A 57,671-nucleotide genomic window follows, 5' to 3' on the forward strand; every position below is an offset into this window, starting at 1 on the left:
GAACAGGGCTTCACGGTGGCCCGTCTGGAGGACTACGTCTGAGGGCCTTTCGTACGGGCCCCGGAAAGTTCTCCGGGCGTGGTGTCGATGCGGGCCGTTCCCGTTCGTCGTAGGAGTGAGAGGCGGGGAGAGGCCCCGCCGCCGTACCCCCGAGGAGACACCATGCCCCGCTTCATGACGTTCGTCCGCGTCGAGGAGAACGCCATCGACATGGCGGACGCCGACCCCGGCTTCGAGGAGCGGATGGGCGCGCTCTTCGAGGAGATCACCAAGGCCGGCGTCATGCTGGACACGGCGGGCCTCCGGCCGACCGCCGAGGCCACCCGGATCACCTGGTCGGACGGGCGGCTCTCCCTCACCGACGGTCCCTTCACCGAGACCAAGGAGGTCGTCGGCGGCTACGCCCTGATGCAGTGCAAGGACAGGGCGGAGGCGCTGGAGTGGTCCAAGCGCTTCCTGGCGGCCCATCCGCCGCACTGGACCGTGGGCCTGGAGGTCCGCGAGGTCGAGGAGCAGCCGGGGGACTGAGCCCCGGCCGCTGTCGGTGCCGTGTGCTGTCATGGGGACGTGACGGCACACGGCACGGACGGGGAGCACGACACGGCCCCGGCGCACGACACGGCTGCGGCGCACGGAGCGGTCCCGGGGCACGGGCCGGCTGCGGCGCGCGGACCGGCCCCGGCGCGCGGAGCGGCCTCGGTGGAGGGCGTCCTCGACACCGTCTTCCGGATGGAGTCCCCGCGGATCGTCGCGACCGCCGCGCGGATCGTCCGCGACCTGGGCATCGCCGAGGAGATCGCCCAGGACGCCCTGGTCGCCGCCCTGGAGGAGTGGCCGCGCACGGGTGTCCCGGAGCGGCCGGGCGCCTGGCTGACGGCCACCGCCAAGCACCGCGCCGTCGACCTCGTGCGACGGCGCGAGACCTACGCCCGGAAGCTCGCCGAGGTGGGCCGGGCGCTCACGGAGGAGTCGTACGACCCCGAGCCCTCCGGCCCCGGCGACATCGACGACGACGTGCTGCGGCTGATCTTCACCGCCTGCCACCCCGTCCTCTCCGCCGGGGCGCGGGTGGCGCTGACGCTGCGGCTCGTCGGCGGGCTGCGGACGGACGAGGTCGCCCGCGCCCTCCTGGTGCCGGAGGCGACCGTCGCGGCGCGGATCACCCGTGCCAAGCGGACGCTCGCGAAGGCGGGCGTGGAGTTCGAGGTGCCGTACGGCGAGGAGCGGGCCGCCCGGCTCGGCTCCGTCCTGGAGGTCGTCTACCTGATCTTCAACGAGGGGTACGCGGCGACCTCGGGCGACGACCTGCTGAGGCCCGGACTGTGCGAGGACGGGCTCCGGCTCGCCCGCGTCCTCGCCGCCCTCGCCCCCGGAGAGGGCGAGGCGCAGGGCCTGGTCGCCCTGCTCGAACTCCAGGCCTCCCGGACGGCCGCCAGGACCGGGCCCGACGGCCGGCCGGTCCTGCTCGCCGACCAGGACCGGCGGCGCTGGGACCGGCTGCTGGTCCGGCGCGGCTTCGCGGCCCTGGAGCGGGCCGGGGACCCGCGGGGCTACGGGCCGTACGCCCTCCAGGCCGCGATCGCCGCCTGCCACGCGCGGGCCGCGTCGTACGAGGAGACGGACTGGTCGCTCATCGCCGCGCTCTACGGGCGGCTCGGCGCCGTCGCGCCCTCCCCGGTGGTCGAGCTGAACCGCGCGGTCGCCGTGTCGAGGGCCGAGGGCCCGGCGGCGGCCCTCCCGTTGGTCGACGCCCTCGCCGCCGATCCGTCCCTGGCCCGCTACCACCTGCTGCCCAGCGTCCGGGGGGACCTGCTCGCCCGCCTCGGCCGGCCGGCGGAGGCCCGCGCCGAGTTCGTCCGCGCGGCGGACCTCACGCGCAACGCGAGCGAACGGGCGCTGCTGCTCGGGCGGGCGGACGCGGCGGAACCGGGCGGGAGGGGGCTCCCGGGGGCTCCTGACACCCCGTAGGGTGCTCGGCATGTCCCCGCGCGCCCCCCTCCCACCCCCGCCTCCGCCCGCCGAGCTCCGGAGCTGGCCCGACCGGGACGCGCGGACCGCCGACCGGGCGCGGGCGCTCGGCGAGCTGGGGCGGCGGCTGCTCGGCCCCGGGCGGCTCGTGGCGTTCCTGCTGGTGTTCGGGCTGCTCCAGCTGGGGTGGGGGCTGATCGGGGTGCTGCTCGTCTCGCTCGCCGACCCCCTCGACGTGTTCGAGGTGCTCTTCGCGGTCTTCTCGGCGGCGCTCGGCACCGGGGCGTTCGTTCCCGGGGTGTGGCTGACCGTGCGCGGGCTGCGGCGCGACCGGGTCGTCCGGGAGCGCCTCGTCCAGTGGGCCCTCCTCGACCGGCACGGCCCGACCGACGCCCGGCTGCGCGCCCCCGCCCTGAGCGCCTGCTGGCTGGTGCTGTCCTTCGTGATGTGCGCGGCCGGGCTCTGGGCGGGGTTCGCCGTCCCGGCGGGCACCACCCGTGACGACGGCGGCTACGGCCTCGTCGCCTACGGCATGGGCGTCGCCCTGATCCTCTGGACCACGGGTCTCACCGGCCTGGTGAAGGCCGTCGGCCACTACCGGTTCGCGGTGCGGCTCACCGCCCCCCGTCCGGCCGGACCGGATGCCCGATCAGCATCGTCGGGGCCCCTGCCACCCGGGTGAGCAGGACCGTCGCCGCGTTCGGGCCCTTCGGCTTCACCTTGCGGCGGATCTCCTCCGGCTCGACCGCCGAGCCGCGCTTCTTCACGGTCAGGGTGCCGACCTCGCGCTCCCGCAGCAGCGCCTTCAACTTCTTCAGGTTGAAGGGGAGTTCGTCGGTGATCTCGTACGCGGCGGCGTACGGGGTGGGGACGAGCGCGTCCGACGTCACGTACGCGATCGTCCCGTCGATCAGGCCGCCGTCCAGCTCCTCGGCCACCTCGGCCACCAGGTGCGCGCGGATCACCGCGCCGTCCGGCTCGTACAGATAGCGCCCGACCGGCCGGACCTCCGGGTCGGGCAGGCCGCGTCCGGCGAGGGTCGCGCCGGAGGGCAGCAGCGTGGCCCGGCGCGCGCCCGGCTCCGTACCGAACCACAGCACCGCCTCCTTCACGTCCCCGCCGTCCGAGATCCACTCGGCCTCGGCCTCCGCCGGGACGGCCTCGTGCGGGATGCCCGGCGCCACCTTCAGGGCCGCGCGCGGGGCCTTCCGGGCCGCCTCGACCGCCCAGGAGAGGGGCGGGGAGTACGCCTCCGGGTCGAAGATCCTGCCCCGGCCGCCGCGCCGGGCGGGGTCGACGAAGACCGCGTCGTACGGGCTCGTGTCGATCTCCGTCACGTCCGCGCACCGCACCTCGATCAGGTCGGAGAGGCCGAGCGCGGCGGCGTTGGCGCGGACCGCCCCGGCGGTCAGCGGGTCGCGGTCGACGGCGAGGACGGAGATCCCGGCGCGGGCCAGGGCGATCGCGTCGCCGCCGATCCCCGAGCACAGGTCCGCCACGCTCCCGACGCCCAGCGCCTTCATCCGGGCCGCGCGGTACGCGCCGACCGAGGCGCGGGTCGACTGCTCGACGCCGTTCGGCGTGAAGTACATCCGGTACGCGTCCTCCGCGCCGAACTTCGCCACCGCCCGCTGCCGCAGGCGCGCCTGGCCGAGCGCCGCCGTGACCAGCTCGGCGGGGTGGTCGCGGCGCAGCCGGGACGCGACCGCCAGCTCCCGGGCGGGGTCGTAGTCGCGCAGGGCGGCGAGGAGCGTCTGCCCCTCGGGGGCGAGCAGGGCGGCGAAGGAGGCGAGGTCGGTCACCCGTCCCATTCTGGCCCCTTCCGGCCCCTGTTCCGGCTTCCGGGGAGCTGTGGGCCGGCCGGGGGACGGTGGGCCGGGTACGGCGGTGTCGCGGCCCGGAGGGGCCGTCGCGCTGACAGGATGCGGCGCCATGCAGCTCGTACGACAAAAGGAAGAAAAGATGGCACAAGGCGCGCACCGCTCCCGTCGGACGCTCGGAGCGGCGCTCGTCGTCGCCGCCCTCGCCTCCGCCGCCACGGCCTGCTCCGGCGCCGCCCCGGACGGCGCCGCACCGCCCTCCCCCGTCTCCGGGCAGCAGGCCCCGAAGCAGGGCGCCGCCGCGCCCGACGCTCAGGCGCGGAAGGCCGAGGAGCTCCGCGTCCAGCGGGCCGCCCGTGCGCTCGCCGCCAAGAAGTGGGGCCTCGCCAAGCCCCCGCTCGAAGCGCCCGCCCCGCCCGCCGTCAAGCCGAAGATCACCACCCGCAAGGGCTTCGAGACCAAGAGCGAGGGCATGCCGCCCGTCTTCACCACCGTGCCGACCAAGGAGAAGGTCGTCTTCCTGACGATCGACGACGGCTCGGAGAAGGACCCCGAGCTGCTGCGCATGATGAGCGAGCTGCGGATCCCCTACAGCGCCTTCCTCAGCGACTACGTCGTCAGCGACGACTACGCCTACTTCGCCCGGATGCAGACGTCGCAGAAGGACGGGGTCGCCCTCCACAACCACACCCTCAACCACCGCTACCTGCCGGGCCTGTCGTACAGCCGGCAGAAGCGCGAGATCTGCGGCATGCAGGACGTCATCGAGAAGAAGTACGGCAAGCGGCCCGAGCTCTTCCGCCCGCCGTACGGCAACTACAACGACGACACCCTGCGCGCGGCCAAGTCCTGCGGCGTCAAGGCCGTCCCGCTGTGGGCCGCCGAGGCCTTCCCCGACCGCATGGAGTGGCGCGAGTGGGACCGGGACCTGCACCCCGGCGACATCGTCCTCACCCACTTCCGGGGCGAGGAGGACTGGAAGGGCAGCATGGCCGACATGATCCGCCGCGTGATGAACGTGATCACGGCCAAGGGGTACGCGGTCGCCAAGCTGGAGGACTACGTGTGAGGACCGGGACCCGCGGAGGGCCCCGTACCGGACGCGTCCGCGCCCCGGGAACCCCGCACAACCGCGCCCCCGATCACGCCACGGAGCGATGAATTGGCACTCCGCTTGACCGAGTGCTAATCGCGGTCATAGTCTCGGCTCTGGCACTCCCCACCGGAGAGTGCCAACACAGCGACGGGCAGGTCCGGCACCCGCGACGACGGATCCACCTGGTTCGCCACCTCAGACAGTCAACCCCGTGATCTCCGAAGGGGGAGGTCGGATCGTGACGACCACCAGCTCCAAGGTTGCCATCAAGCCGCTCGAGGACCGCATCGTGGTCCAGCCGCTCGACGCCGAGCAGACCACCGCCTCTGGCCTGGTCATCCCGGACACCGCCAAGGAGAAGCCCCAGGAGGGCGTCGTCCTGGCCGTGGGCCCGGGCCGCTTCGAGAACGGCGAGCGCCTGCCGCTCGACGTCAAGACCGGCGATGTCGTGCTCTACAGCAAGTACGGCGGCACCGAGGTGAAGTACAACGGCGAGGAGTACCTCGTCCTCTCGGCCCGCGACGTGCTCGCGATCGTCGAGAAGTAAGTCATCCCGAGCCAGAGGCTTTGAGCTGCGCCCCGAGGCCCCTTCCCGGGGGCCCCGGGGCGCCGTTCGTTCCACCAGAATTCCGAGAGGGCTGAACCGCTCCCATGGCGAAGATCCTGAAGTTCGACGAGGACGCCCGTCGCGCCCTTGAGCGCGGCGTCAACAAGCTTGCCGACACGGTGAAGGTGACGATCGGCCCCAAGGGCCGCAACGTCGTCATCGACAAGAAGTTCGGTGCCCCCACCATCACCAACGACGGTGTCACGATCGCCCGCGAGGTCGAGATCGAGGACCCGTACGAGAACCTCGGCGCCCAGCTGGTGAAGGAGGTGGCGACCAAGACCAACGACATCGCGGGCGACGGCACCACCACCGCCACCGTGCTCGCCCAGGCCCTGGTCCGCGAGGGTCTGCGCAACGTCGCCGCCGGCGCCTCCCCGGCCGCCCTGAAGAAGGGCATCGACGCCGCCGTCAAGGCCGTCTCCGAGGAGCTCCTCGCCACCGCGCGCCCGATCGACGACAAGTCGGACATCGCCGCCGTCGCCGCGCTCTCCGCGCAGGACCAGCAGGTCGGCGAGCTCATCGCCGAGGCGATGGACAAGGTCGGCAAGGACGGCGTCATCACCGTCGAGGAGTCCAACACCTTCGGCCTGGAGCTCGACTTCACCGAGGGCATGGCCTTCGACAAGGGCTACCTGTCCCCGTACATGGTGACCGACCAGGAGCGCATGGAGGCCGTCCTCGACGACCCGTACATCCTGATCAACCAGGGCAAGATCTCCTCGATCCAGGACCTGCTCCCGATCCTGGAGAAGGTCATCCAGGCCGGCGCCAGCAAGCCGCTCCTGATCATCGCCGAGGACGTCGAGGGCGAGGCCCTGTCGACCCTGGTCGTGAACAAGATCCGCGGCACCTTCAACGCGGTGGCCGTCAAGGCCCCCGGCTTCGGCGACCGCCGCAAGGCGATGCTCGGCGACATGGCCACCCTCACCGGTGCCACCGTCATCGCCGAGGAGGTCGGCCTCAAGCTCGACCAGGCCGGCCTGGACGTGCTCGGCACCGCCCGCCGCGTGACGATCACCAAGGACGACACCACCATCGTCGACGGCGGCGGCAACTCGGAGGACGTGCAGGGCCGCGTCAACCAGATCAAGGCCGAGATCGAGTCCACCGACTCCGACTGGGACCGCGAGAAGCTCCAGGAGCGCCTCGCGAAGCTGGCCGGCGGCGTGTGCGTGATCAAGGTCGGCGCCGCCACCGAGGTGGAGCTGAAGGAGAAGAAGCACCGTCTGGAGGACGCCATCTCCGCGACCCGCGCCGCGGTCGAGGAGGGCATCGTCTCCGGTGGCGGCTCCGCGCTCGTCCACGCCGTCAAGGTCCTGGAGGACAACCTCGGCAAGACCGGCGACGAGGCCACGGGTGTCGCGGTCGTCCGCCGCGCCGCCGTCGAGCCGCTGCGCTGGATCGCCGAGAACGCGGGCCTGGAGGGCTACGTCATCACCTCGAAGGTGGCGGAGCTCGACAAGGGCCAGGGCTTCAACGCCGCGACCGGCGAGTACGGCGACCTGGTCAAGGCCGGCGTCATCGACCCGGTGAAGGTGACGCGCTCCGCCCTGGAGAACGCCGCCTCGATCGCCTCCCTCCTCCTCACCACCGAGACCCTCGTGGTGGAGAAGAAGGAAGAGGAGCCGGCGGACCACGGCCACGGCCACGGTCACGGCCACTCCCACTGAGCCGCGCCACAGCTGACCACTGAGGCCCGGTGCCCCCGTCGCGGGGGCACCGGGCCTCGGCGTTTCCGCTTCCTACTCCTCCACGGCGCCGAGCCGCTCCATAAGGCCGAGCATGTCGTACTGCCACCAGTCCTCGACGACCTTGCCGTCCTCCCGGAAGCGCTGGATCAGCATGCCGGTGACCCGGACGTCGATGCCGGTGGGCTGGATGCCCATGAAGTCGCCGACGTGTGTGGCGTCGCAGGTCCAGCGGGTGCAGACGCGGTCGCCCTCGGCGATCTGGTCCTCGACGGTGAACGTGAAGTCGAACCCGCGCCGCCACATCTCGAACCCGCGGCGGATCGCGTCCATGCCGAGGGAGTCCTGCACGTCGGAGGGGTCGTGGCTGTGGCACCCCTCGGCGATCACCTCGTCCAGCGGCGGAAGCTCCCCCGGCGTGCCGATCAGCTCCAGGAACCGGCGCGCGGCGTCCTTGTACAGCTGCTCGTCCCGGACGACGTCCAGGTCCGTGAAGGTCGGCATCCCGTCGCAGAGCGCGACCATCTCGTGGAAGAGCCGGTCGGTCTCGGGGAGGTGGGAGTTGCGCATCGCCTCGTCGTACGAGGGGAACTCGACGATCTCCACGAAGTGCGAGCCGTCGGACCGGTCCTTCCCGAGGACGCTGTGCGTGGCCGTCCGCCTCCCCTTGGTCTGCTCGGCCCACTGGTCCATGAGCCGGTTCATCTCGTCGAAGCGGCTCGTCCTGCAGTCGATGATCTGCATGAAGGTCATGACGCCTCCCGGGGCGGCAGGGACGTTTCCATTTTAGGTTCGGGACGCGCGGGGCGCCCTGGCAGCATGGGGGCCATGGAGCGGGGGATCGACGTCGACAACGAGGCGGGCGTCGTCGTCATCGGCGACGGCAACAGCGTCGTGTCCGGCACGGCCCCGGCGGTCCGCTCGGCGTACCGGGAGCAGGTCCGCCGGATCGCCCCGCCGGAGCTCGTCGGCCGCGAGGAGGAGCTGGCGGAACTGGCGGAGTTCTGCCGCACGGGGACCGGCTACCGGTGGTGGCGGGCGGACGCGTGGGCGGGCAAGACGGCGCTGATGGCGTGGTTCGCGCTCGCCCCGCCCGAGGGCGTGCGGATCGTCCCCTTCTTCGTCACCGCCCGGCTCGGCGCGCAGAACGACGTGGCCGCGTACGCGGACGTGGTCCTGGAGCAGCTCGCGGAGCTGGCGGGCGAGGGCCTGCCGGCCCTGCTGACCGCCGCCACCCGCGAGGCCCACCTGCTGCGCCTGTACGCCTCCGCCGCCGAGGCCTGCGCGGCGCGCGGCGAGCGCCTGGTCCTGCTCGTGGACGGCCTGGACGAGGACCGGGGCGTGACGACGGGCCCCGACGCCCACTCGATCGCCGCGCTCCTCCCGTACGGCGCGCCCGACCTCCCGGTCGTCGTCTCCGGCCGCCTCCACCCGCCCCTCCCGGCGGACGTCCCCGGGGACCACCCGCTCCGGGACCCGTCGATCGTCCGGCTCCTGGCCTCCTCCCCGAAGGCCCGCGCGATCCGGGCGGAGGCGGAACGGGAGCTCAAGCACTTCCTGACGGGCGGCGGCCTCCCGTACGAACTCCTCGGCCTGCTCACCGCCGCCGGCGGCGGCCTCACGGCGGACGACCTGGCGGAGCTGACGGACGAGGTCCCGTACCGGGTGCGGGACGTCCTGCGGACGGGCCCGGGGCGGACGTTCGCGCTGCGCGGCGACGCGTACCTGCTGGCGCACGAGGAACTGGTCGTCCAGGCAAGGGAGATGCTGGGCGGGCGCGAACTCGGCCGGTGGCGGGGCGCGTTGCGCGACTGGGCGGAACACTGGCGGGAGCGGGGCTGGCCGCAGGGCTCCCCGGCGTACCTGTTGCACGGCTGGTTCCCGATGCTGCGGGCCGCCGGGGACCCGGACGCGATGGCCGCGTGCGCCCTCGACGCCGTACGGCACGACCGGCTGCTCGCGGCGACGGGCGGCGACGGGGCGGCGCTCGGGGAGATCACGGCGGCGGGCGAGGCGCTCCTCGAACGGGGGGACCGGCCCGGACTGGTCGTCACGCTGCTGGAGCTCGCCCTGCGGCGGGCGGCGCTGCGGGACCGCAACGGGCGGATGCCGGCCGAACTGCCCGTGGCCTGGGCGGAACTGGGGGAGGCGGACCGGGGGCTGGCGTTGGCGCGGGGGCTCGAACCGGTGCGCCGGATTCCGGCGCTGTGCGGCATCGCCCGGTTCCTGCACGCGGAAGGAGACGCGGAGGGGGCCCGTGCCCTGCTCGCCGAGGCCGAGACGTCGGCCCGTGCGGTCCATGACGTTGTCGAGCGGCCCTCCGCCCTGGGGGCCGTGGGGGACGCCTGGCTCGCGGTGGGGGAGGCGGACGGCGCAGAGGGGATCGTGCGCGAGCTTGGGGAGGTCCTGGGCAGCCGCCTCCTGCTGGACCTGGTGGCGTTCCGGTGCCGGGCGGGTGAGTTCCGGTCTGCGCTGGACACGCTGGACGCACAGGGCCCCCTGGGGAAGACGCGGACGGAGGACGAGGGCCGCGCGATCGTCTGCGCCGCCCTCGCCGGGGCCGGACGCGAGGCCGAGGCCCTCGACCTGGCCCGTTCCGCGCACGGCGCCGGACACGCGCTCGCCCTGGTGCGGATCGCCGCCGGGGTGCGCGAGGGCGCGGACGCGCTGGTCGCCGAAGGGCTCGACGCGCTCCCGGCGGAGGGGTGGGCGCACCGGAGCGGTCTCGTCGCCGGACTGATCGAGGCCCTCGTCGTGGCCGGGGCCGGGGAGCGCGCAGAGGCCCTGCTCCCCGGTAGGAAGCTTCCGCTCGTCCGGGGCCTGGTGCGAACGGGCGCGTTCGACCGGGCTGAGGCGCTGATCGACCGGATCGACTCCTTCACCGACCGGGACGACGCGAGGACGACGCTGATCGAGGCCCGGGCCCGGGCCGGCGCCGTCGAGGGGCTCGGGTCCTCCCTGGCCGAGCTGACCGTTCCGTCCAGCCGTTCCCGTGCGGTACGGGCCGTGATCGGAGCCCTGGTTCGGGCGGGGCGCGTCGAAGAGACCGAGGCGCTCGTGGCGCAGGAGGCCCCGGAGTCCGTCCACTCGCGGACCTGCCTCGCGCGGGCCCTGGCCGCTGCCGGGCATCGCGAGCGGTCCGTCGCGCTCCTCGGACGCGTCGAGGAGGCGAGCCGCGCGCCCCGGCGCGAGGAGGTCGTCCGTGTCCTGGCGGTTGTCGCGGAGGCGCTCGCCCTCACCGGGCACCGGGAACGCGCCCGGGCCCTCACGGGCGGCCTGAGGGCGGCCACGGACGAGGAACCGGAGGTGCTCGCGGTCGTGCGCGCCCTGCTGGCCACGGGCCGCTTGGAGGAGGCCCGCCTGCAGGTGCGCGGGGCTCCTGCCCGGCAGCTGGACCACCTGTCCGATCTGCTCGCCCGCGCCCTGGGGGATCCGGAGGCGAGTGGGCCGCCGGGGCGTTCCGCAGCGGAGTGGGGCGAGGACCGGCCGATCGACGAGGGCGTGACGTACCACCGGCTGCCCGCTCCCGAAGGCGGGGTCGGGGTCGTAGAGACGGAGCGGCGCGCGGCGAGCGCCCTCGCCCTGCACGCGGAGGGCCGTTCCGAGGAGGCGGCCCGGGAGCTGACCCGTGCCGTAGCCGCCGTACGAGGAGCCCTGCGGTACACGGCAGCCTCGCTGCCCGCCATCGTAAGGGCGCAGAAGGCCCTGGGGCGGACCGAGGAGACCGCCGAACTGCTCCGGGAGGCCACCCTGCACGTGAAGCACCTGGACGGGAGCAGGGAAAGGTCCTTCCTGGTGGAGGCGCTGGTTGCCGACGGCCAGCACGAGGAGGCCGTGGCCCTCGTGTGGAAGCAGAGGTACGTCGCCGAGGACCTCGTCGTCGGGCAGCTCGACCTCGTCGGAATCCTTGCCCGGGCCGGGCGGCACGAGTTGGCCGAGGACCTCCTTGCCAGACTCTCGCGGCGTGGCGTCGCCCGAGCCAGGGCCTACGCCGACCTGGCCCTCGCCCACCCCGACCCGGCCCGCACCCGCGAACTCACCGCCCTCGCCCTGCACATCGGTCCCTGGTACGAGGCGCTGCCCGCCGTCCTGCGGTACGAGCCCGGGGCCCTGCCGCTCGTCCTGGCCGAGGCCGAGCGGCTGCACCGGGCGCTGGAGGTCTGAGCGGAGGCCGGCGGCCACGCCGAGCACCGGAGGACCGAGCGGAGGCCGACCGCCTACGCCGACCGCGTCAGGTCCGAGACCCGCACCTCCTCCGCGAACGCCTCGCCCCGTGCGTACCGCTCCACCTCCCCCACCGCCTGGTCCGCCATCCGGTGCAGCTCGTTGCCGAGGGAGCCGGCCACGTGCGGGGTGAGGAGGACGTTCGGGAGGGTCCACAGGGGGGAGTCCGGCGGGGGGAGTTCCGGGTCCGTGACGTCGAGGACCGCGTCGAGGCGGCCCGTGAGGAGGTGGGGGAGGAGGGAGGCTTCGTCCACCAGGGAGCCCCGGGAGGTGTTGATCAGGGTCGTCCCGGCCGGCATCGCCGCCAGCTGCGCCGCGCCGATCATGCGGTGCGTGGACGGGAGTTGCGGCGCGTGGACCGAGACGACCGTGCTGCGGGCGCAGAGTTCGTCCAGGTCCACCAGTTCCGTGCCCGGGGGCGGGGTCGTGACGTACGGGTCGTACAGCAGGATCTCGAAGTCGAAGGGGGCCAGGAGGTCGATCACCCTCCGGCCGATGCGGGAGGCGCCGACGATGCCGACCGTGCGGCGGTGGTTGCCCCAGTCGGCGGACTCCTCCAGCCAGGCGTGGCCGGTGCGCAGTTCGGCGTACCGCCGGGCCGAGCGCAGGACCCGTTTCCCGGCGAAGAGGATCGCGGCGAGCGTGTACTCGGCGACCGGCAGCGCGTTGGCGGCGGCGGCCGACGTGACCCGCAGGCCCCGTTCCCAGCAGGCGTCGGTGACGTGGTGCTTGACCGAGCCGGCCGCGTGGACGACGGCCCGCAGCCGGGGCGCCCGGTCCAGGACCTCGGGGGTGAGCGGTGTCGCGCCCCAGCAGGTGAGGAGGACCTCGGCCTCGGCGAGGGCGGCGGCGGTCCGCGCGTCCGGGGCCGTCAGGTCGTGGGCGACCAGGTGCGGATCGGTGCGGGTGAGGGCCGCGAGGCGGGCGCGGTGGGCCCCGGTGAGCAGGCGGTCGGCGACGCCCGGGCCCATCGCGAGGAGCAGGGCGGGGCGGTTGTCAGTGGTGGGGTGCATGGTGGGAGCAGGCCTTCCTCACTTGACGCTGCCGGCCGTCAGACCGGCCTTCCAGTGGCGCTGGAGGGAGACGAAGGCGACGACGAGGGGGACGACGGCGAGCAGGGAGCCGGTGACGACGAGGGGGTAGAAGTCGGGTTCGGCGTGGGCGTTGCTGTTCCACGCGTACAGGCCGAGGCTCAGCGGGTACAGCTTCTGGTCGGACAGCATCACCAGAGGGAGGAAGAAGTTGTTCCAGACGGCGGTGAACTGGAAGAGGAAGACGGTCACGAAGCCGGGCATGACCATGCGCAGGCCGATCGACCAGAAGACGCGCAGCTCGCCCGCCCCGTCGATGCGGGCGGCCTCCAGGGCCTCGTCGGGGACGTAGCCGGCGCAGAAGACCCGGGAGAGGTAGACGCCGAAGGGGTTGACGAGGACGGGGACCAGGACGGCCCAGTAGGTGTTGACGACGCCGACCTCGCTGGCCAGGAGGTACATCGGCAGGGCGAGCGCGGTGGTGGGGACGAGCACGCCGAGGAGGACGAGGCCGAAGAGCTTCTCCTTGCCCCGGAAGTCGTAGACGTGGAAGGCGTATCCGGCGGCGACGCTGACGAGCGAGCAGGCGAGGGCGCCGAGCCCGGCGTAGAGGAGGCTGTTCAGGTACCAGTGGAAGTAGATGCCGTCGTTGTACTCGGCGAGCCGGGTGAGGTTGCCGCCGAGGTCGAAGCCCTCGAAGGAGAAGGCGTTCCCGGCGAGCAGGCCGCCGGCGTCCTTGGTGGCGGCGGTCAGCAGCCAGACCAGCGGGAAGAGCATGTAGACGGTGGCGAGGACGAGGACGCCGTTGACGGCCGTCCGCGACAGCCATCTGCTGGCGGGACGGGTTCTTCCCGTACGGGTGGCGCTCACGCGGTGCGCTCCTTCCGGGCCGCCCGGCGGCCGGTCAGGCGCGTCACCGCGAAGGAGAGCAGCGCGGCCGTCAGGGCGAGGAGTACGGAGGCCGCAGCGGCGAGCCCGTAGTCGTTGCGGTCGAAGGCCGCGGTGTAGGCGTACATGTTCGGCGTCCAGGTGGAGGTGACGGCGGAGCCGGTGCCCTTGCTGAGGATCAGCGGTTCGGTGAAGAGCTGGAGGGAGCCGATGATCGTGAAGAGGCCGACCATCGCGAGGGATGCCTTGACCAGCGGGACCTTGATGGAGAAGGCGATGCGCCAGGCGCCCGCCCCGTCGACGGTGGCCGCTTCGAGGACGGAGCGGTCGATGGCCTGGAGGGCCGCGTAGAAGATCACCATGTTGTAGCCGAGCCACTCCCACAGGGCGATGTTCACGACGGAGGGCAGGGCGCCTTCGGGGGAGAAGAAGTCGAAGCCGATCCCGCCCGCCTCCATGGCCTTCACGACCGGGCTGAGCTGGGGCGTGTAGAGGTAGACCCAGATCAGGGCGGCGATGATGCCGGGGACGGCGTGCGGCAGGAACAGTGCGAGCTGGAAGAAGCGGCGGGCGCGGGCGAGCGCCGAGTCGAGCAGGAGGGCGAGGCCGAGGGCCCCGGCGAGCAGCAGCGGGATGTAGAACAGGCAGTAGCCGAGCAGGACGCCGAAGCCCTCGCGGAAGGCCCGGTCACCCAGCGCCGCCGTGTAGTTGTCGAGGCCGGTGAAGACGGTCTCGGTGCCGCCGAAGCCCAGTCCGGACTGCTTCTCGGTGAAGAGGCTGAGCCAGACCGCGTATCCGATCGGCACCACCATCACCGCGGTGAAGAGCAGGAAGAAGGGGGTCAGCAGGATCGTGGCGGCGCGGGTGCGGGCCTTCACGCGGATCAGCCCTCGACCTTCAGGCCGCGCTTGGTGAGCTCGGCGACGGTGGCGTCGTGGCCGGCCTTCACGGCGTCGGCGAGGGACGGGCCGCCCGGGGCGATCTTCCCGAACTGGTCCTTGATGGTGGTGTTGGTGGTGCCGGTGGTGGGACCCCAGGCCCAGCTGGGGTTGATGGAGGCGCCGGCGGTCTCGAAGAGGGCGTAGATGTCCTGGCCGCCGTAGTACCCGGCGTCGAAGGCCTGCTTGGCGACCGGGCGCAGGGCCGCGGCGGCGGGGAAGGCGGAGGAGGTGCCGGAGGCGATGCGGGCCTTGACGCCCTCCTCGGTGGTGGACATCCACTCGGCGAAGGCGACGGCCGCGGCCTTCTTCTTGCTGTCCTTGGTCACGGCGAAGGAGGTGCCGCCGAGCATGCCGCTGGCGGGCTTGCCGTCCCAACTGGGGACCGGGGCGACGGCCCACTTGCCGCTCTGCTCGGGCAGGGTGCCCTTGAGGACGCCCGCGCCCCAGGAGGCGCCGAGGTAGCCGAGGGTGGTGCCGTTCTTGAGGGAGCCGACCCACTCGGGGGAGAACGAGGCGTTCTTGTGGACGAGCCCGTCGTCGAGGAGCTTCTGCCAGTAGGCGGTGACCTTGGTGGTGGCCGGGTCGGTGGTGTTCACCTTCCAGGTGTCGTCCTCGGCCTTGAACCACTGGGCGCCGGCCTGCCAGGCCATGGCCTCGAAGGTGGTCGGGTCGTCCGGGAAGAAGGTGGCGATGCGGGCCTTGGCGTCGGCCTTCTTGACCTGTGCGGCGGCCTTCTCGAACTGGTCCCAGGTGGTGGGGACTTGGACCTTGTACTTCTCGAAGAGGTCCTTGCGGTAGAAGAAGGCCTGCGGGGAGGCGTCGAAGGGGACGGCCCAGGACTTGCCGCCGAGGGTGGTGAGTTCGACGGTCTGCGGGAGCAGCTTGGCGCGGTCGGCCTCGGTGAACTCGCCGCCGATGTCCTGGAGGGCGCCGGAGCTCACGAACTCGGGGAGCGAGGAGTACTCGATGGAGACGAGGTCGGGGGCGTTGCCCGCCTTCACGGCGTTGGAGATCTTGGCGTAGCCGCCGGCGGTGCCGGAGGGGATCTCCTCGAACTTCACCTTGACGTCGGTGTGGGAGGCGTTGAAGGCGTCCACGACGTCCTTGGTGCCCTTGGCCCAGCCCCAGAAGGTGAGGGTCACGGGGCCGTTCGGCTTGTTCGCGGTGTCGTCACCGCCGCCGCCGCAGGCCGTGAGGACGGCGAGGGCGGTGGCGGTGCCGGCTATGACGCGGGTCGTTCTGCTCCGGAAGGGGGTCACGGCACGGCTCCTGGGGGCGGGGCGGCTGGGAGGTTGTGGCCGCGATCCTGTGACCGTTCATGACCGAAGTCAAGAGCGAAAGATTGATTGATCGAAAAAAGAACAGTTCGATCAGTGCGATTCTCTACGGACGGGGGTTCGGGGCCCCGCACGAGGACCGCACCCGCAGCCACGGCAGCAGGCTCAGATGGCGCCGCGCCGGCGTCTCCCCGGGGACGTCCCTTTCCGTGAGCCGCTCCACAAGGAGTTCCGTCGCGTGCCGCCCCACCTGCCGCTTGGGCGGCGCGACCGCCGTCAGCGGGGTGTCGGCGAGCGCGGCGACCTCGTCGTCGTACGCGATCAGGGCCAGGTCGCGCGGCACCCCGACCCCCAGCTCGGCCAGGCGCCGCGCGATCTCGATGGCGTCCACGTCGTTGTGGACCAGGGCCGCGCTCGCCAGGCCGGAGCCGACGGCCTCGTGCAGCGCCCGCACCGCCCGCTCGAACCCCTCCGGGTCCGCCTCCGCCGGTACGGAGTCGATGACCGGCCGCGGCTCGGCCAGGCCCAGGGTGCCCAGCGCCTCGGCGTACCCGGCGCGCACCGCGAGCGCCGTCGGCGAGTCCCGGCGGGCGACGAGCAGCGGCGTCGCGTGGCCCAGGGAGAGCAGGTGGCGCAGGGCGAGCAGGACGCCGTGGGCGTGGTCGGAGGCGACCCGGTCCAGGCCGTCGAGCGGGCTGCCGGGCTCGGCGCGACGCTCCAGGAGCACGGCGGGCACGGGCAGTTCGGCCAGCCGGTCGCCGTACGCGAGCCGGTCCTCGGGGCCCCGCCAGCCGGGCGCGACCAGGACGCCCTCGGCGCCCGCCGCGAGCAGCCCCTCGGCGCGGGCCCGGTCCTCCTCCGGGCGGTAGTCCGAGACGCGCAGCACGAGCCGGGCCCCGGCGCGCGCCGCCGCCTCGTGCGCACCCCGGATGACCTCGGCGAAGTAGTACGTGGCGGAGGGCACGAGCAGGCCGAGGACCAGGCCCTCGCCGGGGCGTCCGGCCCCCGGCGCGCCCTGCCGCTCCGGCCAGGACACCTGGCCGTGGACCCGGTCGAGCAGGCCCCGGCCTGCCAGGAGCTCGACGTCCCGGCGGGCGGTGACGGGGGAGACCCCGAGCCGTTCGGCCAGGTCGGAGACGCGGGCGGTGCCGCGCTCGCGGACCAGGGCCAGCAGTCGGTCGTGTCGTTCGGCAGCACTCTCGCGCACGGCGCGGCTCCCCCTCGCGGTGGTGGTGGTTCCCCGAGTCTAGTTCAGAATGATCGAACGGAGAGAGTTTCGATCATTCGCTCTTGAGGTCTTGACGTTCGATCGGAGCCTGTCGAGGATTCCCGGCGACACGGACGTCATCGGACGCGGAGCCACCACGGCCCCCGGGGCGCCGCCGGAACCGTCCCAGGGAGTCTCATGCCGACGCCGTCCGAAGGCCGTGGACCCGCCCTGTCCACGTCGTCCGAAAGCCACGGACCCGCCCTGCCTCCGCACCCCGAAGGCCGTGGTCCTGCCCTGCCGACGCCGTTCGAAGGCCGTGGGCCCGCCCTGCCCCCGCCGCCCCCCGAAGACCGCGGACTCAGCCCGTACACCGGCTGGACCCGGGCCCACTGGGAGGTCGCGGCCGACCGGCTCGTGCTCGACGTGCGCCCCTTCGCCTCGCCCCGGCACGGCCTGATCGGCCTCCCCGGCCCCCGCCCCAGCTGGTCGGGCCCCCGCTCCGACGCCCTGGAGGGCTGGGCCCGCACCTTCCTCCTCGCCGCCCTCCGCGTCGCGGGCGCGCGCGGCGAGGACCCCCACGGCCACCTCGACCGGTACGCCGAGGGGCTCGCCGCCGGGACGGAGGCGCCGGGCCGGGAGGACGCCGAGTCCTGGCCCCTCATGGCCGACACCCGGCAGGCGGTGGTCGAGTCCGCCTCGGTCGCCCTCGGCCTGCGCCTCACCCGCCCCTGGCTCTGGGACCGCCTGGACGACCGCGTCCGCGCCCGGGTCGCGGACTGGCTGCTGCCCGCCCTCGGCCCGTCCCCCGTCGACAACAACTGGTGGCTCTTCGGCCTCACCGTCGCCGGCTTCCTCCGGGACGCCGGGATCGAGACCGACCGCGCCGCCGCCACGATCGACCGCTCCCTCGACCGCGTCGAGGACTGGTACCTCGGCGACGGCTGGTACACCGACGGCGACAACCGCGCCTTCGACCACTACAACGGCTGGGCCCTGCACTTCTACCCCGTGCTCCACGCCCACCTGTCCGGCGACCGCGCCCTCCTCGACCGGTACGGGCCCCGGCTCCGCGCCCACCTCGACGACCACGTCCACCTCTTCGACGCGAACGGCGCCCCCGTCCCGTACGGGCGCTCCCTGATCTACCGCTTCGCCGCGGCCGCCGCCCCCTGGCTCGGCGCCCTCACCGGCCACACCCCGCTCGCCCCCGGCGCCACCCGCCGGCTCGCCTCCGGGGCCCTGCGGCACTTCCTCGACCGGGGCGCCGCCGACGGGCGCGGACTCCTCACCCTCGGCTGGCACGGCCCGTACCCGCCGCTCGTCCAGGAGTACTCGGGCCCGGGCTCCCCCTACTGGGCGTCCAAGGGATTCCTCGGCCTGCTGCTGCCCGCCGACCACCCGGCCTGGACCGACCCCGAGGCACCCCTGCCCGCCGAACGCGCCGACACCGTCCGCGCCTTCGCCCCCGCCGGGCTGCTCGTCCAGACCACCGCCGCCGACGGGCTCGTACGCCTCCACAACCACGGCAGCAACCACGTCGAAAGCCGCGCGGGCGGCGAGGACGACCCCGGCTACGCCCGCCAGGCCTACTCCACCCGTACGGGACCCACCACCGGGTCCGCCCCGGCCGACAACCACTTCGCGCTGCTCGACGCCGAGGGCCAGGCCACCACCCGGGGGCCCGCCGCCCCCGCCGGAACCGGCCCCGGCTGGGCCGCCTCCCTGCACGCCCCGCGCCCCGGCGTCCGGGTCCTCTCCGCGACCCTCGCCCACGGCAGCGCCGAACTCCGCGCCCACCTCGTCCTCGGCGCCCCGGAGGGGACACCCGTACGGCAGACCGGCTGGGCCACCACGCCCGACGGGCCGCGCGCCACCCTCCACCCGGTCCACGGCCACCCGCCCGAGGACCCGGCCGTCGTCCTCCCCGTGGGGGAGACCCTTCAGGGGCCGGGCGCCCACGTCCTCGCCCTCCACGGCACCACGCGCGGCCCGGCCGCCCTCTTCGCCGCCCTCGCCTCGCTCACCGCCGCCCCCGACCCGACCCCCGTCACCGACCACGCGCGCGTGCGGATCGACGGGCACACCCTCCACGTGGCCTGGCGGGACGGCACCACGACGTGCCTGGACCTCGACGCCCTGCTGTGAACGGGCCGCCCGCGCGGATCACTTCGGGCCGTACTTGCGCCCCGCCTTGGAGGAGACCCCGCCGAGCAGACCGCGCGGCGCCAGCTTCACCACGCCCATCAGGGCCTTGTAGCGGGGGTCCGGGATCGACAGCGTCTTCCCCCGGCCCAGGTCGGACAGGGCCGCCGACACCAGCTTGTCCGCGTCGAGCCACATCCAGCCCGGGATGTTGTCCGTGCCCATCCCGGCCCGCTCGTGGAACTCGGTCCGCACGAAGCCCGGGCAGAGCGCCATCAGCCGGACCCCGCTGCCCGCCAGGTCCTTCGCCGCGCCCTGCGTGAACTGCACGACCCACGCCTTCGACGCGCCGTACGTGCCCCGGGGCACGAAGGCCGCCACCGAGGCGACGTTCACCACCCCGCCCCGGCGCCGCTCCCTCATCGAGGCGGCGGCGGCCGAGGTCAGCCGCAGCACGGCCTCGCAGTGCACCGTGAGCATCTTCAGCTCGTCGGCCATGGAGACTTCCAGGAACCGGCCCTTGTTGCCGAAACCGGCGTTGTTCACGAGCAGGTCCACCGGCCGCCGCGGATCCGAGAGCCGCGCCTCGACGGCGGCGATCCCCTTCTCCTCGGAGAGGTCCGCCGCGAGCACCTCGGCCTCCACCCCGTGCCGGTCGTGCAGCTCCGTCGCCTGCTCCCGGAGCCGCTTCACGTCCCGGGCCACGAGCACGACGTCGTGGCCGTCGGCCGCGAGCCTCCGGGCGAAGGCGGCCCCGATGCCCGCGGTGGCTCCCGTAATCAGTGCAGTCGTCATACGGGCACGTTAGTGCCCCGGCCCGGCCGGGGGACCGGCCCTATGCCCCGGCGCACTTCTCCGCGTACTTCTCCGCGTGCCGGCGGGCGAGGTCGAGCAGGCCCGACTCCATCCACTCGGCGGCGACCAGCGTGCCCGGCAGGAGGTCCCGGTCCACGGTCGCGGCCCGGTGGAGCAGCGCGACGGTGACCCCGTGGTCGGGCCGGTGCACGACGGCGATCGGATCGCCCGCCCGCACCTCGCCCGGCACGATCACCCGCAGCAGCGCGCCCGGCCCCGCCTCCGACCGCGTGAACCGCTTGACCCAGCCCTTCTCGCCCAGGAACCCGGCGAACGTACGGCACGGGATGCGGCCGCCGGTCACCTCCAGGACCACCTCGTCGCCGATCCGCCACCGCTCCCCGATCAGGGCGTTGTTGACGTCGAGGCCCCGGGTGGTGAGGTTCTCGCCGAAGGAGCCGTTGGCCAGCTCGCGGCCCAGTTCCCGCTCCCACAGGTCCATGTCCTCGCGGGCGAAGGCGTACGCGGCCCGGTCGGCGCCGCCGTGGAAGCGCAGGTCGCAGACGTCGTCCCCGGCGAGCCCGCTCCCTCCGACACCGGGCGGGCCGGGCGCCTCGATCCGTACGGCGCCCTCGACCGGGCGCTTGTCGATGGCCGTACGGCCGACGGGCGCGTCGGTGTAGTCCACGGCTCTGGCCCGGCCCACATTCACACTCAGCAAGGTCATGCGGGCACTTTACGGGCACCGATCTCAAAGCCGCTCGGCGATATTCGCGTCCTCTCCCAAGACTCGCTTATGCTAGATCCATGATCGAGGCACGCCACCTCCGCGTCCTGCGCGCCGTCGCCGCCACCGGCTCCTTCTCGGCCGCCGCGCGCGAACTCGGCTGCACCCAGCCCGCCGTCAGCCAGCAGATGAAGGCGCTCGAAGCCTCCGCCGGCACGCCGCTGCTGATCCGCACGGGCCGCGAGATGCGCCTCACCCAGGCCGGCGAGGTCCTGGTCCGTCACGCCTCCGGCATCCTCGCCGGGCTCACCGCCGCCGAGGAGGAGGTCGCCGCCATCGCCGGACTCCGCGCCGGCCGGGTCCGCCTGGTCTCCTTCCCCAGCGGCAGCTCCACCCTGGTCCCCACCGCCCTGGCCGCCCTGCGGGCCGCGCACCCCGGCACCCGGGTCTCCCTCGTCGAGGCCGAGCCGCCCCGCTCGATCGAGATGCTCCGCGAGGGCGACTGCGACATCGCCCTCGCCTTCCGGTACGGGGCGGGGCGGGCCGAGTGGGACGACCTGGTCGTCCGCCCGCTGCTCGCCGACCGGCTCGTAGGCCTGGTCCCCGAGGGGCACCGGCTCGCCGGGTCGGACGCGGTCGGCATCGCGGAGCTGGCGGACGAGTCCTGGATCGCGGGCTGCCCGCGCTGCCGCCGCCAGCTCGTGGACGTCTGCGAGGAGGCGGGCTTCACGCCCCGCATCGACTTCGCGACCGACGACTACCCGGCCGTGGTGGGCCTGGTGGGGGCGGGCCTGGGCGTGGCCGTCCTGCCGGCCCTCGCCATCGAGTCCGTACGGCCCAAGGGGGCGCGGACCGTGGCCGTGGAGCCCGCCGTGGAGCGGGAGATCGTGGCCCTGACCCTGCCGGACCTGGCGCAGGTCCCGGCGGTCGCCGCCACGCTGGACGAACTGACGCGCGCCGCCACGCGCGCGTAGGTCACGTTCTCAGGGTTCTTCACCGCACGCGCCGCCACGCGCGCGCAGGGGCCGTCTCCGGTGTCCTCACGCGCGTGGGCGCGGTGGGTGTCGCTGTTCCCGGTTCACACCGGGCTCCGGACCGCGAGGGGCCCGGACTGTTCGAAGAAACGTTCCTTCACATGGACGCCGGCGCGGCCGTCGGGGCCGCGGGGGGCGTCGTGATCAGACGGTTGCGGGCGCGTCCCATGAGCTCTTCGCGTTCGTCCTCGGTGAGGCCGCCCCAGACGCCGTAGGGCTCCCGCACGGCGAGTGCGTGTGCCGCGCACTCCGCGCGCACCGGGCACCGCATGCAGACCTCTTTCGCCGAGTTCTCACGCGCACTCCGTGCCGCGCCGCGCTCTCCCTCGGGGTGGAAGAACAGGGAGCTGTCGACCCCGCGGCAGGCCGCGAGCAGCTGCCAGTCCCACAGATCGGCGTTGGGTCCGGGAAGGCGGGAGAAATCTGCCATTGCGCTTGTCCCCTTGAAACCGTGTCGAACGGATAGGTGGGCGGGTGGATGGCTGACGGCCGGGGCTCCTTCCTGTCCCCGACAGCTCGGGTCGTCGTTACACCTACTGTCTAAGTAGATGTAAATATGACTCATTGCGAATCTAGCCACAGACACCGCGAAAAGGGAAGAAATCCCGCTAAATGGGGCATAGCTTTTGATCTCGTAACAGAAGAGCCGCGTCGCTCTTCTCCGCGCACGGCCCCTCACGTAGAGTGCCGAAGCCTGCCGTCCGACCCGTAACTCTTTCGAGTGACCGTCGTTGAGAGTGCGGAGGCGGTTGGAGGAACAAGCGATCGGGCAGGTGTCCGAGAGCGTCAACCGCACAGGTGACGATACGTACAGCCCTGGAGGCTCAAGGTGACGCGCAACAGCTGCGAGAGCCGCGGAGGTCAGGCATGACATCCGTCCTCGTCTGCGACGACTCCCCGCTTGCCCGAGAGGCGCTCCGCCGCGCGGTCGCGACCGTGCCCGGCGTCGAGCGCGTGACCACCGCGGCCAACGGCGAGGAAGTCCTCCGCCGCTGGGGCGCGGACCGCTCGGACCTGATTCTGATGGACGTGCGCATGCCCGGCCTGGGCGGTGTGGAAACCGTCCGCCGGCTGCTCTCGGCGGACCCCGGCGCCCGGATCATCATGCTCACGGTCGCCGAGGACCTCGACGGCGTCGCGCTCGCGGTCGCCGCGGGTGCCCGCGGATACCTGCACAAGGACGCCTCGCGCGCCGAGCTGCGGGCCACGGTCACCCAGGCGCTCGCCGACCCGACCTGGCGGCTCGCCCCGCGCCGCCTCCGCTCGGCCGAGATGGGCGCCGCGCCCACCCTCACCGCGCGCGAGATCCAGGTCCTCGAAGGCATGAGCCACGGCCGGTCCAACGCCGAGATCGGGCGCGAGCTCTTCCTCTCCGAGGACACGGTCAAGACCCACGCCCGGCGCCTCTTCAAGAAGCTCGGCGCCTCGGACCGCGCCCACGCCGTCGCCCTCGGCTTCCGCTGGGGCCTGGTCCGCTGACGTCGCAGGTCACCCGCCGTATCCCCGTCCCCGTCCGCGTCCTTCGCGGGGTGGACGGGGTGGGCTTGTGTCACTTCCCCGCCGGATGACGCATCCTTGAGATGTGGAGTTCCTCGGGGACGAGTCGATCGAGCGGGAGGGGAGGGCGCGGGAGATGAGTTCCGGCGCACCTGCTCATAACGCTTCGGTGCACAACTACGGACGCGGTGCCACGGACGCGGAAGCGCCGGGGCACCATGGAGCGATGCGCGACGACGAGACCGCGGGGTCCCCCATGCCTGCCAAGCAGGGGGAGATCGGCGCGCTCGTCCACCGCGCGGTCGAAGGCGACGCGCAGGCCACCCACGACCTCCTCGCCCGCGTGCACCCGCTCGCCCTGCGGTACTGCCGCACCCGCCTCAACCGGCTCCCCGGCGACGCCCGCCACTTCGTGGAGGACCTCGCCCAAGAGGTCTGCGTCGCCGTCCTGATGGCCCTGCCCCGCTACAAGGACACGGGCAGGCCCTTCGAGGCCTTCGTCTTCGCCATCGCCGGGCACAAGGTCGCCGACCTCCAGCGGGCCGCCATGCGGCACCCCGGGTCCACGGCCGTCCCCTCCGACGAGATGCCCGAGCGGCCCGACGACTCCCTCGGCCCCGAGGAGCGGGCGCTGCTCAGCGACGACGCAGAGTGGGCCAAGAAGCTGCTCGCCAACCTCCCGGAGAACCAGCGCGAACTGCTCGTGCTCCGGGTCGCCGTCGGACTCACCGCCGAGGAGACCGGGCAGATGCTCGGCATGTCCCCCGGCGCCGTCCGGGTCGCCCAGCACCGCGCCCTCAGCCGGCTGCGCGCGCTGGCGGAGCAGTAACACCTTTCCGGCGTCCGCTTCCGGCGCCTCCTTCCGGCACACCCTTCCGGCGCCCCCTTCGGGTGGTCCCGGCCGGGTGGTAAGTCCCGACGGCTCCCGTCGTCCCTTTCGTCCACGTGGGAACGTCCAAAGCTGCCCGCTGATCTTGCTCGTGGAATGAGACACTGCTCGGGCCCGTTAGCATGGACATCCCGCACCGATCAAGGCCATTTGGGAAGGTGTCATGACTGCCAACGTCGACGGAGTGCCCGACAAATTCGCGACACTCGGGCTGACCTACGACGACGTGCTGCTGCTGCCGGGAGCCTCCGAGGTCCTCCCCAACGCGGTCGACACCTCGTCCCGCATCTCGCGCAACGTCCGCGTCAACATCCCGCTGCTCTCGGCGGCGATGGACAAGGTGACCGAGTCCCGCATGGCCATCGCGATGGCCCGCCTGGGCGGCGTCGGCGTGCTCCACCGCAACCTGTCCGTCGAGGACCAGGTCAACCAGGTCGACCTGGTCAAGCGCTCCGAGTCCGGCATGGTCACCGACCCCATCACGGTGCACCCCGAGGCCACGCTCGCCGAGGCGGACGCGCTCTGCGCCAAGTTCCGCATCAGCGGCGTCCCCGTCACCACCCCCGACGGCAAGCTCCTCGGCATCGTCACCAACCGCGACATGGCCTTCGAGACCGACCGCGACCGCCAGGTCCGCGAGGTCATGACGCCGATGCCGCTGGTCACCGGCAAGGTCGGCATCTCCGGCGTCGACGCCATGGAGCTGCTGCGCCGCCACAAGATCGAGAAGCTGCCGCTGGTCGACGACCAGGGCGTCCTCAAGGGCCTCATCACCGTCAAGGACTTCGTCAAGGCGGAGAAGTACCCGAACGCCGCCAAGGACGCCGAGGGCCGCCTGCTCGTCGGCGCCGCCGTGGGCGCCAGCCCCGAGGCCCTGGAGCGCGCCCAGGCGCTCGCCGCCGCCGGCGTCGACTTCCTGGTCGTGGACACCTCGCACGGCCACAACAGCAACGCCCTGAGCTGGATGGCGAAGATCAAGTCCAGCGTGGACGTCGACGTGATCGGCGGCAACGTCGCCACCCGCGACGGCGCGCAGGCCCTGATCGACGCTGGCGTCGACGGCATCAAGGTCGGCGTGGGCCCCGGCTCCATCTGCACCACCCGCGTCGTCGCCGGCATCGGCGTCCCGCAGGTCACCGCCATCTACGAGGCCTCCCTCGCGGCCCGCGCCGCCGGCGTCCCGCTGATCGGCGACGGCGGCCTCCAGTACTCCGGCGACATCGGCAAGGCGCTCGCCGCCGGCGCCGACACCGTGATGCTCGGCAGCCTCCTCGCCGGCTGCGAGGAGTCGCCCGGCGAGCTGCTCTTCATCAACGGCAAGCAGTTCAAGTCGTACCGCGGCATGGGCTCGCTCGGCGCCATGCAGTCCCGCGGCCAGGGCCGGTCCTACTCCAAGGACCGCTACTTCCAGGCCGAGGTCTCCTCCGACGACAAGCTCGTCCCCGAGGGCGTCGAGGGCCAGGTCCCCTACCGGGGCCCGCTCTCCAACGTCCTGCACCAGCTCGTCGGCGGCCTCCGCCAGACCATGGGCTACGTGGGCGCGGCCACCGTCGCGGAGATGGAGTCCAAGGGCCGCTTCGTCCGGATCACCGCGGCCGGCCTCAAGGAGAGCCACCCGCACGACATCCAGATGACGGTCGAGGCGCCGAACTACAGCAGGAAGTAACGGAGCGCGACGCGTGGGGCGGTTCCGGCATGTGGCCGGAGCCGCCCCACGCGCGCGTGTCGGGGATACTGGTAGGCGCAGACGTAGAGGGAAAGGCCACACATCGTGACTGAGATCGAGATCGGGCGCGGCAAGCGCGGCCGCAGGGCGTACGCGTTCGACGACATCGCCGTCGTGCCCAGCCGGCGCACCCGGGACCCGAAGGAGGTCTCGATCGCCTGGCAGATCGACGCCTACCGGTTCGAGCTGCCGTTCCTGGCCGCTCCCATGGACTCGGTCGTCTCGCCGCAGACCGCCATCCGCATCGGCGAGCTGGGCGGCCTGGGCGTCCTGAACCTCGAAGGCCTGTGGACCCGGTACGAGGACCCGCAGCCGCTCCTGGACGAGATCGCCGAGCTGGACGAGGCCACCGCGACCCGCCGTCTGCAGGAGATCTACTCCGCCCCCATCCAGGAGGAGCTGATCGGCAGGCGCATCAAGGAGGTGCGCGACGCCGGCGTCGTCACCGCCGCCGCGCTCTCCCCGCAGCGCACCGCCCAGTTCTCCAAGGCCGTCGTCGACGCGGGGGTGGACCTCTTCGTCATCCGCGGCACCACGGTCTCCGCCGAGCACGTCTCGGGCGCGGCCGAGCCGCTGAACCTGAAGCAGTTCATCTACGAGCTGGACGTCCCGGTCATCGTCGGCGGCTGCGCCACGTACACCGCGGCCCTGCACCTGATGCGCACCGGCGCGGCGGGCGTCCTGGTCGGCTTCGGTGGCGGCGCCGCGCACACCACGCGCAACGTCCTGGGCATCCAGGTCCCGATGGCGACCGCCGTCGCGGACGTGGCCGCGGCGCGCCGCGACTACATGGACGAGTCCGGCGGCCGGTACGTGCACGTGATCGCGGACGGCGGCGTGGGCTGGTCCGGCGACCTGCCGAAGGCGATCGCCTGCGGCGCCGACGCGGTCATGATCGGCTCCCCGCTGGCCCGCGCCACGGACGCGCCCGGCAAGGGCCACCACTGGGGCATGGAGGCCGTCCACGAGGACGTGCCGCGCGGCAAGCTGGTCGACCTGGGCATCGTCGGCACCACCGAGGAGATCCTCGCGGGCCCGTCGCACATCCCGGACGGCTCGATGAACTTCTTCGGCGCCCTGCGCCGCGCGATGGCCACCACGGGCTACAGCGAGCTCAAGGAGTTCCAGCGCGTCGAGGTCACGGTCGCGGACGCGCAGCACAAGCGCTGACCTGCCGTACGTACGCGAGAGGGGCCCCGCACCGGGTGGTGCGGGGCCCTCCTGCGTGTCCGGTCGTTCGGTCAGAGGCGGTGGGCCGCGCCCGCCGGGGTGGCGCCCCGGGTGTCGAGGAGGAGCTGCGCCTTCACCGACAGGCCCTGGAGGTCGTAGGTCCGGTGGTGCTGGAGCAGGACCGTCAGGTCGGCGTGGGCGGCGGCCTCGTAGAGGGAGTCCGCGCGGGGGACGGGGAGTTCGCGGACGCGCCAGTCGGGGACGTACGGGTCGTGGTAGCTGACGGCCGCGCCCAGGTCCATCAGGCGGCGGGCGATCTCGTCGGCGGGCGAGCCCTGCCGGTCGGGCAGGTCGGGCTTGTACGTGATGCCGAGCAGCAGGATCCTGGCCCCGCGCGCCGACTTCCCGTGCTCGTTGAGCAGGGCTGCGGCGCGCCGCACCACGTACGCGGGCATGCGCTCGTTGACCTGGCCCGCGAGTTCGACCAGGCGGAGCGGGCGGTGGGCGCCGACGGTGTCGACGGGGACGCCGTGGCCGCCGACGCCGGGGCCGGGGCGGAAGGCCTGGAAGCCGAAGGGCTTGGTCTCGGCGCAGCGGATGACGTCCCACAGGTCGACGCCGAGTTCGTGGCAGAGGACCGCCATCTCGTTGACGAGGGCGATGTTGACGTGCCGGAAGTTGGTCTCCAGGAGCTTGACCGTCTCCGCCTCGCGGGGCCCACGCGCACGTACCACCTTGTCGGTGAGGCGCCCGTAGAAGGCGGCGGCGGACTCGGTGCAGGCGGGGGTGAGGCCGCCGATGACCTTGGGGGTGCCGGCGTAGCCGTGGGTGCGGCTGCCGGGGTCGAGCCGGCCGGGGGAGTACGCGAGGTGGAAGTCGCGGCCCGCGCGCAGTCCCGAGCCGGTTTCGAGGACGTCGCGGAGCAGGCCCTCGGTGGTGCCCGGCGGGACGGGGGACTCCAGGACGACGGTGGTGTGGGGGCGCAGCCGGACGGCGAGGGCGCGGGCGGCGTCGGTGACGGCGGTGAGGTCGAGGGCCCGGTCGGGGCCGAGGGGGGTCGGGGGGCAGAGGACGGCGGTGCGGACCCGGCCGAGTTCGGCGGGGTCGTGGGTGGGCCGGAAGCCGCCCGCGAGCATCCGGCGGACCTCCGGGACGGTGAGCGGGCCGTCGGCCGGGGAGCGCCCGGCGGCGAGTTCGGCGGCGGGCCGCGGGTCGGTGTCGTAGCCGACGGTGTCGATGCCCGCGGCGGTGGCGGCCTGGGCGAGGGGGAGTCCGTGGTGGCCGAGGCCGATGACGGCGAGATCAGCGGGCATGGGGGGTGGGCCGTCCTTCCCAGTAGCCGGAGGGGGCGCTACGCGCAAGCCCGGTGGGCGGAACGGGTCGCACGCAATGTCAGACTAGGCGTAAATATGACCGTTATGTCGCATTGTGGGGCCGCAGGTCGCCGAGTGTTATCCACAGGTCGGTGGCGAGGCGGTGGCTGAAGTCGCCCCGGCGGGACAGAATCGAGCTGTGAGCCGGACCACACGGTCCCGGCTCGCTCGCGGAAAGGGCGCGTGCGCGTTCCGTGCGGCGGCCGTGTGTGCGTTCCGCCCGGTGGGTGTGCCCCGTTCGCCGGACGGGCGCGTGCCCGCTCGCGCGGCGGGTACGGGTCCGCTCGCGGGAAGGCCTGTACGAGGGCCGGGTCGCGGGAAGGCCTGTACACGGGCCCGGTCGCGGGAAGCCGTGTGCGGGAGAGCCCGTGCGCGGGAAGGACGGGGGACGACGGGAGGCGGCAGACGTGAGGACAGCGACACTGGGACCGGCCGAGCGCGCCGAGGCGCTCGTCGCCATGGCCGGGCGCGAGCTGGACGTGCTGGTCGTCGGCGCCGGGGTGGTCGGCGCCGGGACGGCCCTCGACGCCGTCACGAGAGGACTCTCCACCGGCATCGTCGAGGCCCGCGACTGGGCCTCGGGCACCTCCAGCCGGTCCAGCAAGCTCATCCACGGCGGCCTGCGCTACCTGGAGATGCTGGACTTCGCCCTGGTCCGGGAGGCGCTCAAGGAGCGCGGACTCCTCCTGGAGCGGCTGGCCCCCCACCTGGTGAAGCCGGTCCCCTTCCTCTACCCCCTCCAGCACAAGGGCTGGGAGCGGTTCTACGCCGGCTCGGGCGTCGCGCTGTACGACGCGATGTCGCTCTCCTCCGGACACGGCCGGGGCCTCCCCGCCCACCGGCACCTCTCCCGGCAGGGCGCCCTGCGCGTCGCCCCCTGCCTGCGGAAGGACGCCCTCGTCGGCGCCCTCCAGTACTACGACGCCCAGATGGACGACGCCCGCTTCGTCACCACCCTCGTGCGCACGGCCGCCTCCTACGGCGCGCTCGCCGCGAGCCGGGCCCGGGTCGTCGGCTTCCTGCGCGAGGGCGAGCGGGTCGTCGGCGCGCGCGTCCAGGACGTCGAGGCCGGCGCCGAGTACGAGATCCGGGCCAAGCAGGTCGTCAACGCCACCGGGGTGTGGACCGACGACACCCAGGCCCTCATCGGGGAGCGCGGCCAGTTCCACGTCCGCGCCTCCAAGGGCATCCACCTCGTCGTGCCCAAGGACCGCATCCACTCCACCACCGGTCTGATCCTGCGCACCGAGAAGTCCGTCCTCTTCGTGATCCCCTGGGGACGCCACTGGATCGTCGGCACCACCGACACCGACTGGGACCTCGACAAGGCCCACCCCGCCGCCTCCAGCGCCGACATCGACTACCTCCTGGAGCACGTGAACACGGTGCTCGCCACCCCGCTCACCCGCGACGACGTCGAGGGCGTCTACGCCGGCCTGCGCCCCCTGCTCGCCGGCGAGTCCGACGCCACCAGCAAGCTCTCGCGCGAGCACACCGTCGCCCACCCGGTCCCCGGCCTGGTCGTGGTGGCCGGCGGCAAGTACACGACGTACCGCGTGATGGCGAAGGACGCCGTGGACGAGGCGGTCCACGGCCTCGACCAGCGCGTCGCCCCCTGCGTCACCGAGGACACCCCGCTCCTCGGCGCCGAGGGCTACCGGGCCCTGTGGAACGCGCGGGCCGGGATCGCCGCCCGGCACGGCCTGCACGTCGTGCGGGTCGAGCACCTCCTCAACCGGTACGGCTCCCTGACGCGGCAGCTCCTCGACCTGATCGCCGAGGACCCCCGGCTCGGCGAACCCCTCCCGGCGGCCGACGACTACCTGCGCGCCGAGATCGTCTACGCCGCCTCGCACGAGGGCGCCCGCCACCTCGACGACGTCCTCACCCGGCGGACCCGGATCTCCATCGAGACCTTCGACCGGGGCACGCGCAGCGCCCGCGAGTGCGCGGAGCTGATGGCCCCGGTCCTCGGCTGGGACGCCCGCCAGATCGACAAGGAGGTCGAGCACTACGAGAAGCGGGTGGAGGCCGAGCGCGAGTCGCAGCGCCAGCCCGACGACCTGACGGCGGACGCCGCACGGCTGGGGGCGCCGGACATCGTGCCCATCTGACCGCCCCCGCCCGCGTGTACCCGTCCTCCCGTGGACAACTGACGGAACGTCCGGTCCGGCGGGACGTCCGGGTCGTCCGGGTACCGGTGGGAACCTCGGAGGCGTACGGCGGCGTCGTCATTCCGGAGTACGGACCCGGGGGCGTCACCGGTCCCGAGGTGAGGGACAATGGGCTCTCTTCCAGGGCGGGTTAACGCATCACGCGGGAAGCGGCAGACGCGGCGAAGACCAGGGATCGCAGAGGGGACGCATGTCGGAGGCGGAGCAGTCGCGGGACACGGCGAAGGACCCCGGGCGGGACGCCGCCGCGGGGGCCGCGACCGACAGCGACCGAGGAACGGTCCCGGCCGCGCGCGAGCCGGAGCGGGACGAGAGGGACGCGCAGGTCGAGCGGGGTGCGCGGGCCCCGGAGGGCGCCGCGGAGCCGGAGCCGGACGGCGGGTCCGCCGACGCGGCGGAGGCCGCCGCGGACGCCGCCTCCGGGTCCCGGGGGGCCGCCGGGGGTGCGAAGCCGGCGTCGGAGGCCGGGGCCGCTCCGGAGGCCGGGGCCGCCTCGGGAGCGGGATCGGGTTCGGACGCCGGGGCCGCTTCGGGCGGTTCGGGTGGTTCAAGCGGTTCGGGCGGGAAGTCCGGTTCGGGAGCCGCAGGAGCCGCGGGCGCTTCTGGTGCCTCGGGTGTTTCCGGCGTTTCGGTCGTGAAGGGGGCCGGGGATCCGCGGACTGACGGCGTGACGGGTTCCGGTGCGGGCGACGCGGCGGCCGGGGCCGGTGCGGCCGGGCGGCTGCGGGGGACCGAGCCGTCCACCGGGCGGGCCGGGTTCGGCGCCGGGGACGGCGACGGCGGGAGCGGCCGGGGACCGGCCACGTCCGGCACGGCGCGCGGCGGCGACAAGTTCCGCAAGGCGCCCGCCGGTGAGGGGCGGCTGCTCGCGGGCCGCTACCGGCTCGGCGCGGTCCTCGGACGCGGCGGCATGGGCACCGTGTGGCGCGCCGTCGACGAGACCCTCGGCCGTACCGTCGCCGTCAAGGAGCTCCGCTTCCCCAACAGCATCGACGAGGACGAGAAGCGACGCCTCATCACCCGGACCCTGCGCGAGGCGAAGGCCATCGCCCGGATCCGCAACAACGGCGCCGTCACCGTCTACGACGTCGTGGACGAGGACGACCGCCCGTGGATCGTCATGGAGCTCATCGAGGGCAAGTCCCTCGCGGACGCCGTGCGCGAGGACGGCACGCTCACGCCCCGGCGCGCCGCCGAGGTCGGCCTCGCCATCCTCGACGTGCTGCGCTCGGCCCACCGCGAGGGCATCCTGCACCGCGACGTGAAGCCGTCCAACGTGCTGATCGCCGAGGACGGCCGGGTCGTCCTCACCGACTTCGGCATCGCCCAGGTGGAGGGCGACCCCTCGATCACCTCCACCGGCATGCTCGTCGGCGCCCCCTCGTACATCTCGCCGGAGCGCGCCCGCGGCCACAAGCCCGGCCCGGCCGCCGACATGTGGTCGCTCGGCGGTCTCATCTACGCGGCGGTCGAGGGCAGTCCGCCGTACGACAAGGGTTCCGCCATCGCCACCCTCACGGCGGTGATGACCGAGCCCGTCGACCCGCCGAGGAACGCGGGCCCCGAGCTCGAGAAGGTCATCTACGGCCTCCTCGCCAAGGACCCGGCGCAGCGGCTCGACGACGCCGGCGCCCGGGCCCTGCTGCGGGCCGTGCTCGACGCCCCGGAGGCGGCGCCCGCGACCTCGCCCGAGGTCACCAGGGTCGTACCGCTGCCGCCGGTCCCCGGGCAGGCGCCGGCGGCCCCGGCGACCGACCGGGGCGGGGCCCCCGACGCTGCCGCCGACCGGGTGCGGGGCGCCCTGAAGTCCGTGCGCAACGCGGCGGCCTCCGCGAAGGCCGAGCCCAGGTCGAGGACCGCGCCGACGCCGGGCACCGTGCCGGTCCGGGGCGGCGGCAGGCCGGCCCCGGCCCGCGCGCCGCTGACCGACGTCGTACCGCGCCGCACCCTCGTCATCATCGCCGCCGTCGTGGTCGTCGCCCTGCTCGGCACGATCCTGGCGGTCTCCCTCGGCGGCGGGGGAGACGAGGGCAACCAGGGCAAGGGCAAGGAGGGCACCACGGCCTCGGCCGGTGCCTCGGCGGGCGGCGACGGCGGTTCGGGCGGTTCCGACGGCGGCAAGAACCGGACCCCGGCCGACCCCGGCCAGCAGGGCGGCGTCCAGCCCGGCGGCGAAGGCGCCGACGGCTCGGCGGGCACCGACGGGGCGACGGGATCGACGGGCACGACCGGCGGCGGGAACGGCACCACGCCGTCCGGCAAGCCCGACGGCGGCACCGGCACCCAACTGCCCGCCGGGTACACCCTCGTCACCAGCGACCGGTTCCACTTCTCCATGGCGATGCCCGCGAACTTCAGGATGAGCACCATCCCGGGGTACTCCCTCGGCGGGATCTTCAGCGCGAACGGCGGCTTCCCCCGCGTCCAGGTCGACTACAACAACAGCCCGAAGGACAACGCCGCGAGCGCCTGGGAGCTGGCCAAGGTCGGCGTGATCGCCACCAGCAAGGACTACAAGCACTTCGGCATACGTCCCGTCTCGTACAAGGGCTACCCGACCGTCGCCGACTGGGAGTTCGAGCGCACGCAGAAGGGCGTGCGCGTCCACGTGCTCAACCGCGGGTTCAAGGTGGACTCCAAGTGGGGCTACTCCATCATGGTCAGCTGCAAGGCGGACGAGTGGAACGGCGAGGAGTGCCGGACCCTGCGGGAGACGGCGTTCGCCACGTTCAGCCCCAAGAACTGACCGGTGCCCCGTATCGTGGGGATCCGGGGCTCGTACGGAATCGAACAGAGCCGTTGACCGCACGGCCCCGGAACGGACCGACCGGACCGACCGGAACCGACGGGCCCGCGTGATCCCGCACGATCCGGGGCACCCGGGAATCCGAGGGATTCGGAGGGTCCGTGGGTCCACGGGGGACAGCGCGGGCGTGGGGAGGCGTCGTGGACGACTACGCGGGAAGGGTGCTCGCGGACCGCTACCGCCTGCCGCTGCCGCCGGCGGACGAGGCCGGGGACGCGCACGACCCGACGGAGACGCGCGCCTTCGACACGTACAGCGGGCAGGAGGTCCTGGTCCGCCAGGTCCCCCTGCCGGAGTTCGTGGACGCGGAAGTGCTCGACGGCGCCGGGCCCGGGGGCTCCGCGGGTCTCCACGGCGGCGCGGGGCGGGCCACCCGCCGGCCCGCCGAGCCCGTCGTGCGCCGGGCGATCGAGGCGGCCCAGGCCGCCGCCCAGATCCCCGACCACCCCTTACTGGACCAGGTCTTCGACGTCTTCGCGGAGGCCGGTTCGCTGTGGATAGTCAGCGAACGCGTGGCGGAGGCCCGGCCGCTGGCCGCGCTCCTCGCCGAACGGCCCCTCAATCCGTACCGGGCGGCCGAGATCGGCGCCGACGTCCTCACCGCCCTGCGCGCGCTCCACGCCCACGGCTGGGTGCACCGGAACATCACCTCCCGGACCGTCCTCGTCTGCGACGACGGCCGGGTGGTCCTCTCGGGCCTCGCGGTCGGCGCCGCCGAAGAGGCCCTCTGCGGCTACGCGCCGATACCGGAACGGGACCGGATCGACGAGTTCGCGTACCCGCCCCCGCCGCACGAGACGGAGGAGCCCGCTCCGGAGACGTACGAACCCGGGGTGTACGAGGCCGAGACGTACGAGCCGGAGACGGACGGGGCCGACGGGCCCGAAGCGTACGAGCCCGGAGCGTACGAGTCCGAAACGTACGGTCCCGGAGGATACGAACCGGAGGCGGACGGACCCGGGGCGGACGAGACCGGGGCGGACGGGTCCGGTGCGTACGCCCTTGAGACGTACACCCCGAACGCGTACGAGCCGGAGGTGTACGCGCCCGAGTCGCACCGACCCGAGCCGTACACGCCCGAAAGGCCCGCGCCCGCCGAGGAGTACGGCTCCGACCCGTACGGGTCCGGAGGGTACGGACCGAGGGCGTACGGGTCGGAGGAGTACGAGGGGGGAGGGTACGGCTCCGATATCCGCGGCTCCGACCCCTACGGCTCCGAGGAGCGCCGGACCGAGGAGCGTCGACCCGAGACGCATCGCCCCGAGCCGCACGCGCCGTACGCGCTCGAGGCCCCCGAGGGGGCCGGGCGGGACGGCGACGGGGCGGACGACGGACCGGACGAGACGCCGGGCGCGAGCCCCGGCCCCGGTTCCGGCCCCGACGCCTACGGCACCGACCCCTACGGGAAGTCCACGGCGACCCCCGCCGGGACGCGGCCCGCGGCCACCCCGCCGACCGCCGACGTGCGGGCCGCGCGGGCCGGGGCCATCGCCGCCTACCGGGCCGGTGCGCGGGCCGCCGCCCGGCTCGGCGAGACGGGGGCGCTGCCCGTGCAGCGCCCCGCGCCCCCGGAGCCGGCGGGCCCGCCCCCGCCCCCGCCCCCGCCCCCGCCGACGGCACCGGCGGCCGGTTCGCCCGAGCCGCAGTGGTGGGCGCGGGTGGCGGACGACGAGGACGACGAGGACGACGGCGACGAGCCGTACGGCGGCGGCCCCCGGAACGGCCCGCCGCCGCGCGCGATGCTGACCGGCAGCTGGAGCGACGGCCCGCACGCCGCGCGGGACGGCTCCGGGCCGATACCGGCCGGGGGCGGCTCGGTGCTGCCCGGTTCGGGGCGCCCGGCGCTGCCCGCCGGGTACCGGTCGGCGCGCCCGGATCCCGAGCGCCTCCCGGTCCACGCGGGCGTTCCGGAGCCCCGGCGGGAGGACCCGGCGGAGGCCCCGGCCGAGTCGTACCGGGGCCCGACCACGCGTCTGGCGGCCGAGCGGGCCCGTCAGACCCGGATCGCGGTCGTCGGCGCCGTCACCGAGCGCTGGGCGCCCGAACAGGCCGGTCCCGTCCACGAGAACTGGCGCCTCGCCGCGCCCATCGGGCCCGCCACCGACCTGTGGGCGCTCGGCGCGCTCCTCTACCGGGCCGTCCAGGGCCACGCCCCCTACCCGGAGGACAGCGCGGCCGAACTCGTCCAGCTGGTCTGCGCCGAGCCGCCCGCCTTCGCCGAGGAGAGCGGGCCCCTGCGCCCGGTCGTGGAGTCGCTGCTCCGTCAGGACCCGACCGAGCGGCCCGACTTCGAGGAGCTGCGCGGCTGGCTGCGCTCCCTCGTCCGCTCGGCGCCCGAACCGGACGCCGGGGTCGGCGTCGTACCGCTGCCGTCCTTCGACGAGGCGCGGCTGCCGATCGTGCGCCGGCGCGGCGAGCTGGTGCGCCGGCGGCGCAAGGGGGAGGGCGCGGGCCGCCGCCGGCACAAGCGCGGCAGGGACCCGCACGCCGCCGCCCGGCACGAGTCCGAGCGCACGCACGCGTCCGAGTACGCGCACGTCCGCGAGCACGCGCGCGTACGGGACGATTTCCGCGAGGAGGCCGACGGCGGGTACCACGAGGAGCTGCCGCAGCGCGCACCCCGCGCGCCCCGGGCCCCGCGCACCTCCTCGGGCTCCCCGCGCGCCCTGGGCCTCAAGCTCCTGCTCCTGATCCTCCTCCTGCTCGTGGCGGCCGTCGCGTACGCCGTCCTCTTCCTGCCCGGAGGAGGGGAGACGCCCGCCGGGCGGGGCACGCCCACGGCCGGTCCGGCGCCCGGCACCACCGCGCCCGGCGGCGCCCCGGACCCGACCGCGAACGGTCCTTCCGCGAACAGCCCTTCCGGTAGCCGTCCCCCCGCGACCACCGCACCGGCCACGACCCGGCCCCCGGCCGACCCGTCGGCCCCCGCGCTCGCCGCCGGGTACGCCCTGCGCCAGGACCCGGAGGGGTTCCGGATCGGGGTGCCGGACGGCTGGCGGCGCAGCCCGATCAACGACTCCGGTCAAGTGCGCTACACCGGTGGCGGCTTCACGATGATCGTGGTCCCCGGCCGGGACAGCGTGCGGGACAACGGCTCCGACCCGCTGGTGTACCAGAACGCCAGGGAGCGCGAGCTGGAGCCGTGGCGGGCGTCCAGCTGGTCGGGCGCGGAGCGGACGCTCCGGGTCGACATCGGCAGCACGGCGACGGCCACGGGGAGTTACTGGTGGCTGGACGGCACGGGACGCGAGGTGTTCGTCCGCAACCTGGCCCTGATCGACGGCGGCCGGTACCACGTCGTCCAGGTCATCGGCCCGTACACCGAGCGGGACAAGGTCTCCGAGATCTACGAGGAGGCCACGAAGGCGTTCCGCCCCGGCCGCTGAACCCGAACTGCCGAACCAGGACCACCGAACCCGGGCCGCCGAACCCGATCCGCCGGGCCGCCGCCCCCGTACCGTCCACCGCCCCCCGGTCACAGTGCTGTTCCTATGGGCGCCCCGAGGTTTCGCGGTCCGTGTCCCCCTCCGTAACCTGGCGTCAGAAGGAACGGGCGGGGGCAAGTGGAACATTCACAGGGCACAGGGGCGGGGCTGCTGCTCGCCGGGCGGTACCGGCTGGGCGAGACCATCGGACGCGGCGGCATGGGCAAGGTCTGGCGCGCGCACGACGAGGTGCTGCACCGCGTGGTGGCGGTGAAGGAGCTGACGGCGGGCCGGTTCGTGGCCGAGGCCGACCGACTCGTGCTGCACGCCCGTACGCAGAAGGAGGCGCGGGCGGCCGCGCGGATCACGCACCCGGGCGTGGTGACCGTCCACGACGTCCTGGAGCACGACGCCCGCCCGTGGATCGTCATGCAGTACGTCGACGGGCCCTCGCTCGCCGACGCCGCCAAGGAGTCGGGCACCGTCGAGCCCCGCGAGGCGGCCAGGATCGGGCTGCACGTCCTCGGCGCGCTGCGCGCCGCGCACGCGGCCGGGGTGCTGCACCGGGACGTCAAGCCGGGCAACATCCTGCTCGCGCGCGACGGGCGCGTCCTGATCACCGACTTCGGGATCGCGGCGATCGAGGGCGATTCGACGATCACCCGTACCGGTGAGATCGTCGGTTCCATCGACTACCTGGCGCCCGAGCGGGTGAAGGGCGCCGATCCCGGCCCCGCCTCCGACCTCTGGTCGCTCGGGGCCACGCTCTACACGGCGGTGGAGGGCACCTCGCCGTTCCGCCGCACCTCCCCGATCAGCACCATGCAGGCCGTGGTGACCGAGGAGCCGCCGCACCCGGAGAAGGCGGGGGCGCTGACCCCCGTCATCGTGGCCCTGCTGCGCAAGGACCCGGCGCAACGGCCGCGCGCGGACGAGGTCGGGCGGATGCTCCTGGAGGCGATGGAGGGGCGCGCGCCGACGTCGGCGCAGGCGTACGTACCGACCCAGCGGGTGGCCAAGGAGGACCTGGACCCGGCGGAGGCCACGGACGACCGGGACGCGCCGACGAGTACGGCGAGCACGGCGAGTGCGGCGGACCGGGAGCGGCAGGCGGACCGGGCCCCCCGTTCGGAGGCGGGGGCCGCGGAGACCGCGGGGACCGCCTCGCGGGGCTCCACCGCCCAGTGGCCCCAGCCACCCCAGGCCCTCCAACAACCCCAGCAGGCGCACCCGTCCCGGCCGCCCACCCCGGTGCCGGGCCCCGCCCACCCCCCGTCCGGCCGGGGCCGCCGCCGTACCGTCGTCCTGGCGGCCCTGCTCGCCGGGCTCGTCGCGGGCGGCGCCGTCTTCGCCGCCATGCACTACGCGGGCGGCGACCGCGACGCCGACGGCACCGGGGGAACGCCCATCGCCACGGCCCCGCCCGCGACCCCCTCCGCCAAGGACGAGGGGAAGAACGGGATTCCGGCCGGCTGGCACCGCGTCGAGGACCCGGAGGGCTTCAGCCTCCTCGTCCCGGACGGCTGGAAGCGCCAGACGGAGGGCGACCAGATCGACTACACCCCGGACAACGGCAACCACCGCATCCGGATCAGCATCGACCGCAACCCCGACTTCGAGAACCCGTACATGCACGCGCTCGACCTGGAGCGCGTGCTGGCGAAGCGGATGGACTACACCCGGATCAAGCTCCTCCCGACCACCTACCGGGACCAGACCCTCTCCTGCCTGTGGGAGTTCAGCTGGACGGAGAAGAAGACCTTCCCCGGGCCCCGGCGCGCGATCGACCAGATGTACTACGGCGACGACGGCACCGAGTACGCCATCTACATGTCCTCGCCGGAGTCGAGCTGGGAGACCACCCGGGAGCAGTTCGACATCGTCCTCCGGCACTGGCGGGAAGCGGGGGAGCGGGGAGAGGCGCAGGAGGGAGCACAGGGAGGGGAGTAGGGAGGGCGAGCAGGCGGGCGGGTAAAGCCCGGAAAAAACTCCGCGACCGGCCTCCGGCGGCCGTAAGCCGCTGATCAGGCCTTATGTGCCAGTGATCGCTGGCGCGATGTGCGCCCCCGGTGAAAACGCGTTACCGACGGGTACCCAAAGGGCGGACGGCGGCTTACGCTCGCCCTCATGACGGACTCGCAGGCCCCCGCCGCCCCTTCGGCTCCCGACGCCGCCGCCCGCACCGCGCCCGCCGCCCCCGCCGGGGCGACCAACCCGGTCGCGCCTGTACCCCCCGGCGTCCGGACCGCCGCCGACGTCGTGACGCCCGACCTGGTCGCCCGGCTCGCCCGGGGCGTGGTCGGCTCCGGCCGGACCGCCAACCACACCCCCTTCACCGGGGAGAAGCTGGCGGACCTGCCCGAGTCCACCCCCGAGGACGTCGCCGAGGCCTTCGCCCGCGCCCGCGCCGCCCAGCCGGTCTGGGCCGCGACGCCGGTACGGACCCGCGCCGCCGTGCTCCTCCGCTTCCACGACCTGGTCCTCGAACGGCAGGCCGAGGTCCTCGACCTCATCCAGCTGGAGACGGGCAAGGCGCGCCTGCACGCCCACGAGGAGGTCATGGCGGTCGCCGTCGCCGCCCGCCACTACGGCCGCAAGGCCTCCTCCTACCTGCGCCCCCGCCACCACACCGGCGTCGTGCCGACCCTCACCAAGGTCACCGAACTGCGCCAGCCGCGCGGGGTCGTCGGCCAGATCGCCCCCTGGAACTACCCCCTCGAACTCTCCGTCGGCGACGCCCTGCCCGCCTTCGTCTCGGGCAACGCCGTCGTCATGAAGCCCGACACCGAGACCGCGCTCACCGCCCTGTGGGCCCGTGACCTGCTCATCGAGGCCGGTCTTCCGGCCGAGGTCTTCCAGGTCGTCCTCGGCGAGGGCCCGGTCGTCGGCCCCGAGGTCGTCCGGTACGCCGACTACGTCTCCTTCACCGGCTCCACCCGCACCGGTCGCGAGGTCGCGCAGGGCGCCGCCGCCCGCCTCGTCGGCGTCTCCCTCGAACTCGGCGGCAAGAACGCCATGCTCGTCCTGGCGGACGCCGACGTGGAGAAGGCCGCCGCCGGCGCCGTCCGCGCCTGCTTCTCCTCCGCCGGACAGCTCTGCATCTCCATCGAGCGCCTGTACGTGCACGAGTCCGTCGCCGACGACTTCGTCGCCCGGTTCGCCGCCCGCACGAAGGCGATGCGGCTCGGCACCTCCCTCGCGTACGGGGCCGACATGGGCTCCCTCGTCGGCGAGCGGCAGCTGGAGACCGTCAAGCAGCACGTCGAGGAGGCCGTCGCCAAGGGCGCCAAGCTGGTCGCGGGCGGCGTCGCCCGCCCCGACGTCGGCCCCCTCTTCTACGAGCCGACCATCCTCGACGGCGTCGAGGCCCCGATGGCCGTCTGCAACGAGGAGACCTTCGGCCCGGTCGTCTCCGTCTACCGGTTCACGGACGAGGACGAGGTGATCGAGCTCGCCAACGCCACCCCGTACGGCCTCAACTCCTCCGTCTGGACGAAGGACTCGCGCCGCGGCCACGCCGTCGCGGCCCGGCTGCGCACCGGCACCGTCAACATCAACGAGGGGTACGCGCCCGCGTACGGCAGCGTGCAGTCCCCGATGGGCGGCATGAAGGACTCCGGGCTCGGCCGCCGCCACGGCTCCGAGGGCATCCTCAAGTACACCGAGGCCCAGACCGTCGCCCAGCAGCGGCTGATCCCGCTCGCGCCCTCCTTCGGGATGGACGACGAGAAGTACGCCGCGTTCATGAGCCTGTCCCTGAAGGCGATGAAGGCCCTGCGCCTGCGCTGAGGCCTCCGGGGCCCCCGCCGGTGGCGGGGGCCCGCGCCCTCTCTCTTTCCCACCCCTTTTTCCGTACTCCGTACGAGGAGAGCCATGACCGCGGTACCCCCTACCCAAAATCAGGAGCAGGTGGAGGACGGCGCGTACGACTACGACGTCCTCGTCGTCGGCTCCGGCTTCGGCGGTTCGGTCACGGCCCTCCGCCTCACCGAGAAGGGCTACCGGGTCGGCGTCCTGGAGGCCGGGCGCCGCTTCACCCGCGAGACCCTGCCGAAGAACTCCTGGGACCTGAAGAACTTCCTGTGGGCCCCCGCCCTCGGGCTCTACGGCCTCCAGCGCATCCACCTGCTCGGCAACGTCATGGTGCTCGCGGGCGCCGGCGTGGGCGGCGGCTCCCTCAACTACGCCAACACCCTCTACGTACCGCTCAAGGCGTTCTTCGACGACCCGCAGTGGAAGGACATCACGGACTGGGAGGAGGAACTGCGGCCGTACTACGACCAGGCCAAGCGGATGCTCGGCGTACGCCTCAACCCGACGATGACCCCCTCCGACGTGCACCTGAAGTCCGCCGCCGAGGCGATGGGCATCGGCGACACCTTCCACATGGCGCCGGTCGGCGTCTTCTTCGGCGACGGCGAGGACGCCGACGGCAAGGCGCGGGCCAGGCCCGGCGGCGAGGTCCCCGACCCGTACTTCGGCGGCGCGGGCCCCTCCCGGCGCGCCTGCGCCGAGTGCGGCGAGTGCATGACCGGCTGCCGCCACGGCGCCAAGAACACCCTCAACGAGAACTACCTGTACCTCGCCGAGAAGGCGGGCGCGACCGTCCACCCCATGACGACCGTCGTCACCGTCACCGAGGACTCGCGCGGTGGCTTCGCGGTGAAGACCCTGCCCACCGACAACCGGAAGAAGGGGAAGGGCCGCACGTTCACCGCCCGCCGGGTCGTCGTCGCGGCCGGCACGTACGGCACGCAGACCCTGCTCCACCGGATGAGGGACACCGGCCTGCTGCCCCGGATCTCCGACCGGCTCGGCGAGCTGACCCGCACCAACTCCGAGGGCCTGGTCGGCGCGCAGACCACCGACCGCCGCTACCGGAAGAAGCACGGCAAGGAGAAGGCCGACTTCACCCGGGGCGTCGCCATCACCTCCTCCGTCCACCCCGACGAGAACACCCACATCGAGCCGGTGCGGTACGGCAGGGGCTCCAACTCGATGGGCAGCCTCACCGTCCTCCAGGTGCCCTACGGCGCCCACCGGGTGCGCAACTGGTTCCTCAACCTGCTCCGGCACCCCACGCTCGCCGCCCGCTCGCTCTCCAACCGGAAGTGGTCGGAGCGGACCATCATCGGCCTGGTCATGCAGTCCCTCGACAACTCCCTGACCACCTACCGCAAGCCCGGCGGCATCGGAAAGGGCCTGCTCACGGCCCGCCAGGGGCACGGCGCCCCGAACCCGGTCCAGATCCCGGAGGCCACCCGGGCGGCCTCCCTCCTCGCCGAGGAGATCAACGGCTTCGCCGGCTCCAACGTCGGCGAGCTGATGGGCACCCCGCTCACCGCCCACTTCCTGGGCGGCTGCCCGATCGGCGCCGACGCCGCGTCCGGCGTCATCGACCCCTACCACCGGCTCTACGGCCACCCGGGGATCTCCGTCGTGGACGGGGCGGCCGTCTCCGCCAACCTGGGCGTGAACCCGTCCCTGACGATCACCGCCCAGGCGGAGCGGGCCATGTCCTTCTGGCCCAACAAGGGCGAGGAGGACCGGCGCCCGGCGCAGGGCGAGGGGTACGTGCGGCTCGCGGCGATCGAACCGAAGTCCCCCGCGGTCCCGTCCGAGGCCTTCGGCGCCCTGCGCCTGCCGTTCCTGGGGATGCCGAAGGTCCGGCCGGAGGCCGTGCCGGCGGTTTCCCCGGAGATCCCGTCGGAGGTTCCGCTGGAGGTCCCGTCGGAGACCCCGGCGGAGGTCTCGGCAGAGGTCTCGTCGAAGCGGGAGTGACCCGGGCCGGAACGGCGGAAACAGAAAGGGCGCTGCATCCCCCTCCGAATGCAGCGCCCTTCCGGCTTCTGGTGTTGCTGCATGGTTGACCCGCGAACCCCGCGAGGGGTTGTAGCGGTTGCACGGGATCTTCGTGTGACGCGCGTCACGTGCCGATGGGGATGGGGATGGGGATGGGGGCGGGGGTACGGGCGAGGGCCCCGTGCCGCGATTCCGGTCGCGGCACGGGGCCCTCGGGGGTCGGCACCGGCGTCAGGGCAGCTGCGGTGCCGAGCGGGGCGGCGCCGGGGGGCTGCGCCGCTGGGGGAGGAGGAACGGGATGGGGGGACGAGGGGGACGGGGTGTTCGCAACGGTGCTGGGGCCGCGGGGCGCGGCCGGGGGAGCCGGTTGCGGTCGGCCCCGGGCGTCCCCGGGGCCGACCGCCCTTTCTGGGTGACCGGACCGCTGTCCCCTGCTGCCCGGTCACACGCGCTGGTGCGAGGTCCCACGGCGTACCGGAGAGGTACGCCACACGCCCCAGCGAAGCCACGCGTGGTTTTTCTTCGGGCCCGCCCCTGGCTGGCACGGACAACCGGACCAACGAAGCCGGTACAGAGCCGGTCACGCGCCGTACGGGTGAGAGCGGGCCCGAACTCGGGTACGGGCACCCACTCGGATGCGTCCCGGCACGGCTCTCGGACGCCTCCTCGGCGCGGCGCTCAGATGCGTCCCCGGCACAGCTCCAGCATCGTCATCGCGAGTGCCGTGCCCGGCTTGCCGAGCGCGTCCCTGTAGTGGCCGAGGACCTCCATCTCGCGGTTCAGGTTCACCCGGCGGCCGCCGGAGGAGATCCGGGCCTCCTGGATGACGGCCGAGACGGCCATCCGTTCCTGGATGAGACCGATGATCCGGTCGTCCAGCGCGTCGATGCGCCCACGGGCGTCGCCGATCAGCGCTGCCGCCTCGTCGGTGCGGGCACCGGTCTTCTCGGTGGTGGCGGTGTTCGTCGTCACGGTGTGCGTCGTCACGGTGTTCGCCGTCATGGTGGGGCTCCTGGGGTGTCGGGCCCCGGAACGACCCGGCCCGGGAATGACAGAGCGCCCCGGGCCTTGTCGGCCCGGGGCGCCTGGGAAGTCGCTTGTCAGTTGCTCAAGCAGCACGACCATGGCAGCCGGTGGGCCGGTTGCCATAGGTAAAGACGAAGGTCGGGTGCTTGCGCATGGCGACAGTATGGACCCCGCCCCGGAGCCGGGGCCAACCCGGGTTCGGATGGTGAGACGAATAGTCCGACCGGCGCGCCGGTAGAATCGACAAATAGCACCCCTTTCGAGGGACCCCCTCCTACCGCCGGAAGGCCGCCGTAGTGTCATCAGCGACCCCCGCTGCCGCGCCCGACGTCACCAACCCGGACGTAGTCCTCGTTGTCGACTTCGGCGCCCAGTACGCCCAGCTCATCGCCCGCCGCGTCCGTGAGGCCCGGGTCTACAGCGAGATCGTCCCGTCCACCATGCCGGTGGCCGAGATGCTGGCCAGGAACCCGAAGGCGATCATCCTCTCCGGCGGCCCGTCCTCCGTCTACGCGGAGAACGCCCCCCGCCTCGACCGCGCGCTGTTCGAGGCGGGCGTCCCCGTCTTCGGCATGTGCTACGGCTTCCAGCTCATGGCGACCACCCTCGGCGGCACCGTCGACAACACCGGCGCCCGCGAGTACGGCCGCACCCCGCTGCACGTCTCCAAGGCCGGCTCCACCCTCTTCGAGGGCACCCCCGTCGAGCAGTCGGTGTGGATGTCGCACGGCGACGCCTGCTCCGCCGCCCCCGAGGGCTTCACCGTCACCGCCTCCACGGACGTCGTGCCGGTCGCCGCCTTCGAGAACGACGAGAAGAAGCTGTACGGCGTCCAGTACCACCCCGAGGTGCTGCACTCCACGCACGGCCAGCAGATCCTGGAGCACTTCCTCTACCGGGGCGCCGGCATCGAGCCGAGCTGGACCACCGGCAACGTGATCGAGGAGCAGGTCGCGGCCATCCGCGCCCAGGTCGGCACCAAGCGCGCGATCTGCGGCCTCTCCGGCGGCGTCGACTCCGCCGTGGCCGCCGCCCTCGTGCAGAAGGCCATCGGCTCCCAGCTCACCTGCGTGTACGTCGACCACGGCCTCATGCGCAAGAACGAGACCGAGCAGGTCGAGAAGGACTTCGTGGCCGCCACCGGCGTCCAGCTGAAGGTCGTCGACGCGCAGGAGCGCTTCCTCACCGCCCTCGCCGGAGTCTCCGACCCGGAGACCAAGCGGAAGATCATCGGCCGCGAGTTCATCCGCGTCTTCGAGCAGGCCCAGGCCGAGATCATCGCCGAGGGCGCCGCTGACGGCGAGGAGGTCGCCTTCCTCGTCCAGGGCACGCTCTACCCGGACATCGTCGAGTCCGGCGGCGGCACCGGCACCGCCAACATCAAGTCCCACCACAACGTGGGCGGCCTCCCCGAGGACCTGGAGTTCGAGCTCGTCGAGCCGCTGCGCCAGCTCTTCAAGGACGAGGTCCGCATGGTCGGCCAGGAGCTCGGCCTGCCCGACGAGATCGTCCAGCGCCAGCCCTTCCCCGGCCCCGGCCTCGGCATCCGCATCGTCGGCGAGGTCACCAAGGAGCGCCTGGACCTGCTGCGCGAGGCCGACGCCATCGCCCGCGAGGAGCTGACGGCCGCCGGTCTCGACCGCGACATCTGGCAGTGCCCGGTCGTGCTCCTCGCCGACGTGCGCTCCGTGGGCGTCCAGGGCGACGGCCGCACCTACGGCCACCCGATCGTGCTGCGCCCCGTCTCCTCCGAGGACGCCATGACGGCCGACTGGTCGCGCCTGCCCTACGAGGTGCTCGCCAAGATCTCGACCCGCATCACCAACGAGGTCGCCGACGTCAACCGTGTCGTCCTCGACGTCACCAGCAAGCCGCCGGGCACCATCGAGTGGGAGTGACCCCTCCCACCCGCCCGTGAAGCCGCCGCCCCGAACGACCGGGGCGGCGGCTTTGCCGTTCCCCCACCTTTCCGTACGCCAATCCTTCCGTACGTCAATCAGACGACTCGACAATCACTCCTGAGTGGGGTGCGCACGGCAGCCCCGTGAGCCCCCGGTACGGCACAATTCCGTGGAACCAACGGCACGTTGGCCCTCCACGGCACACCGGAACGCACCGGCCCGAGCTGTCGTGGAGCGAGCTCGGGAAGTGAGCACCGTGGCGGTTCAAGAGGCGAGACAGTACGGCGAGCACGCGACGGCCTGCGCCGGCTGCGCCCACTGCGGGCGGACCGGCCACCGGCGCGCGGTCGCCGCCTTCCTCGCCCGCCGCGACGAACTCGCCGCCGGACACGGCGTCCCCGCCGCCGTCGCCCACTCCCCGGTCGCCGCCCGCCAATGGGTCTCCGACGAGCTCGCCCAGTCCGCCCGCGCGGTCACCGCACACGGCCGCGAGGCCGGTCCCGCCCGGCTCGACCTGATCCGGCGCGGCACCCTCCGCACCGTCTGGGGTGCCGTCCTCGCCCTCCTCCTCGCCCAGGCCCTCACCGCCGTCGAGGCCGGCTGGACCGGCGCCCGCACGGCCGGCCTCTGCACCGCGCTGGCCCTCGCCGCCCTCCTCAGCGCCGCCGCCCACACCCACCGGGCGCGCGGCGGCCTCCTCGCACCCCTGACCGGCGAGGACAACCGGCTCTCCACCACCCGCACCGTCGCCGCCTCCTGGCTCCTGCTCCTCTCCTTCTCCCTCCTCTTCCCGGCCGTCCGGCTCCTGCCCCTCCGGTCACCGGCCGAGACCGGAACCGGCACCGGGGCTGCGGTCACGGCCCCGGCCGCGACCGCCTTCGACCTGGCCCGGGCCGCCGGCCTGCTCACCGCCCTGGCCCTGGTCGCTGCCGTCACCGTCACCGCCCGCCTCGTCGTCACCGCCGGGATCGCGGCGGGCCGCCTCCAGAAGGTGCGCGCCGACCGCCCGCGCGCCGCCGACCTGCTCTGCGACGACAGCGGCCGGGCCTGTCTCGCCGACGTCCAGTACCTCCTCGTCTCCGGTGCCGTCCTCGTCCTCGCGGCCGCCGGGCTCGCCCACGACCCCGACCGGCTCCCCGGGGTCCCCTGGTCCCTCGTGCTCCTCCTCGGCGTCTCGGCCGCCTGGCACCTCGCCGCGAAGTGCGCCGAGGGCGTCCGCCCCACGATCCACTCCGTGGTCCGGTCCCGGGAGGCGGGCGACCTCGACGCCCCGATCCGCACGGGCGACGACATCGAGATCCGCGGCCGCGGTTTCGTCCCGCCGGGCGCGGGCGCCCCCGTCCCGCTGACCCGCCTCGTCGTCCGCATCGGCCCCGTCCACGCCCACGTCCCCCTGGTCCCGGTCCCCGGCGGCTTCGCCAACCCCACCGACACCGCCCTGACCGTCCCCCTCCCGGCGGACGTGGAACCGGGCCGGGTGGAGGTCTCGGTCGTGACGGCGGCGGGCGTGGAGACCAACCGGGTCACGATCGACGTCGTGGACTGACCGTCCGGCCCCTTCCCCGTGCCCTCGGGGCATCACTCGGAGGAGAATCGTTCGCGAGCAGCCGTACGGGGCGTGAGAGGTGACCGACGATGACCGGACAGACGGACCGGACGGGCCAGGGGGACGACGGGACCCCGGGCCGGCACGACGACACCGGCGGTGGTGACGGCGGCCCTGCTGCTCGCGACCGTGGCGACGGTGGTTCCGGCGGCCGTGACAGCGGTTCCGGCAGCCGTGGTTACGGTGGTGGTGACCGCGGTCCCGGCGGCGGTGACCGCAGTTCCGGCGGTGGTGACCGCGGTCCCGGTGAGGGCGACGGGACCGGTGCCTGGAAGGCCCTCGCCTCCCGTTACGCCCTCCTTCCTCTACGGATCTTCCTCGGGGTCACGTTCGTCTACGCCGGGCTCGACAAACTCACCGACTCCTCCTTCTTCGCCGACACCGGCAGCGGGTCCATCGGCGAGACGATGCGCGGCGTCCGGGACGTCTCCGCGATCCCCGCGCTCGTAGACCTCGCCCTCAAGAACCCCGCCGGCTTCGGGTACGCCATCGCCTTCGGAGAACTCGCCGTCGGGCTCGGAACCCTCTTCGGCCTCTTCGCCCGCGTGGCGGCGCTCGGGGGCGCGCTGATCTCGCTGAGCCTCTGGCTGACCGTGAGCTGGCAGGTGTCGCCGTACTACCTCGGCAACGACCTCGTCTATCTGATGGCCTGGCTGCCGCTGCTGCTCGCCGGGGCCTCGGTGCTCTCGCTGGACCGGCTCCTCGCCGAACGGCGCCGTATTCGATAGGCGACCCAGGTCGCGAGGGCGGCCGCGCCCAGGCCGCCGCAGAGCACCGGCACCACCGCGTACCAGGGGGGCGTCCAGGCCCCGGCGAGGTCGCCCGCGTACAGGGCGGTCAGGGCGAGGGCGGTGAGGCCGACGAGGAGCCGGCCGGGACGGAACTCATGAAGCAGCACGGATGACCTCCACCTGTCCGAGTGCGACCTCCAGGGAGAGGTCCAGGGTGCCCGCCGGGGCGGTCCCGGCCGGCGGTGCGAGCGTGTGGGTCTCCTCGCGGTCCGGCGCGATGTCGATGTCGTTCGGCGGTTGCCCCGGCAGGCGCAGGTCGCCCAGCGACACCTTGGCGCGCAGCTTCACGACCGCGTCCTTCGGGACGATCACTTCGAGTCGGCCGGCCCCCACCTCGGCATCGGTGGTGACCGTCGTGCCCGCGGGGAGCGGGAGCCGTGTCAGATCGAGCGTGCCGACCCCCGTGCCCAGCTCGTAGCGCGGCTGCACGGCGGCGGCCGACGCCGGCGCCCACGTCTCGCGGACCCAGTCCGTGGTGATCCGGTCGGGCAGCGTCGTGGCCAGGGCGAGCAGGCCCGCCGTGACCACGGTCAGGAAGACCGTGCCGAACCCGGTCCGCCCGAGGAAGCTGCTGACGACGAGCCCCAGGCCGAACACCCCGAGGGCGGCGACCAGACCGGTCTGCAGGCTGGTGCCGAGCGGCTCGGTCTCCCAGGTCAGGCCCGTGCCGAGGCCGGCCGCGACCATCGCGAGCAGGAAGACGAGGCCGCTGATGGAGAGCGGACTCTTCCGGACGGAGGGCGTCGGACGTCCGGGCGCCGGGGCCGGGGAGCCCCACTGGCCGCCGGGCTTCGGCACCTCGCCGTTCACCCTGCCGTCCTTGTCCACCACGCCGTGCGGACCCCACAGGTAGCCGACGGCCACCCTGCCCGTCGAGCCGTCCTTGACGATCGGGTCCTGCCACCAGGAGGTGTACTCGATCAGCGGCGGCGCCTTCGTCTCGGGCGGGGCCTCGGCGACCGCGAGCGCCGCCGCCGTGTCCGTCCTGCCCTCGGTCTCGACCGCGCCCGTCTGTCTCCGCCGCGACCAGACCGCCGCCCCGCACGCCGCGAACGCCACCAGCAGCGAGGAGCCCAGCATCGATCCGCTGCGCAGCATCGACAGGAAGACCCCGCAGCCGATCAGAGCCATCAGCAGGGCCGCGAGGGAGGAACCGGAGACGCGGCCGGTCAGCAGCCTGCGCCCCTCGTTCTCCTCCTCGCCCGCGAGCGGGATCAGCAGCCACGCGAAGCCGTAGAAGAGCAGTCCGAAGCCGCCCGTCACCGCCAGGACGCCTATCACGACGCGGAAGACCACCGGGTCGAGGTCGAAGTACCGGCCGAGACCGCCGCAGACACCGCCCACGACCTTGCTTCCGCGCGAGCGCCGCAGGGGCGCGGCGGAAGCGGCCTCCGCCGGCGGCGGGGCCTCGTGCTGCGAAGGCATCGAACTCGTCATGCCCCCATGGTGACGGCCCGTGACGCCGTGCGGCACCGGGGACGACCCTGGCCCGACCCTGATATTCGGAGGGCCCTCCTCCCCGAGGCCGTACCAGGGAAGATCTCAGGGCCGACCCTGATGTCCCGGGTGGGCCGGACGTGTGACGATCGGTGCATGTCCGCATCCGCTCGTGTCACCGAGACCGACGAACCGCCCCTGCGCAGGCTCTATCGAAGCGCCGACGGGCGGTGGCTCGGCGGTGTCGCACGCGGTCTCGCGGGACACCTCGGACTGCCGGTCGTCTGGGTGCGCACGGCGTTCGCGGTCCTCGCCATGGCGGACGGCCTCGGCGCCGTGCTCTACGCGGTCTTCTGGATCGTCGTCCCGCTCGGCGTCGGCGGACGGACCGCCCCGCGCCCCGTCTTCGAGACCACCCCGGACGGGCGCCGCAAGCTGCGCAAGCCCGATCGGGGCCAGGTCTTCGCCCTGGCCGCGCTCGCCGTGAGCCTCGCGGTCGTCGCCGGGAACGCCAGCTTCGACGGCGAGACGGGGCGGTACGTCTGGCCCATCCTCCTCACCGGCATCGGTCTCGCCGTCTTCTGGCGCCAGTCGGACAACGCCCGGCGTGCCAGCTGGACCGAGCCCGGACGGCACAGACGCGCGTTCCAGCTCGCCCGCGGTCTCGTCGGCGTCGCCCTGGTCGGCACGGGCCTCGCGGTCTTCGTGGTGGTCCGCGGCTCCGTGGCCCAGCTCGGCACGGCCCTCACCGCCGCCGTCGCCGTCCTCACCGGCATGGTTTTGCTCGCCGGCCCCTGGCTGGTGCGCATGTCGCAGGACCTCACGGAGGAGCGGACCATGCGCATCCGTGCCCAGGAGCGGGCCGAGGTCGCGGCCCACGTCCACGACTCGGTGCTGCACACCCTCACCCTGATCCAGCGCAACGCCGACGACCCGGGCGAGGTGCGCCGGCTCGCCCGCGCCCAGGAGCGGGAGCTGCGGAACTGGCTCTACAAGCCGGAGGGCACCGGCCGGGACGAGGAGCCGGAGACCCTCGCGGAGGCGGTGAAGAGAGCCGCGGCCGAGGTCGAGGACAAGCACGGCGTCCCGCTGGAGGTGGTCGTCGTCGGCGACTGTCCCCTCGACGAGGGACTGGTCGCGCAGATACAGGCCGCGCGCGAGGCGATGGTCAACGCTGCCAAGTACGGTGGCGAGGGAGGGGCGGTGCAGGTGTTCGCGGAGGTGGACGGCCGCACGGTCTTCGTCTCGGTGCGGGACCGTGGGCCGGGCTTCGACCTGGACGACGTGCCCGAGGACCGGATGGGCGTACGAGAATCGATCATCGGTCGGATGCAGCGCAACGGCGGTACGGCCCGGCTGCGGTCGCCGCAGGGCGGCGGCACCGAAGTGGAGCTCGAGATGGAGAGGGCGGACGGATGAGCGACGGGACCGGGGCAGCGACCGGGAGCGGGACGGGTGCGGACGCGGGGACCGACGCGGGAGCGGCGGCGCCGGGTGTGGGCAGGCGGGTGCGGGTGGTGCTCGTCGACGACCACCGGATGTTCCGCACCGGGGTGCAGGCCGAGATCGGCCGGACCGAGGTCACCGGCGTCGAGGTGGTCGGCGAGGCCGCCGACGTCGACCAGGCGGTCACGGTCATCACCGCGACCCGACCCGAGGTCGTCCTGCTCGACGTGCACCTGCCGGGTGGCGGCGGGGTCGAGGTGCTGCGGCGCTGCGCGAGCCTGCTCGGCGCGCCCGAGGACCCGGTCCGTTTCCTGGCGCTCTCGGTGTCGGACGCGGCCGAGGACGTGATCGGGGTGATCCGGGGCGGAGCCCGTGGCTACGTCACCAAGACGATCACCGGCACCGACCTGGTCGACTCGATCTTCCGGGTCCAGGAAGGGGACGCCGTCTTCTCCCCCCGGCTCGCCGGCTTCGTCCTGGACGCCTTCGCCTCGACGGACGCGCCGCCGGTGGACGAGGACCTGGACCGGCTCACCCAGCGGGAGCGGGAGGTGCTGCGGCTGATCGCCCGCGGCTACGCGTACAAGGAGATCGCCAAGCAGCTCTACATCTCGGTGAAGACGGTCGAGTCCCACGTCTCGGCGGTGCTGCGGAAGCTCCAGCTCTCCAACCGCCACGAGCTGACCCGCTGGGCCACGGCCCGCCGCCTGGTCTGAACCCGCGGCGGGCACCCTCGGCCCGGCGCTCGGCATCCCCGGCCCGGTGGCGAGCACCCGTGGCTCGGTACTCAGGGCCGACGCCCGGTCACTCGTGGCTCGATACTCCGGGCCGGGCACTCGGCGCTCGGGCCCCGGTACTCGCGGCCCGGCACCTACGGACCGGTGGCCGCGGCCCGGTGGCCGGGGTCGTCAGCTCACGCGGGTCGCTCCGGCGAAGGGCATCTCGTCGATCGGGGCGACCCGGATCGGGGCGCCGGGCCGGGGGGCGTGGATCATCTGGCCGCCGCCGATGTAGAGCCCGACGTGACTGATCCCGGAGTAGAAGAAGACCAGGTCACCGGGGGCGAGCTGGGAGCGGGAGACTCGCTTGCCGGCGTTGATCTGGGTGTACGTCGTGCGGGGCAGGGAGACGCCGGCCGCGCGCCAGGCCGCCTGGGTGAGGCCCGAGCAGTCGTACCCGGAAGGGCCCGTCGCTCCCCACACGTACGGCTTGCCGAGCTGGGTGCGGGCGAAGGAGATGGCCTGGGCGGCGCGGGAGTTCGGGGCGCTCACCGGTCCGCGCGCGCCACCGGAGGAGCGGTCGGCCCGTGCGGGGGTGGAGGTGCCGGGCGGGTTCGTACCGGCCGTTCGATCCGAGGGGCCGGAGGCGTTCCGGGCGGCGGTGGCGGCCTCGTACCGGGCCCGTTCCTCGGCGGTCAGCCGGGCGAGCAGGGTCCTGGCCGACTCCAGTTTGCCGAGGACGGCCGCCTTCTGCCGCCGCAGCTCGGCCTCGTGTCCGCGCAGTGCGGTCAGCCGTTCCGCCGACTCGCCGCGCAGCTGTCCGATCGCGCCGAGTTCGCGCCGTACGGTCCGGATCGCGGCCGCCTGCCGGTCGCCGGCCTTCTCGGCGAACGCGGCCCGCGCCAGGTACTGGTCCGGGTCGGAGGTGAGGACGAGCCGCAGCGCCGGGTCGAGACCTCCGGAGCGGTACTGGGCGGCGGCAGCGGCACCGAGGGCGTCCCGCGCGTCGTTGAGGCGCTGGGTCCTGCGGGCGGCCTCGTCACGCAGCCGGTCGAAGGCGGCACGCGCCTCGTCCGCCTTCTCCTTCGCCCCGTTGTACCGCTCGGTCGCGGCCCCGGCCTCCTCGTAGAGCCGGTCGACCTGCGCCTTGACCTGGGCGGCGGTGGGCCGGGGGTCCGCGTGTCCGGACCCTTCGAAGAGCGTCGCCGTCGCCGCGGAGGCGAGGGCGAGGGTGGCGGCGGTGCGGACCGCCTGGCCACCGAGGAGGGACTGCGTGGACTTTCGGTGAGCTGCCACGAGGGCGGGTCACATCCTCTTCCCTGGGGGACGGGTGCGCCGGGCCGGCGGCGGTCCGCACAGGGGGACGGGCCGCCGCCGGTTTTCTCGGCGGGGGTGACCGACGACCGCCGACCTGCAGGCGGTGGTGGGGAGCCGGTCACCTGGTGGAGGACGCTAGGCCCGGGGTCACGCCCGGATGACGGATTGACCGCTATTGGCGACAGTTGACGGGTGAGGGGCCGAACTCTTTCGCCGGGTGACGGGACGGGGTCCTTCCGGCGGACGTACGGGCATATGGTCGGGTAGCAGGGCGGGTGGAGGACCGGGGGTCGGCCCGGGTGCCGGAGCGGTGGACCCGCTCGGAAGAAGGGTCCGGAGGCCCGGTTAGGCTCCGCCCCATGGACGTACTCATCAATGTCTTCGTCGCCCTGCACGTCATCGGCATCGCCTCCCTACTCGGCGGCTTCCTCACCCAGATGAAGGCGATGGGCGCCGGTACGGCCCGTTTCAGCCCCGCGATGCTGCACGGCGCGCTGACCATGCTGGTCACGGGCATCGCGCTCGTCGGCCTGAACCAGGCCGACGACCACACCGTGAACAACCTCAAGATCGGCATCAAGCTCGCGATCCTCGTCGTGATCCTCGGCCTGGTCTACGTCAAGCGCGACGACGAGAAGGTCGACAAGGGCCTCTTCGCCGCCGTCGGCGGCCTGACCACGGCGAACATCTTCATCGCGACCCTCTGGACCTGAGCCGCGCCCGCGCTCCGCGACCCCGGTGTGACCCGTTCCGCACCCCGGCCGCACGGGCCGCCCTCCGAAGCGGACCCGGATGTCGGCCCGGCGTCCTAGACTCGTGAGGCGATGAGCAGCCTCTTTGACGACAGCTTCCTGGCCGGTCTCCAGAACTCCTCGGAGGAGCCCCCGCCCCACCCCGAGGACGACGAGCAGGGCCCCCCGGCCCAGGAGGAGGTCCCGCACGACCTCTTCGGGGAGCACTTCGACGCGCCCCCGCCCCGGGACGCGCACTACCGCGACGGCGCCCCGCGCCCCGTCGTGGACCCCGCCGCGCTCCTGGAGGGGCTGAACGAGCAGCAGCGCGCCGCCGTCGTGCACACCGGCACCCCGCTGCTCATCGTCGCCGGCGCCGGCTCCGGCAAGACCCGGGTGCTCACCCACCGCATCGCCCACCTCCTGGGCACGCGGCACGTCCACCCCGGCCAGATACTGGCGATCACCTTCACCAACAAGGCCGCCGGCGAGATGAAGGAGCGCGTCGAGCAGCTCGTCGGCCCGCGCGCCAACGCCATGTGGGTCATGACCTTCCACAGCGCCTGCGTCCGGATCCTGCGCCGCGAGTCGAAGAGGCTCGGCTTCACCTCCTCCTTCTCGATCTACGACGCCGCCGACTCCAAGCGCCTGATGGCCCTGGTCTGCCGCGACCTGGACCTCGACCCGAAGAAGTTCCCGCCGAAGTCGTTCAGCGCCAAGATCTCGAACCTCAAGAACGAGCTGATCGACGAGGAGACCTTCGCCGACCAGGCGCAGGACGGCTTCGAGAAGACGCTCGCCGAGGCGTACCGGATGTACCAGGCGCGGCTGCGCGAGGCCAACGCCCTGGACTTCGACGACATCATCATGACGACGGTCCACCTGCTCCAGGCGTTCCCCGACGTCGCCGAGCACTACCGCCGCCGCTTCCGCCACGTCCTCGTCGACGAGTACCAGGACACCAACCACGCCCAGTACACCCTGGTGCGCGAGCTGGTCGGCACCGGCTACGAGGACCTCGGCCCGGCCGAGCTGTGCGTGGTGGGCGACGCCGACCAGTCGATCTACGCCTTCCGGGGCGCCACCATCCGCAACATCCTCCAGTTCGAGGAGGACTACCCGGACGCGACCACGATCCTCCTGGAGCAGAACTACCGCTCCACGCAGACGATCCTGTCGGCCGCCAACGCCGTCATCGAGCGCAACGAGTCCCGCCGCCCCAAGAACCTGTGGACCAACGCGGGCGAGGGCGCGCGGATCACCGGCTACGTCGCGGACACCGAGCACGACGAGGCCCAGTTCGTCGCCGACGAGATCGACCGCCTCACGGACGCGGGCGAGGCCAAGGCCGGGGACGTCGCCGTCTTCTACCGGACCAACGCCCAGTCCCGCGTCTTCGAGGAGATCTTCATCCGCGTCGGCCTGCCCTACAAGGTCGTCGGCGGCGTGCGCTTCTACGAGCGCAAGGAGGTCCGGGACGTCCTCGCGTACCTGCGCGTCCTCGCCAACCCCGAGGACAACGTCCCGCTGCGCCGCATCCTCAACGTCCCCAAGCGGGGCATCGGCGAGCGCGCCGAGGCGATGATCGACGCCCTCTCGCTCCGCGAGAAGATCACCTTCCCGCAGGCCCTCAAGCGGGTGGACGAGGCGTACGGCATGGCCGCGCGCTCCGCGAACGCCGTCAAGCGCTTCAACGCGCTCATGGACGAGCTGCGGACCGTCGTCGAGTCCGGCGCCGGGCCCGCCGTCGTCCTGGAGGCCGTCCTGGAGCGGACCGGTTACCTGGCCGAGCTCCAGGCCTCGACCGACCCGCAGGACGAGACCCGGATCGAGAACCTCCAGGAACTCGCGGCCGTAGCACTGGAGTTCGAGCAGGAGCGGGGCGAGGAGCCCGCGACCCTCGCCGAGTTCCTGGAGCAGGTCGCGCTCGTCGCCGACTCCGACCAGATCCCCGACGAGGACGAGGAGGGCCGGGGCGTCATCACCCTCATGACGCTGCACACCGCCAAGGGCCTCGAATTCCCGGTCGTGTTCCTGACGGGCATGGAGGACGGCGTCTTCCCGCACATGCGCGCCCTCGGCCAGACGAAGGAGCTGGAGGAGGAGCGGCGCCTCGCGTACGTGGGCATCACGCGCGCGCGTGAGCGGCTGTACCTCACCCGCTCGGCGATGCGCAGCGCCTGGGGCCAGCCCTCGTACAACCCGGCCTCGCGCTTCCTGGAGGAGATCCCGGCCACGCACCTGGAGTGGAAGCGGACCGGTCCGATGGCGAAGCCCGCCGGGCCGACCTCGGGGATCACCTCCTCGCTCTCCTCCTCCCGCGCGCGCTCCGGCCCCTCCGGGTTCGCCACGCGGCGGGCGGGCGAGAAGCCGGTGATCTCGCTCCAGGTGGGCGACCGGGTCACGCACGACCAGTTCGGCCTCGGCACGGTCACCGCCGTGACCGGCACGGGCGCCGACGCCCAGGCGACGATCGACTTCGGCGACGACAAGCCGAAGCGGCTGCTGCTGCGGTACGCGCCGGTCGAGAAGCTGTAGGGGCGTACGCGATCACGGAAGAGGGCCCCGACTTCGGTCGGGGCCCTCTTCCGGTACGTACGTGGCGGATCAGCTGGTCGGGTCGAGTCCGTGGCTGCGCAGCCACGCCAGCGGGTCGATCGCGTAACCGCCGCCCGGCCGGACCTCGAAGTGCAGGTGCGGGCCGGTGGAGTTGCCGGAGTCGCCCGAGTACGCGATGACCTCGCCGGCCTTCACGGAACCGGAACGGATCTTGGCGCTGCTGAGGTGGCAGTACCAGGTCTCGGTGCCGTCCGGGGCGGTCACGATCACCATGTTGCCGTACGCGCTGTTCAGCTGGGTGCGGACGGTGCCGTCCGTCGCGGCCATCACGGGCGTGCCGCTGAAGACGGGGAAGTCGATGCCGGTGTGCACGGACATCCAGTTGACGCCCGACTGGCCGAAGCGCGCGCTGAGCCGGTGGAGCTTCACCGGCAGCGCGAACTTGGGGCGCATCGCCTCCTTGCGGGCCGCCTCCTCCTCGCGCTTCTTCTTCTCGGCCGCCTGGCGGACCTTGAGGTCGATGCGCTCCTGGGTGCGGCTGGCGCGGCTGCCGAAGTCGCGGGCGTCGGCGTCGAGGGCTTCGAGCTGGGTGTTGAAGGCGTTGTTGGCGGCCACCTGCTCGACGGCGTCCGGGGCGGCGGCGAGCGCGGTCGTGTTGTCCTTCTTCTCGCCCCCGGTACCGGCGCCGGGGAGCCCGCCGACGGACGCGGCGGCGATGCCGGCGACCCCCATGACGCAGGCGGAGGGGACGGCGACGGTCAGCAGCGCGGACCGCTTGGCGGGGGTACGGCGACGGCCGCGACCGGCGCCGGAGGAACGGCGCGTGGGGCGGCCGGCGGGGGAGTCGGTACGGATCTCGACGGCGGGCTCGCCGTGGGGTTCCTCGTCGGCTTCGTGAGCCTCGGCTCCGTGAGTCCCGTATCCGTGGGCCTCGTATCCATGGGCCTCGCCGTCCTCGCCGCCGTCGTCGCCGGATTCGAGCACGTCGCGCGCCTCGGAGCCGTCGAGACCGAGACCGTGGCCGGCGTGGGTGTCGGCGTCGGCGAACCCGGCCGTCTCCGTCCCGGAAGGGTGTTCGGAGGCGTAGTCGAAGGAGAACTCGTCGTTCCCCTCGGTGAGTTGCTCCGTCTGCGGGGTGTACTGGTGGGGGACGACCGGCTCCGGCTCCGGGGTCGCGTGGTTCCACGCGGTCGCGTCATAGGCGCCGGTCTCCGTCGCGAAGACGGGGGCGGCCCACTGGCCGGTGGTGTCGTAGGCCTCGTAGCCGTACGTGCCCTGGGCGGCGTACGCGTCGGCGTGGGCGGTCTCGTACCGGCCGGTGTGCTGGGCCTCGGTCCAGGCGGAGGCGTCCCACTGGCCGGTGGTGTCGTACGGCGTCGTCGTGGTCCCGTACGGGTCGGCGGTGCCGTGGGCGCCGGTGTCGTAGTCGCCCGCGGTGCCGTGGGCGGGGGTCCCCACGTGCCACTGGCCCGTGGTGTCCCAGTGGCCGGTCGTGTCGTACTGCCCCGCTGTGTCGTACTGCCCGGTGGTGCAGTACTGGCCGAGGTCCCACTGGCCGCTGTGGTCGGCCCGACCGCCGGGGTACGTGCCGAACAGCGGGTCTGCGGCGAAACTGCCAGTGGTGTGGGCGTCGTCTCCGACGTACCCGGCGTGGGGGTGCTGGTCGTTCACCAACGTCTCTCTCGCCTCGGCAGCAGGACCAGTCCGGGGAGGGCCCGACGAGGGGTGTCCCGGGGGTAAGCAGTGGCGCGACTGTACCCGGCGGTATGCGCGGCGGACAATCTTCGTCGGGGTCGGTGGCCGCAGGAAACGGGCAATCGGTCGT

42 protein-coding genes and 1 pseudogene (1 of these 43 running past the window's edge) are annotated in these 57,671 nt (G+C 73.4%); 27 read left to right on the forward strand and 16 right to left on the reverse strand.

Annotation, left to right across the window (positions count from 1 at the left end):
• From CP977_RS20860 to CP977_RS20875, 4 genes are all read left to right on the forward strand, one after another.
• Nucleotides 1-42 carry the final stretch of a polysaccharide deacetylase family protein gene (locus CP977_RS20860; RefSeq protein ID WP_152370637.1) on the forward strand. 816 nt of this gene lie to the left of the window's left edge, so only the last 42 of its 858 coding nucleotides appear in the window; the start codon falls outside the window, past its left edge; the stop codon is at nt 40-42.
• 132 nt (nt 43-174) lie between these two features.
• Nucleotides 175-528 (forward strand): YciI family protein, encoded by a 354-nt coding sequence (locus CP977_RS20865; RefSeq protein WP_372460626.1) that lies wholly within the window; start codon nt 175-177, stop codon nt 526-528.
• A 201-nt stretch (nt 529-729) separates the two neighbouring features.
• Nucleotides 730-1,968, forward strand: a complete 1,239-nt coding sequence (locus CP977_RS20870; RefSeq protein ID WP_152371610.1) for an RNA polymerase sigma factor — start codon at nt 730-732, stop codon at nt 1,966-1,968.
• Between the two features lie 10 nt (nt 1,969-1,978).
• On the forward strand, nt 1,979-2,650 hold the full coding sequence (locus CP977_RS20875; protein ID WP_062756922.1) for a hypothetical protein: 672 nt from the start codon (nt 1,979-1,981) through the stop codon (nt 2,648-2,650).
• Here the strand turns inward: CP977_RS20875 and CP977_RS20880 are convergent.
• Nucleotides 2,583-3,779 carry a THUMP-like domain-containing protein gene (locus CP977_RS20880; protein WP_062752713.1) on the reverse strand — a complete coding sequence of 399 codons (1,197 nt, stop codon included), beginning with the start codon at nt 3,777-3,779 and terminating at the stop codon, nt 2,583-2,585. The two genes, CP977_RS20875 and CP977_RS20880, sit on opposite strands and share 68 nt — an antisense overlap.
• A gap of 151 nt (nt 3,780-3,930) precedes the next feature.
• On the opposite strand from CP977_RS20880, the gene CP977_RS20885 reads away from it, so the two are divergent.
• The 3 genes from CP977_RS20885 (at nt 3,931) to groL (ending at nt 7,164) form a co-directional block, all read left to right on the forward strand.
• Nucleotides 3,931-4,857: a polysaccharide deacetylase family protein gene (locus tag CP977_RS20885; RefSeq protein WP_229991404.1), complete on the forward strand. Its 927-nt coding sequence runs from the start codon at nt 3,931-3,933 to the stop codon at nt 4,855-4,857.
• A 265-nt stretch (nt 4,858-5,122) separates the two neighbouring features.
• Nucleotides 5,123-5,431: a co-chaperone GroES gene (groES, locus tag CP977_RS20890; protein ID WP_015035628.1), complete on the forward strand. Its 309-nt coding sequence runs from the start codon at nt 5,123-5,125 to the stop codon at nt 5,429-5,431.
• Between the two features lie 104 nt (nt 5,432-5,535).
• Nucleotides 5,536-7,164, forward strand: coding sequence for a chaperonin GroEL (gene groL, locus CP977_RS20895; protein ID WP_062752709.1), 1,629 nt, complete (start codon nt 5,536-5,538; stop codon nt 7,162-7,164).
• A 72-nt stretch (nt 7,165-7,236) separates the two neighbouring features.
• On the opposite strand, the gene CP977_RS20900 is transcribed toward groL, so the two are convergent.
• Entirely contained in the window at nt 7,237-7,935 is a 699-nt protein-coding gene (locus tag CP977_RS20900) for an ester cyclase (RefSeq protein ID WP_062752707.1), read from the reverse strand.
• Between the two features lie 75 nt (nt 7,936-8,010).
• On the opposite strand from CP977_RS20900, the gene CP977_RS35235 reads away from it, so the two are divergent.
• The gene (locus tag CP977_RS35235; RefSeq protein WP_167308903.1) at nt 8,011-11,346 is read left to right on the forward strand and encodes a hypothetical protein; all 3,336 of its coding nucleotides are present in this window, start codon (nt 8,011-8,013) and stop codon (nt 11,344-11,346) included.
• 53 nt (nt 11,347-11,399) lie between these two features.
• Here the strand turns inward: CP977_RS35235 and CP977_RS20910 are convergent, their stop codons facing one another.
• The 5 genes from CP977_RS20910 to CP977_RS20930 all read right to left on the reverse strand — a co-directional run bounded on the left by CP977_RS20910 (nt 11,400) and on the right by CP977_RS20930 (nt 16,750).
• Nucleotides 11,400-12,419 (reverse strand): hydroxyacid dehydrogenase, encoded by a 1,020-nt coding sequence (locus tag CP977_RS20910; RefSeq protein WP_152370638.1) that lies wholly within the window; start codon nt 12,417-12,419, stop codon nt 11,400-11,402.
• Between the two features lie 18 nt (nt 12,420-12,437).
• Entirely contained in the window at nt 12,438-13,307 is an 870-nt protein-coding gene (locus tag CP977_RS20915) for a carbohydrate ABC transporter permease (RefSeq protein ID WP_062752701.1), read from the reverse strand.
• Nucleotides 13,304-14,203 (reverse strand): carbohydrate ABC transporter permease, encoded by a 900-nt coding sequence (locus CP977_RS20920; RefSeq protein WP_062752699.1) that lies wholly within the window; start codon nt 14,201-14,203, stop codon nt 13,304-13,306. Before CP977_RS20920 ends, CP977_RS20915 begins: the two co-directional genes overlap by 4 nt.
• 5 nt (nt 14,204-14,208) lie before the next feature.
• Nucleotides 14,209-15,525: an ABC transporter substrate-binding protein gene (locus CP977_RS20925; protein WP_062752697.1), complete on the reverse strand. Its 1,317-nt coding sequence runs from the start codon at nt 15,523-15,525 to the stop codon at nt 14,209-14,211.
• A gap of 124 nt (nt 15,526-15,649) precedes the next feature.
• Complete coding sequence (locus tag CP977_RS20930; protein WP_062752695.1) at nt 15,650-16,750, reverse strand: substrate-binding domain-containing protein; 1,101 nt, start codon at nt 16,748-16,750, stop codon at nt 15,650-15,652.
• A gap of 198 nt (nt 16,751-16,948) precedes the next feature.
• Here CP977_RS20930 and CP977_RS20935 point away from each other — a divergent pair, with 198 nt between their 5' ends.
• Nucleotides 16,949-18,898 carry a DUF2264 domain-containing protein gene (locus CP977_RS20935; RefSeq protein WP_152370639.1) on the forward strand — a complete coding sequence of 650 codons (1,950 nt, stop codon included), beginning with the start codon at nt 16,949-16,951 and terminating at the stop codon, nt 18,896-18,898.
• An 18-nt stretch (nt 18,899-18,916) separates the two neighbouring features.
• On the opposite strand, the gene CP977_RS20940 is transcribed toward CP977_RS20935, so the two are convergent.
• Both CP977_RS20940 and CP977_RS20945 read right to left on the reverse strand, forming a co-directional pair.
• Nucleotides 18,917-19,690, reverse strand: coding sequence for an SDR family NAD(P)-dependent oxidoreductase (locus CP977_RS20940; protein WP_062752693.1), 774 nt, complete (start codon nt 19,688-19,690; stop codon nt 18,917-18,919).
• A gap of 40 nt (nt 19,691-19,730) precedes the next feature.
• The gene (locus CP977_RS20945) at nt 19,731-20,417 is read right to left on the reverse strand and encodes an MOSC domain-containing protein (protein ID WP_062752691.1); all 687 of its coding nucleotides are present in this window, start codon (nt 20,415-20,417) and stop codon (nt 19,731-19,733) included.
• A gap of 80 nt (nt 20,418-20,497) precedes the next feature.
• On the opposite strand from CP977_RS20945, the gene CP977_RS20950 reads away from it, so the two are divergent.
• Nucleotides 20,498-21,391 (forward strand): LysR family transcriptional regulator, encoded by an 894-nt coding sequence (locus CP977_RS20950; protein WP_109185182.1) that lies wholly within the window; start codon nt 20,498-20,500, stop codon nt 21,389-21,391.
• Between the two features lie 157 nt (nt 21,392-21,548).
• On the opposite strand, the gene CP977_RS20955 is transcribed toward CP977_RS20950, so the two are convergent.
• Nucleotides 21,549-21,881, reverse strand: a complete 333-nt coding sequence (locus CP977_RS20955) for a WhiB family transcriptional regulator (RefSeq protein ID WP_062752687.1) — start codon at nt 21,879-21,881, stop codon at nt 21,549-21,551.
• Nucleotides 21,882-22,318: 437 nt separating this feature from the next.
• On the opposite strand from CP977_RS20955, the gene CP977_RS20960 reads away from it, so the two are divergent.
• The 4 genes from CP977_RS20960 (at nt 22,319) to CP977_RS20975 (ending at nt 26,733) form a co-directional block, all read left to right on the forward strand.
• Entirely contained in the window at nt 22,319-22,930 is a 612-nt protein-coding gene (locus tag CP977_RS20960) for a response regulator transcription factor (protein ID WP_003948568.1), read from the forward strand.
• 244 nt (nt 22,931-23,174) lie between these two features.
• Nucleotides 23,175-23,777, forward strand: coding sequence for a sigma-70 family RNA polymerase sigma factor (locus CP977_RS20965; RefSeq protein WP_062752684.1), 603 nt, complete (start codon nt 23,175-23,177; stop codon nt 23,775-23,777).
• A 223-nt stretch (nt 23,778-24,000) separates the two neighbouring features.
• A complete protein-coding gene (guaB, locus tag CP977_RS20970) occupies nt 24,001-25,503 on the forward strand; it encodes an IMP dehydrogenase (RefSeq protein WP_030209131.1) in 1,503 nt (500 codons plus the stop codon).
• 105 nt (nt 25,504-25,608) lie between these two features.
• Nucleotides 25,609-26,733: a GuaB3 family IMP dehydrogenase-related protein gene (locus CP977_RS20975; protein ID WP_062752682.1), complete on the forward strand. Its 1,125-nt coding sequence runs from the start codon at nt 25,609-25,611 to the stop codon at nt 26,731-26,733.
• A gap of 71 nt (nt 26,734-26,804) precedes the next feature.
• Here CP977_RS20975 and CP977_RS20980 read toward each other — a convergent pair whose 3' ends face one another.
• A complete protein-coding gene (locus CP977_RS20980) occupies nt 26,805-28,046 on the reverse strand; it encodes a nucleotide sugar dehydrogenase (protein ID WP_062752680.1) in 1,242 nt (413 codons plus the stop codon).
• 467 nt (nt 28,047-28,513) lie between these two features.
• Here CP977_RS20980 and CP977_RS20985 point away from each other — a divergent pair, with 467 nt between their 5' ends.
• The 6 genes from CP977_RS20985 (at nt 28,514) to CP977_RS21010 (ending at nt 42,292) form a co-directional block, all read left to right on the forward strand.
• Nucleotides 28,514-30,220, forward strand: coding sequence for a glycerol-3-phosphate dehydrogenase/oxidase (locus CP977_RS20985; RefSeq protein WP_109185183.1), 1,707 nt, complete (start codon nt 28,514-28,516; stop codon nt 30,218-30,220).
• A 250-nt stretch (nt 30,221-30,470) separates the two neighbouring features.
• A complete protein-coding gene (locus tag CP977_RS20990; protein WP_152370640.1) occupies nt 30,471-33,026 on the forward strand; it encodes a serine/threonine-protein kinase in 2,556 nt (851 codons plus the stop codon).
• 200 nt (nt 33,027-33,226) lie between these two features.
• The gene (locus CP977_RS20995) at nt 33,227-36,472 is read left to right on the forward strand and encodes a protein kinase family protein (RefSeq protein ID WP_152370641.1); all 3,246 of its coding nucleotides are present in this window, start codon (nt 33,227-33,229) and stop codon (nt 36,470-36,472) included.
• A gap of 177 nt (nt 36,473-36,649) precedes the next feature.
• The gene (locus CP977_RS21000; RefSeq protein WP_104860427.1) at nt 36,650-38,461 is read left to right on the forward strand and encodes a serine/threonine-protein kinase; all 1,812 of its coding nucleotides are present in this window, start codon (nt 36,650-36,652) and stop codon (nt 38,459-38,461) included.
• Nucleotides 38,462-38,638: 177 nt separating this feature from the next.
• Entirely contained in the window at nt 38,639-40,300 is a 1,662-nt protein-coding gene (locus CP977_RS21005; RefSeq protein ID WP_062752673.1) for a succinic semialdehyde dehydrogenase, read from the forward strand.
• A gap of 84 nt (nt 40,301-40,384) precedes the next feature.
• A complete protein-coding gene (locus CP977_RS21010) occupies nt 40,385-42,292 on the forward strand; it encodes a GMC oxidoreductase (protein WP_229991403.1) in 1,908 nt (635 codons plus the stop codon).
• Between the two features lie 699 nt (nt 42,293-42,991).
• Here the strand turns inward: CP977_RS21010 and CP977_RS21015 are convergent.
• Nucleotides 42,992-43,315 carry a chorismate mutase gene (locus tag CP977_RS21015; RefSeq protein WP_109185187.1) on the reverse strand — a complete coding sequence of 108 codons (324 nt, stop codon included), beginning with the start codon at nt 43,313-43,315 and terminating at the stop codon, nt 42,992-42,994.
• A 320-nt stretch (nt 43,316-43,635) separates the two neighbouring features.
• Between CP977_RS21015 and guaA the strand changes: the two genes are divergently transcribed.
• The 3 genes and pseudogenes from guaA to CP977_RS34895 all read left to right on the forward strand — a co-directional run.
• A complete protein-coding gene (gene guaA, locus CP977_RS21025) occupies nt 43,636-45,237 on the forward strand; it encodes a glutamine-hydrolyzing GMP synthase (protein WP_062752670.1) in 1,602 nt (533 codons plus the stop codon).
• Nucleotides 45,238-45,496: 259 nt separating this feature from the next.
• The gene (locus CP977_RS21030; RefSeq protein WP_372460620.1) at nt 45,497-46,786 is read left to right on the forward strand and encodes a hypothetical protein; all 1,290 of its coding nucleotides are present in this window, start codon (nt 45,497-45,499) and stop codon (nt 46,784-46,786) included.
• Nucleotides 46,787-47,103: 317 nt separating this feature from the next.
• Nucleotides 47,104-47,574 (forward strand): annotated as a pseudogene (locus tag CP977_RS34895) (DoxX family protein); the annotation flags it as partial.
• On the opposite strand, the gene CP977_RS21040 reads toward CP977_RS34895, so the two are convergent.
• Nucleotides 47,484-47,744, reverse strand: a complete 261-nt coding sequence (locus CP977_RS21040) for a hypothetical protein (protein WP_079131065.1) — start codon at nt 47,742-47,744, stop codon at nt 47,484-47,486. The pseudogene CP977_RS34895 and the gene CP977_RS21040 sit on opposite strands and share 91 nt — an antisense overlap.
• Complete coding sequence (locus CP977_RS21045; RefSeq protein WP_104860426.1) at nt 47,731-49,074, reverse strand: PspC domain-containing protein; 1,344 nt, start codon at nt 49,072-49,074, stop codon at nt 47,731-47,733. The genes CP977_RS21040 and CP977_RS21045 overlap by 14 nt, the downstream gene beginning before the upstream one ends.
• A 156-nt stretch (nt 49,075-49,230) precedes the next feature.
• Here CP977_RS21045 and CP977_RS21050 point away from each other — a divergent pair, with 156 nt between their 5' ends.
• Nucleotides 49,231-50,493 (forward strand): ATP-binding protein, encoded by a 1,263-nt coding sequence (locus tag CP977_RS21050; protein ID WP_062752664.1) that lies wholly within the window; start codon nt 49,231-49,233, stop codon nt 50,491-50,493.
• Nucleotides 50,490-51,236, forward strand: a complete 747-nt coding sequence (locus CP977_RS21055; protein ID WP_062752662.1) for a LuxR C-terminal-related transcriptional regulator — start codon at nt 50,490-50,492, stop codon at nt 51,234-51,236. Before CP977_RS21050 ends, CP977_RS21055 begins: the two co-directional genes overlap by 4 nt.
• Before the next feature lie 192 nt (nt 51,237-51,428).
• Here CP977_RS21055 and CP977_RS21060 read toward each other — a convergent pair whose 3' ends face one another.
• Nucleotides 51,429-52,535 carry a C40 family peptidase gene (locus CP977_RS21060; RefSeq protein ID WP_152370643.1) on the reverse strand — a complete coding sequence of 369 codons (1,107 nt, stop codon included), beginning with the start codon at nt 52,533-52,535 and terminating at the stop codon, nt 51,429-51,431.
• 380 nt (nt 52,536-52,915) lie between these two features.
• Here CP977_RS21060 and CP977_RS21065 point away from each other — a divergent pair, with 380 nt between their 5' ends.
• Nucleotides 52,916-53,269, forward strand: a complete 354-nt coding sequence (locus CP977_RS21065) for a hypothetical protein (protein ID WP_109185191.1) — start codon at nt 52,916-52,918, stop codon at nt 53,267-53,269.
• A 111-nt stretch (nt 53,270-53,380) separates the two neighbouring features.
• Nucleotides 53,381-55,825, forward strand: coding sequence for a DNA helicase PcrA (pcrA, locus tag CP977_RS21070; RefSeq protein WP_062752656.1), 2,445 nt, complete (start codon nt 53,381-53,383; stop codon nt 55,823-55,825).
• A gap of 69 nt (nt 55,826-55,894) precedes the next feature.
• Here the strand turns inward: pcrA and CP977_RS21075 are convergent, their stop codons facing one another.
• The gene (locus tag CP977_RS21075) at nt 55,895-57,517 is read right to left on the reverse strand and encodes a M23 family metallopeptidase (RefSeq protein WP_167308902.1); all 1,623 of its coding nucleotides are present in this window, start codon (nt 57,515-57,517) and stop codon (nt 55,895-55,897) included.
• Nucleotides 57,518-57,671 lie beyond the last annotated feature (154 nt).

It is taken from the genome of Streptomyces cinereoruber, from assembly GCF_009299385.1.
Lineage (GTDB): Bacteria > Actinomycetota > Actinomycetes > Streptomycetales > Streptomycetaceae > Streptomyces > Streptomyces bikiniensis.

What these genes read in the sequence shown, in the direction of transcription:
- CP977_RS21045 (WP_104860426.1), bottom strand. Translation starts at nt 49,074, where the DNA reads ATGACGAGTTCGATGCCTTCGCAGCACGAGGCCCCGCCGCCGGCGGAG.
- CP977_RS20865 (WP_372460626.1), top strand. Translation starts at nt 175, where the DNA reads ATGACGTTCGTCCGCGTCGAGGAGAACGCCATCGACATGGCGGACGCC.
- CP977_RS20945 (WP_062752691.1), bottom strand. Translation starts at nt 20,417, where the DNA reads ATGACCTTGCTGAGTGTGAATGTGGGCCGGGCCAGAGCCGTGGACTAC.
- CP977_RS35235 (WP_167308903.1), top strand. Translation starts at nt 8,011, where the DNA reads ATGGAGCGGGGGATCGACGTCGACAACGAGGCGGGCGTCGTCGTCATC.
- guaB (WP_030209131.1), top strand. Translation starts at nt 24,001, where the DNA reads ATGACTGCCAACGTCGACGGAGTGCCCGACAAATTCGCGACACTCGGG.
- CP977_RS21005 (WP_062752673.1), top strand. Translation starts at nt 38,639, where the DNA reads ATGACGGACTCGCAGGCCCCCGCCGCCCCTTCGGCTCCCGACGCCGCC.
- CP977_RS20960 (WP_003948568.1), top strand. Translation starts at nt 22,319, where the DNA reads ATGACATCCGTCCTCGTCTGCGACGACTCCCCGCTTGCCCGAGAGGCG.
- CP977_RS20875 (WP_062756922.1), top strand. Translation starts at nt 1,979, where the DNA reads ATGTCCCCGCGCGCCCCCCTCCCACCCCCGCCTCCGCCCGCCGAGCTC.
- CP977_RS20980 (WP_062752680.1), bottom strand. Translation starts at nt 28,046, where the DNA reads ATGCCCGCTGATCTCGCCGTCATCGGCCTCGGCCACCACGGACTCCCC.
- CP977_RS20870 (WP_152371610.1), top strand. Translation starts at nt 730, where the DNA reads ATGGAGTCCCCGCGGATCGTCGCGACCGCCGCGCGGATCGTCCGCGAC.
- CP977_RS21015 (WP_109185187.1), bottom strand. Translation starts at nt 43,315, where the DNA reads ATGACGGCGAACACCGTGACGACGCACACCGTGACGACGAACACCGCC.
- CP977_RS21055 (WP_062752662.1), top strand. Translation starts at nt 50,490, where the DNA reads ATGAGCGACGGGACCGGGGCAGCGACCGGGAGCGGGACGGGTGCGGAC.
- CP977_RS20965 (WP_062752684.1), top strand. Translation starts at nt 23,175, where the DNA reads ATGCGCGACGACGAGACCGCGGGGTCCCCCATGCCTGCCAAGCAGGGG.
- CP977_RS20940 (WP_062752693.1), bottom strand. Translation starts at nt 19,690, where the DNA reads ATGACGACTGCACTGATTACGGGAGCCACCGCGGGCATCGGGGCCGCC.
- CP977_RS20885 (WP_229991404.1), top strand. Translation starts at nt 3,931, where the DNA reads ATGGCACAAGGCGCGCACCGCTCCCGTCGGACGCTCGGAGCGGCGCTC.
- CP977_RS21050 (WP_062752664.1), top strand. Translation starts at nt 49,231, where the DNA reads ATGTCCGCATCCGCTCGTGTCACCGAGACCGACGAACCGCCCCTGCGC.
- CP977_RS20880 (WP_062752713.1), bottom strand. Translation starts at nt 3,779, where the DNA reads ATGGGACGGGTGACCGACCTCGCCTCCTTCGCCGCCCTGCTCGCCCCC.
- groL (WP_062752709.1), top strand. Translation starts at nt 5,536, where the DNA reads ATGGCGAAGATCCTGAAGTTCGACGAGGACGCCCGTCGCGCCCTTGAG.
- CP977_RS21065 (WP_109185191.1), top strand. Translation starts at nt 52,916, where the DNA reads ATGGACGTACTCATCAATGTCTTCGTCGCCCTGCACGTCATCGGCATC.
- CP977_RS20935 (WP_152370639.1), top strand. Translation starts at nt 16,949, where the DNA reads ATGCCGACGCCGTCCGAAGGCCGTGGACCCGCCCTGTCCACGTCGTCC.
- CP977_RS20950 (WP_109185182.1), top strand. Translation starts at nt 20,498, where the DNA reads ATGATCGAGGCACGCCACCTCCGCGTCCTGCGCGCCGTCGCCGCCACC.
- CP977_RS20955 (WP_062752687.1), bottom strand. Translation starts at nt 21,881, where the DNA reads ATGGCAGATTTCTCCCGCCTTCCCGGACCCAACGCCGATCTGTGGGAC.
- pcrA (WP_062752656.1), top strand. Translation starts at nt 53,381, where the DNA reads ATGAGCAGCCTCTTTGACGACAGCTTCCTGGCCGGTCTCCAGAACTCC.
- CP977_RS20910 (WP_152370638.1), bottom strand. Translation starts at nt 12,419, where the DNA reads ATGCACCCCACCACTGACAACCGCCCCGCCCTGCTCCTCGCGATGGGC.
- CP977_RS21010 (WP_229991403.1), top strand. Translation starts at nt 40,385, where the DNA reads ATGACCGCGGTACCCCCTACCCAAAATCAGGAGCAGGTGGAGGACGGC.
- CP977_RS20990 (WP_152370640.1), top strand. Translation starts at nt 30,471, where the DNA reads ATGTCGGAGGCGGAGCAGTCGCGGGACACGGCGAAGGACCCCGGGCGG.
- CP977_RS20900 (WP_062752707.1), bottom strand. Translation starts at nt 7,935, where the DNA reads ATGACCTTCATGCAGATCATCGACTGCAGGACGAGCCGCTTCGACGAG.